A 57,671-nucleotide genomic window follows, 5' to 3' on the forward strand; every position below is an offset into this window, starting at 1 on the left:
GCTCGCCGGGCGGCAGAACCTGGCGCGTGAATGGGCCGAATCGGCCCAACTCACGGCGCGGCAACCTGCCTCCACAGGTCGCCCGGCGAGGACAATTCCGCCGGGCCTGCATGCACTGCTGCGCCTGACAGCACCCGGCGCAGCCTCTGTTGATGAATACACCAACCAGTGCAACATGTTACTGGTACACCTATAATTTATCTTATCACTTATCACTTATCACTTATCACTTATCACTTATCACTTATCACTTATCACTTATCACTTATCACTTATCACTTATCACTTATCACTTATCCTTATCTCTATCTCTTATCTGTTATCTCTACCGTCTAAGCATCTAACTTCTAATTTCTAATCCATAGTCTCTAGATCCCAGTCCCTAACCCCCAATCCCTGCAATTCCGATCTGTTTTTCAACAGCCCATCCACTTAAAATTAAAAAAGCAACGGAGCTACCGGTCATCGGAGCATATCCCCGAACCGTGCATGGTTCCGTTGCCAATGGATCGATTCCTCAACCCTTGCATATCACCGCTCGAAAACAGCGGATCGGCGTGCCGTACATGTCAGACCAGATGGCATCGTCCGGTTCCTCGACATTCAGCTTGTCTTCAATGGTTAATCCGGTGACCGCCATGATTGTCTCCAGCAGATCAGGGCGCATTTCGGGTACATCGAAGGTAGCGATCAACTGCCCGTTTGGCTTCAGCACCCTGGCGAATTCACGAAACGCTCGCAGCATTGTGCCCGTATCCAGATGCTCCAATACAGAGATACAGAACACCCGATCAAACTTGCCCGACTCATACGGAAGCTGGGCGAGATTGGCTTTTGCACGGTTCAATCGGACAAGACTCGAAGCCGGCAGATTCTGAGCGGCCTGCTCACCAAAATCTGCAGCAATATCCAACTTGATCGCCTCTTCAGACAAAATACGTTCATCCCAGTCACAGGCGTGAACCTCGCGGCAGTGTTCGGCAAGCCAGAATTTGAACGGATGAGAGATGCCGCAGGCTGCATCAAGAACCACGTCGTCTGGACGTGCAAATCGCCGGGCCCATTCATATTCGTAGGGACGGCTCCACCATGCCGGATGCAGGGGGAAGACCAATGTGTCCGTTTTAGGGTCACTTTGCCTAATGTATCTTGATTCCATGAATTCCGGTGCCTTGGGCGTATCCATCATCCCCGAATTCCCTCCTTTAATCCTGTCTCTGCCAAAAAAGATTCCAACACCGTGCTCCACCGGCTCCGCCACCTGGCAAGATCATAGGACAGTGCAGTCTCGCGCGCATAGATTCCCAGTCGTTCCCGCTCGGCCCGATCCTGTACGAGACGTACCAGTGCGGCGGTTAGTTCCTGTTCGCCAGGAGGTACCAATATCCCGTTAAAACCATCCTGAATCAGATCATTCAATCCGCCAACATTGGAGGCAATCACTGGAAGTCCACAGCTCATCGCTTCCAGACAGGCATAGGAGGTACCTTCCGAGAAAACGGTTGGAATTACCGCGATATCTGCCTGATGGTAGGCCCCCCGAATATCCCGGAAATCATACGTGCGCTGGTTAATTCGCTCCGCATGTGGATGGGTACGATGCCAGTAACGAAAGGCTCTCCCGACCGTACTGCCTTCCACCAGTTCCCCGGCAAATTCAATCTCCAGATCCGGGAAAGCTCCCAATAGCTTATCTGCTGCCAGCATCATGGGAATAATGCCCCGTTCCATGCTGATTCGGCGCGGATATATAATGCGAATTGGACGAGGAGAGGTCACACGGGCATCCACCGTTTCCTTTTCAACCTGTCCCTGAATCGGACCATTAATCGGGTACGCGGCATCTGCTGTTATTCCAATATCCGTAGCCCAATCGGTTGTAACATCTCCATTAGCCTTACCGTTGTTCACTCCCTCGCCACTCGTTCTTTCCCTGCCATCTGTAGTCTGTATCCCTGATATAACTGCACCAGCATCCTCCTCATGACTCGCCAGATCAGTCTTCCATGCGGCAAGCCATTCGTCTTCCTGTTCCTGTTCGAAGGTTCGCGTTGGCGGGGCAGGTGTGAAATAGGACGTATCCACTGCATTGGGAATCAGGACGACCTGCCTTGGATCGGTATAGGTGCATGCGGCCCGGCAAAAGGTCTGGAAATGGGAATCCACGGATACAATGCGCACGAGTCCATCCAAGGCTAGTTGAATATGTTCTGCCACTTGTTGTTTGGTCTCCAGAGGCAGTCCGGGACGATCCCAGTTAATGCCGTGACAGATACCAAGACTACCCGGCTTGTAGGTGATGGGTTGCCACAGACAGCTGGCATAGATCACTGGGCCGCGCGCCGCTGCTGCCATTCGATCAAAGGCTTCCGGTACATTATCCATGTCGTACGAATAACCGAATACGTCAATCTGCTCCGTCCGAGTCTGGAATGCTTCAAAATAGGACAGTTGATGAACCTCGGGAATATGTCCGAGTCCACGGATGACACTGCACAGATCCAGAATATATCGCTCCAGCCCACCGCCAAATACCCGGCCGAATTCCCGGTTGTACCCATCGGTGAAGCTATGCGTCAGAATACTCACCACGCCCATCTCACGGTCCCTCCTTCCAGGGAATCAGCCGAGGTTCCGGATCAAGAATTGACTCGTAGTGTGCAAGATTGCCCCACTCACCGCTAGGATCAATGCGCTTGTAACGCAAATATTTACGAACGCGGTCCTCCAGACTGCCTGCCCAGCCGAGATGCTGAACCTTCAGTTCGGTGCTCACCCCAGGCAATACGGTGCAGGACAAGGGAAGACGGGGAACATGATGATTCTGTTGTGGATAAAAATAAGGATATCCAGGCATATATCGTACAAGTGAAGCGGTATGCCGCTTGTGCAGACACCAGAGATCATCTTCACGATAATGGGTCCGGCCACCCCACATATCGTAGAAACGGAATGCAAACCAGTCCGCATACTCCTGATTAATCAGCGTGCGTATGGCTTTCTTGGCCTCTGTGCTGTACAGCTCATCCGCATCAACTGAGAGTAACCAGTCAGGGTGTGTGCCTGCCGCTGCTTGCCACAACGTGTTGCGTAATCGCCATTCCTCGGCGAACAGCGGTTTCTCCAACACCTCCAGACGGACCACCTTCGGATAGGCTTTGCATAGATCAGGGGTTCCGTCTGTGCTGGCATCGTCCACAATCACGATCTCATCCACGAACTCGCTCAGGTCCTGCAATACTTCTTCAAGGTATCGGCCACGTTCATTGCGAACCTGGAGCATCGCGGTTAGTTTGTTGCCTGTGCTTTTGCGAACCCGACGGATGGAGAAAGGCTCTTTGAATACACTCGTTTCCTCTTCTGTTGCAGAAGTATCCTGTTCTCCCTGACCTTGTGGACCGCCCCAGTGATGTACTTGGCTTCGGATGTTCTGCGCTGGTTGTGCAGGATCTGGCGGGTGATCGTCATCTCTCGATCCGTCTGTATGTGTCAGATCTACTGTTACCGTTGGCGTGTAAGTGGTTTCGGTTCGGATATCCCTATGCACCATTGGCCCATTCAACTGTTGTCTTCGCTTCTTCGGGTCCAGCATCATGGCACCTCCCCAAGCAATTGCTGTACAGCATGATCCAACAACTCCAGCTCGACAATCCGGGCGAGCGCATCTTCATCCTCCAGTGCCGTTTCGAGAAAATGCCTGACTGCCCCGTGTCTGTCTCCTCGCAGAGCCAGCGCACTTCCGGATAATTGCTGATAATCCCGGCGACTGGCATCATCCTGAATATCGGCTGCATGCACCAGTGCCAATGCCTCTTCCACGCGACCTGTCTCCTGATAAATGCGGAATTGCCAATGTCTTGCGGTTTCTCCGCCAAGTTCGTCCAGGATGCGCAGCGCGGTTCCATAATCATCGTTAATACGCAGTAATTCCGCTCGTACAAGTTGATCTTCTCCTGCCTCAAGCCAGCGACATAGCTGTTCATAATGATGTCGTTCCTGTTCGTCGGATGCACTAATCCCGTACACCAGCAGGGCGTCCTCTAACTTGCCGGCCCGGGCATGAATGGCAGACAGGAAGCGATAGTGGGAGACGACACAATCACTGCGACCATTCATGACTGCATGGGTGAATGCCTCTTGTAACGAATGGATGGCCCGAGGGTCTTCAAGCAAGTACTCATAAGCTGCCAGCAAAAAGGATATGGTCTCATGTGCCCCAGCTTTGGCTCGAAGCTGGCGATAGAAGTCGGCACGTACACTGCATTGAAGCAGGGTGACACTATCCGGCGTCCCTGACAGGATCTGCCGCAGCGCATGCAGGAAGAACAGCTCGTAGTCCCGGAGAGGGACTTCGAGATCATCCTTTTGCATCGTACCCGCGGGTGAAGGATCTTCGCCTCCCAGCCAGATGGCGCGTACGCCTTGGAACAACAGCTTCATATATCGTGTTTCGGAGGATGTACCTACCAGATCGGCAATTCCCACCAGTTTGGAAATACTGCTCTCCCATAGCGGCGAATCTGCTTCGTTTCCAGCAGGCTCGGGGAGCAAGACGATACATAGCTCAGGCTCCATCGAGGCAGCTGTCATCAGCCAATAGGGATGGGTAACGACCGCAACGGTGCGTGGCTCCAGTAGCAGCTGCTCGGCTTCAGGTAGGGAGATCACGTTGATCACCGCAGGTACGTCCTCTGTTTGCGTCAGGCTGCTGACATAGTAGACCTCTCCCTCGATGGACAGCAGTGCAGCAATATCCGGGTAGGGAAAGGATGACCAGCCTCCTTTGCGAGGGAATAGCACATATCGGACAGGGGGCTGGGCCGTACTGGTCTTATCGGGGCTGGCTTCGGAGTCTTTACCTGGTAACGGCGCAGTTTTTTCCATGAATTGATCACCTCACCTTGACTGTAATATGGAGCGTCATTCTCGCATCATGTGCTTCATGCTTTCACTTCATATGTAAAGCCCTCACGACACTTCGCATGATATGCCTGAGACTAACATATGGGCATTCCGTCCCAAACATGAGTATCTTCCATCAATACATGAAGTTGGCAAGCCATTATAGAGCTTTCCTAAGCTTCAATCCTCCATTTTCGGCTTCGTTCCACGTTCCCGGTGCTGAAAAAAAGATGTTTGAATTCGCACTACAATAGGCTGATTTTTATCTTTTGTGTGACCAGGATCACTTTTTTTTGCTCTAAACACGTAGATTGTGATAATTCTCACATGTATAAAATAGGTAATCTGGCACAATACGTTCATCAACGTATTTGGCGGACAGACAGCGAAGGTGCAGCTTCAATGCCAAATACGCATACTGCGAAGTGAACAGAAAGAAGGGGTAACGGTATGGATCCGATTATGTTATCGCGTATCCAATATGCACTTACAACGATTTTCCATTTCTTCTTTGTCCCGCTATCCATCGGTCTTGTACTGTTGGTTGCGATTATGGAGACGTTGTACGTTGTTAAGGGGAAGGAAATCTACAAAACGATGGCCAAGTTCTGGGGAAAGCTGTTCCTGATTAACTTTGCCGTTGGGGTTGTCACAGGTATTCTACAAGAATTCCAGTTCGGTATGAACTGGTCAGAGTACTCCCGATTTGTCGGGGATGTGTTCGGTGCGCCACTGGCTATTGAAGCTTTATTGGCGTTTTTTATGGAGTCTACATTTATTGGATTGTGGATATTTGGGTGGGATCGTTTGTCCAAAAAAGTGCATCTGGCCTGTATCTGGCTGGTGTTCGTTGGTACATTCCTGTCCGCGCTGTGGATTCTGGCAGCCAATTCATTTATGCAGCATCCTGTCGGGTTTGAGATTAACAACGGCCGAGCCGAGATGAATGATTTCTTTGCACTGATCACGAATGGTCAGCTTCTCGTCGAGTTCCCGCATACCATCTTTGGGGCATTGATGACAGGGGCCTTCGTTGTCACCGGGATCAGTGCTTACAAATTGATGAAGAAGCAGGATGTAGAGATCTTCCGCAAATCGTTTAATATTGCGATCATCATTGGACTCGTTTCTTCATTAGGTGTGGCTTTCTCGGGGCACTTTCAGGCGCAATATCTGGTGGAGACACAGCCGATGAAGATGGCAGCCAGTGAAGGCACATGGACGACAACGGAAGATCCGGCACCATGGACGGTGGTCGCTTTTATTGATCCGGAGAAACAGGAGAATACAGGGGAGATCAAAGTCCCCGGATTGCTCAGTTACCTGTCCTACAGTAAATTCTCCGGCAGTGTCAAAGGCATGAAGGAGCTTCAGGCCGAGTATGAACAGACGTATGGACCGGGAGACTATATTCCGCCAGTACGGACAACGTTCTGGAGTTTCCGCATCATGATTGCAGCGGGTGGTCTGATGATTGTACTGGCGTTATACGGAACGTTCCTGGCCATGCGCAAGAAGCTGGAGGTCGCTGGAAAGTGGTTTATGCGTCTGATGGTATTTGCCATATCCTTGCCGTTTATCGCCAATACGTCAGGTTGGATCATGACTGAGGTTGGAAGGCAACCATGGACGGTATTTGGCTATATGACCACCGAAGCTGGGGTCTCGCCGAACGTATCCGCAGGCATGATTTTGTTCTCAACCATCGCTTTTACCGCCGCGTATACGGTTCTCGGAATCGTGATGGTATACCTGTTCGTACGTGAGATCAAAGCAGGACCGTTTGCGGTCGAGAAGCCGGAAGATCACGATGAATCGGCCGACCCGTTCGGCGTGGATGGAGGTTATTCCGTTGTCACTAAGTGAGTTGTGGTTTTTGCTGATTGCCGTATTGTTTGTGGGATTCTTCTTTTTGGAAGGTTTTGATTTTGGTGTGGGGATGTCTACAGGTATTATTGCCAAAACGGAACGTGAACGCCGGACCCTGATCAACTCGATCGGTCCGTTCTGGGACGGTAATGAAGTATGGCTGATTACAGCAGGGGGCGCAATGTTTGCCGCCTTCCCGCACTGGTATGCTACGATGTTCAGTGGCTTCTACCTGCCGCTTGTGGTCGTATTACTCGCCTTGATTGGTCGCGGGGTTGCCTTCGAATTCCGCAGTAAGATGAAACAGCAGCGCTGGCGCAAAACATGGGATATCATCATTGTGGTATCCAGCGCGCTCCTGCCTTTCCTGTTCGGCGTAGTCTTTGCTACGTTCATGAAGGGTCTGCCTATTGATGGGGAGATGCAGTTGCGTGCAGGATTCTTCGATATTGTTAATCCGTACACCGTGATTGGTGGCTTGAGTGTAACCCTGCTGTGTCTGGTTCATGGATTGCTGTTTGCCTCACTTCGAACAGTCGGTGAACTCCGAGAGCGTGCCTTGAATACAGCGCAAAAATTGATGCTGCCACTGGCTGCACTGCTCGCTGTTTATGCATTAATGACGTATTTTATGACCGATGTATTCACCGTACGGGGCTGGGCCCTTTGGATCATGGTTGTATTTGGCGCAGTCGCGCTTGCACTTGCGGCTTACTTCGTGCGTCAGAAGCGTGAAGGCTGGGCTTTTGGTATGACTGGAGCAGTGATTGCAATTGCCTTTGCCTCGGTCTTTATCGGACTGTTCCCAAGAGTGATGGTGAGTTCCTTTGGGGCGGCATATGACCTGACTGTATACAATGCAGCATCTGGTGCGTATTCATTGAAGGTCATGACCATTGTAGCTTGCACATTGCTGCCGTTTGTTCTTGGCTATCAGATCTGGAGTTATTATATCTTCCGCAAACGCCTGAACGAGCAGCACCACCTGGAGTACTGATATGGGACGGGGGCTGCTGAAGCTGCCGGGCATCCGGCCAGTACTCGCTCTGGCATCAGCGCTGGTGCTGCTACAGGCGATGACGATCATCATGCAAGCCAAATGGCTGGCACAGGCCATCACGGTATTGTTTGAAGGTTCATCCGTAACGGAGCAGTATCCTGTACTGCTGCTGTTCCTGGCTGCTTTTGCCGCCCGCTACGCTCTATCCTTCTGGTTACAGCTCGTGACATCACGATATGCGGAGAGGACAGGGACTGATCTGCGCAGACAGATGGTGGAGCAGTGGTTCAGGCTTGGACCGCGTTATGCCAAGACGGAGGGCACAGGCCATCTGGTTACACTGGCACGTGAGGGAACAGCTCAATACAAGACGTATCTGGAACTATTCATTCCTCGCATGCTGGGCATGGGGTTCACCCCCATCATCATTATGCTGTATGTGTTCAAGCTGGATCTGATGTCCGGGGTTATTCTGATGCTGACACTCCCAATCCTGATCGTGTTCATGATTCTGATTGGTCTTGCAGCTCAGCGCAAGATTGACGGACAATTCCGATCCTACAAAGCGCTCGCTAACCATTTTGTGGATACCCTGCGGGGGCTGGAGACGCTGAAAACATTGGGACAAAGTAAAACACACGAAGGGTCGATTGTGCGGGTCAGTCAGCGGTATCGGAAGGCGACGATGTCTACTCTGCGCATGGCTTTTCTTTCTTCGTTTGCACTCGATTTCTTCACCATGCTGTCCGTTGCTTCGGTGGCGGTTGGTCTGGGATTACGCCTGACGGAGGGACATATGCTGCTCGGCCCTGCACTGACGGTACTGATTCTGGCACCCGAATATTTCCTGCCTGTACGTATGCTCGGCGCCGATTATCATGCCACATTGGACGGTAAGGAAGCCGGAGCGGCCATTAGTCAGGTAATCGAACGAGGTAGAGCCGCTGAACAGAAACAGAAGGAAGCCTATGCTAATGTTGTTGCGCACCCGGATACGGCAGAGGACGAAGCTGGATCTATACCATCATTGTCTGCGGGTAAGAGGAAAGCAAACGTTTCGACCATACGCGTCGTGTTGAGAGATAAAACGGCTGCGGGGCATCTTGCTCCTGATCCTGCTTCTGTTTCTGCTACTCCTGAACATGTTTCTTCTTCTTCCGCGGTGAACTCATGGAATGAGAATAGCAGATTGGCACTAACGGATGTACAGGTACAGCATGATGATGAAGGTCCTTATTCGTTAAAAGATGTTACCTTCCAGATCACAGGTCTTGGCAAAATCGGTATTATTGGCGCCAGCGGAGCAGGCAAGTCCACGTTAATTGATGTATTGGCTGGATTTCAGCTGCCTACTTCAGGCCAGGTATTAGCCAACGGGCAGCCGGTGACACCGGATATGCTTGAATCCTGGCGAAGACAGACGGCAGCGATCCCGCAGCATCCGTATATCTTTAGTGGAAGTCTGGCCGATAACGTTCGTTTCTACATGCCGGAGGCTTCGGATGCAGAAGTAGCCAAAGCAGTTAGCGCTGCCGGATTAACCAAGCTTCTGGACTCATTATCTGGTGGCTTGCATGAGCTCATTGGGGCTGGCGGTCGACAGCTCAGTGGTGGGCAGGAGCAACGGGTGGCACTGGCAAGAGCTTTGCTGAGTAAACGAAACATCCTGCTGCTCGATGAACCGACAGCACATCTGGATGTGGAAACAGAGTATGAGCTGAAACAGACGATGCTTCCGCTGTTTGATGGCAAACTTGTATTTTTGGCTACCCATCGTCTACACTGGATGCCGCATATGGATCGAATTATTGTCATGGATGGCGGCACGGTGGCGGAGACAGGAACGCATCAGGAACTGCTGGCAAGGCAAGGTGTATATTATCAGATGATTCAGGCCCAGATGGAGGCGATATAACATGAAGTCCGGATATGAACATATGGAGACTGTCCGTAACGGCAAAGAAAAAAATAGCTGGATTGATCCGTATGTGGCACAGTACCGTTGGAGATTCATCGCAGTCATTGCGCTAGGCACTTGTGCTGCACTGTGTGCGGTACTGCTGCTGTTTACCTCCGGATTTTTGATCTCCAAGTCTGCGCTGCGTCCTGAAAATATTCTGATGGTATATGTCCCTATTGTTGGTGTACGTGCATTTGGGATATTCCGCGCTGTCTTTCGATATATCGAACGATTGGCAGGACATGATGCCGTACTGCGTGTGTTGGCCGATCAGCGGGTGAAGTTATATCGCATTCTGGAGCCGCAGGCGCTATTCCTGCGTTCTCGTATGCAGACCGGAGATGTGCTCGGAGCACTCGCCGATGATGTGGAGCGGCTGCAGGATATCTATCTTCGTACCGTCTTTCCTGCTGTTACTGCGCTTGTGATGTACGGCGGGGCTGTGATTGCTTTTGGCAGTGTGGATCTGGGATTCGCGCTGTGGATGGGCCTGTATATGTTATTTCTCGTTGCCGCGCTACCTGCGATTTCCCTGAAAGTGACGTGGAAATGGCGTGTGCGGCTGAAAAAGGAAAATAGCAGGTTGTATACCCGTCTGACTGACGGTGTGCTTGGACTGGGAGACTGGCTTGCAAGTGGACGAGCAGCTGAATTTGTTCAGCAACAGGAAGAGGCGGAAGAACAGGTCGACACGGTTCGCCGCAAGTTGCGGCGCTGGACACGCTGGCGTGATCTGATGGCCCAGTGTATCATTGGTTTAATGGTCATATCGGTTACAGTATGGGCTGGGAACGCCGCTTCGGTCGGGCAATTACCTGCCGTGATGATCGCTGCTTTTGTGCTGGTGTTATTTCCGCTTACGGAATCACTTTTGCCAGTAGGGGATGCTGTGGAGCACCTTCCACACTACCGGGAATCGCTGGAACGGTTGAAACAGTTGGAAGGAGAATCGGATCTGTCGGTGCAGAGTGGAGTGGGTGATGTTGTTGGAACGGGTGACTCGGACAGACGAATTCGTCTTCGCATTCCGCCCAAACTAAGAGCAGATATCGAGATCAATCGTGTTAGTTATCGCTATGCACCGGATGATCCTTACGCTGTGCAGAATATCTCCCTTCATTTGCCGCAAGGCAAACGATTAGCTATCCTTGGGCGAAGTGGTGGCGGTAAATCTACCTTGTTGAAGCTGATTCAGGGAGCCTTACTTCCGTCTGCGGGGAAAGTTCTGATCAATGATCTGCCTGTGCAGACTCTGGGCGAAAGTGTGCCTGATGTCATCGCGGTGCTGAACCAGAGTCCACACCTGTTCGATACCACGGTAGCCAATAATTTACGGATTGGTCGTCCACATGCAACGGATGAGGAGATCAGGCATGTAGCTGAGCAAGTCGGTTTATCCGGTCTGATCGAAACTTTGCCGCAGGGATACGATACGCCGATGCTGGAGACAGGTCTGCGTTTCTCCGGCGGGGAAAGACAACGAATTGCACTTGCCCGAGTCCTGCTCCGGGAGACACCTGTTGTGATATTTGATGAACCAACCGTGGGGCTTGATCCCGTGACGGAACGTGAACTGATGCGCACCATATTGGACAGCTTGCAAGGCAAAACGATGATCTGGGTCACCCATCACCTAATTGGTGCGGAACAGATGGACGAACTTATTTTTATGGAAAATGGACAGATTGCCATGCAGGGTTCTCACGAACAACTGCTGGCTGGGGAAGAGCGATACCGCCGTCTCATTGAACTTGATCAGCCGGGATGGACGGGGCGGCAGCAACAAGAACAACCGTTGCCGCCGGTAGCCTCGAGATAAGTGTGAGCCTGTGAGGGCCTGCGGCTCAAGACGTGTGGATGTTGCATACCAGCCCAGATGATTGAGCTGAACTGAACCTATATATGAATTATCAATTTAGCGAATAACACCGAATAAGTGCGGAATGAGCACTTAACCATATAAGCATAAAAAATAGACGAGCCAAGAAATCTTGGACTCGTCTATTTTTACATTCCGATATGACCGCTTTCGTAGCGGATACTTACATCTCTACTAACATCAAGATAATGGAGGAAAGGCACAGACAAGTGCTGACGAGATAGAGCACAGCAACAACCTGTTTGTGATTCAATCCGGCACGCAGCAACCGATAATGGGCTTGACTCGCATCAGCCTGGTAGATTGCTTTACCTTGAATGAAGCGTTTGATCACGACAAAGATATTGTCGAAGATCGGTACACCAAGCGCGAGAATTGGAATGAAGATGGACAACATGGTCGCTTGTTTGAATGCACCATCCAGAGCGATAACCGCCAGAATGAAGCCAAGGAACGTTGCGCCTGCATCACCCATGAACACTTTGGCAGGAGCTTTGTTGTACTTCAGATAACCGATCGTCACACCGACAAGAATGATCGACATGAGTGCGGAATCACTTTGACCTTTGGCAAGGGCCACAATGAACAAAGTAATCGCCGAGATGGCCGATAGTCCGCCGGCTAGTCCGTCCATGCCGTCCGAGAAGTTGATGACGGTTGTCACCCCAAAGATCCATAGGATCGTGAGAATGAATTGCAGCCAGATCGGAAGCATGACATATTCCGCGTTGAAGGGATTCACGAATCCGGTGAACGCTATGCCTGAAGCGAATACGAGCACTGCTGCAGAGACTTGTACGAGCATCTTGGGCAAGGCAGGAAAATCTTTGCCTTTCGTTTTGTACCAGTCGTCGACGGTACCAATCGTGAGCAGAAGCATACCACCAGCGACCAGAGCCGCTGTTTCCCAAGTGATTTCTTTGGTCAAAGCAATGTATGTCAGGAAAAATCCAGTAAATATCGCGTAACTCGCCGTGAGCGGGATCGGTTGCCTGTGCAGCTTACGCTCCACATCCTCCCGAGGCTTGTCCACAAAATCGAGCCGGTGAGCCAGTCGACCAAGCGGCGGAATAAGCAAAACCACGACAGCAAAAGACACTATAAAAGCCAGTATGTATACCATAAACTCGCTTGTTTCACTCCCATCTACCCATTTCCCCTTATTATACGAGTTAAACAGGAAATCTGTCGATGTCATTATTGTAACCAGACGTATGCAAAAGTGAGCAAAAGTTCAGGTTTTATCGTATTTGAGGAAGATAGGAGTCGAAATAATGATTTACAGTTTCTGCATGATAGCCATCATCACCTTGCCAGGTTGCTGCAAAGACAAAATCACCGGAACCCCCTTTGCCTTTCCTCGGTTTGTCCCCAGGAACCAGTATGCCGGCTGCCGCCCAGATTTCCAGCAGGGCATCCCGTTCCTGTTTGCTGGAAGGCAAGAGATCTTTCCACTTTTTCTCGAGTGAACGAGCACTGTCTTTAGGGTCTTCCGTCTGAGCTGCTTCAAGCAGATTGACAAGGATCGCTTGATCTTCAGGGGTAACTTCATATCTTGTATCGCTGTCCTGTAGCAGTAATTCCAGATCCATCAGGCAGTAGAGTAACCAACCATGACGTACGCCGCCCCACTTGATTCGTTCAAAATTCAGGACGTTCAAGTCGACATTGAAATATTCTTTGTCTGACTGCAAGCGCAGGTAATTACAATCCCCGCAGGCACTGGTGTTAGGGTGAAGGGCAGGGCGTTCCGCATAGGTATGCAGAGGCATGTTCGATGTTAAAGCCCAGCTGGATAATGCGCTGCGCAGATAGACTTTTTTGGTGGACAGACTATGTAAAAAGGCCGTAATTACCCGCTCCTTGAGCGAGCTATCCTGATGCATGTCGTATAGACGCTGAACTATCTCGTCATGCGTGATCGTGAGTGGGTCGAACATAACCCCTTTGCTTTTGGCATACTCAAATTCATCCCCAGAGAAGGGTGCGGAAGTTGTTTTCCAACCGCCACCTCCCCAGAATGTGCTCAGCAGTATCTTTGCCGCTTTCTTGTCCATATGGTTAGCCTCCTTTATGGATATACCATCATGATAAATGTGGTTCTTCAATCGATCCCAGACCTGCTTACTTTACTGTGCGTATTCCTCGGTTGTATTCAGAATCATCTCGACGAGGCCTGGGAAACGAACGTTTAGCTCTTCCTTTCGTAGGGAATAAAAGTGCTGTTTACCTTCAATGCGCGGCTGGATCACGCCAGCTTCACGTAAAATTTTGATGTGATGGGACAACGTGGATTTGGAAATATGGTCTACTTCGAAGGCGGAACAGTTTTTCTCGCCAGAGCTGGCCAGACAGTGTGCAATTTTCATGCGGATCGGATCACCGAGTGCGTTGCAGACCGTGGTCAGCTTTAATTCCGAAGCCATAGGTATCGTTGGAGTTCTCATATCTATGACGTTAGCATATTCGGCTTTCTCTTTCAATGTTTGAAAAAAATCGAACTATAGAAGTTGAACTGTAACTATTACACTTGTTTACTCCGATTGCAGTACCATCTTTCGATCGCTCTTATCCCCAGATTTTCTTTATTCCCTTGGTCCAAGGGAAAAATCCGGTGATAAATGCGCACGCTTCGCTTCTTCAGATTGGTTCTGCACTCTCCGTTTTAGTGTAAAAGTCGGTCTCAACTTATATATTTCTTGCGGGCAGTATAGGAAGTGTGATACATTTCTTTTCAGTTAGTTCGAAAATATTCGAACTGAAAGATTGGAAATCGGCTTTTTATTCTAGGAGGAATATAAATGAGTACTACAAATACCACTACAATGTTGAACAACTATTTCCGTTTATTTGATGCTTCACGTACAGACGTGCGCGCCATGGAAGATTTGTTGTCCCTGTTTACACCGGACGCAGAGATTGTGCTTAACGGCACCAGCCGAACAGGGTTCGATGGTTTTATGAAGGCTTTCTATGAGTACAATAAGGACGTAAAACATATGTGGGACGCGTGGGTGCAACAGCCTGACGGCAGCTATCAAACCAACTGGGCGGTATGCGGACAAGCGGCAGACGGCACGGTATATGCCAAAGCAGGCATTGACATCGCGCGTGTGAATGAGGCAGGTCAGATCGTGTATCTGGAGAATGTACAGGCTGATCAGGATGCATTCAGCAAGTATAATCAGTAATTAAAATCTGGGGATTTCAGTTTGAAGAATGAAAATTCAGAAATATGAATCACTAAAATGATACCCAACTTTAGCTCCACAGTTTCCTCGCTGTGGGCTTTTTTCTCTAGCATTTTTAGTTCATTAAAAGGCATGAGGACGAGGGATTCACCACTCTAATCGCACAGTTTCTACAGGGAAATGGATGTACTAACACACTGTACATGAAAATATGTACCTGAAAAACTGTGCATGAAATAGACCGTCCCGCATGTCCTAAACATGGCGGGACGGTCCTCAAGAACGTGCATAAAAACATAATCGTTAGAGTCCAATGTAAATAGTCTAATGTTAATTTGATCCGGATGTAGCTAAGGAGTTGGTGACTCGCTGTGTAGTAGCGAGGTCTGGCAATTCTAACGAACAGGAGAGGTGTTGCATGGAAACGATGTTCTTTCAATGTAACGAACCTGAGACGCGCTATTGGAGGGTATTTCGCAAAATCAAAATTCTAACGAATCACAGACACGTTAATGCTCAACATATGAGGTTCTAGAGTAGTTTTGCGCCCATGTAAGCTGATATAAGGTGTCTCAGATTCGTTAGATTTTGAAAACACGCTAAAAGCTGCAAATAAGACGTTTACGATTCGTTAGCTGCTCCGTGTTCAACGTTTTGACTCTCCAACGTGTAACATTCAGGCTTTTAACTCCGCTCCATCCTCAAACGCTCCAAATCTCCAATCCCAACCCAACCCCCAGACCTAACCCAACAATCAAACCCCAATCCTCAAAACCTAAAACGCCCCATTCTCCGGTTATCTTCACGCCTTTCCTACCCTTGCATCGTCTTGTTCTGAAAAGCAGCGATATCTGCATACTCTTCTTCAAACTTACGGGAGATGCGGATGAAGATCGGCAGCAGTTCCCGGTAGACGCGGACACTTTCCGGATCAGGCTGGTGCCGGTGTGTTGATCCGATCATGCCGGATACGGCACTCAGAGAATCGATGCGACCCAGGGCGTACAAGCCCAGTACGGCTGCGCCGAGGCAGGAGCTTTCAATACTTTCGGGGATGATGACATCCTGGTCGAAAATATCAGCCATCATTTGCCGCCACAACTCGGAGCGGGCGAAGCCGCCTGTGGCCTGGATTTTTTTCGGACGACCGATCTTTTCTTCAATCGCCAACATAACCGTGTACAGGTTGAACAATACACCTTCGAGCGCTGCGCGAATCATATGTTCCTTCTTATGATGCAGCGTCAGACCGAAGAACGAGCCACGTGCATTCGGATTCCAGAGCGGAGCCCGCTCACCTGTCATGTACGGATGGAACAAGAGCCCTTCCGAACCCGGAGGTACATTTTCGGCGACACGAGTGAGCACTTCATACGGATCAATGCCAAGTCGTTTCGCGGTCTCTACCTCGGAAGCCGCAAACTCGTCCCGAATCCAGCGGAAAATAACACCGCCATTGTTCACTGGTCCGCCAATGACCCATGCATCCTCGGTGAGTGCGTAACAGAAGAAACGTCCTTTCGGATCGGTCACCGGTTTGTCCACGACCGTACGAATCGCTCCACTAGTACCGATGGTCACGGCTACAACGCCTGGATCAATGGCGTTCACGCCCAGATTGGAGAGCACGCCATCACTTGCCCCGATAACAAACGGTGTGGTGAACGCAATGCCCATCTCCTTGGCGTACTCCGGGTGCAATCCATGTTTGAGCACGTGAGTGGTTGGAACCAATCGGGACAGGTGTTCGGGGGTAATGCCCGCCACATGCAGCGCTTCTGCATCCCAGTCGAGTTTCTCCAGATTCATGAGACCGGTGGCGGAGGCCATCGAGTAATCAATGACGTATTCGGAAAATAATTTATAGAAGACATATTCTTTCATCGATATGAATTTGTGCGTCTGCTGGAACAGTTCCGGTTGTTCCCGGGTGAGCCACATAATCTTGGTGAGTGGGGACATCGGATGAATCGGTGTACCTGTTCTCAGATAGATTTCGTGACCATTCATCTCCGATTTGAGTACTTCGGTCCACTCGGCACTGCGATTATCTGCCCATGTCATGGCTCGCATCAGCGGTGTGCCGTGTTGATCGACAGGCAGAATGCTGTGCATGGCTGAGCTGAACGAGACAAATAGGATCTCGTCCGGCTTAACTCCTGCTTTGGTGGTCGCCTGTTTGACCGATTCAATGACTGCTTTGAAAATATCTTCCGCATCCTGCTCCGCAATCGCAGGTGTGGGGGTGTGCAGCGGATAATCGGCACTGCCTTGAGCCACAATGGTGCCGTTCTGTTCGAACAAAACGGCCTTTGTGGAGGTCGTGCCGATATCTACGCCGATCATATAGGGTGAAGAAGCCATTATGTCATCCCTCTTTCTTAAATATATAAGTGAAAGAATGCTGTTACACGTTAACACTTCGGGTACAGAAAGCCTTCCGATCGCCGTTATCCCCAAATTTCTTTGATCCCCTCTTCAAAGGGAGAAATTTGGTTATAAATGCGAACATTACATTTCTTCAGGCCCTTTCTGTCCCCTTCGCGCACGTGGCGCTATTCATCCAACTTATATGGCATCTGTTATTTCTACTATAGATAAGAATATCAGACTTGAGGGATGGATCAAAATGGATCAGACCACGCTATGCTTTTACAATCTTCAATCCTTCACCGCTCCTGCGGCAATATCCGAAATAAACTGACGGCTGATGAACAGGAACATGACAATCAGCGGAATGACGGCAAGCAACGTACCTGCGATTACCATCGCGTAGTCGGTGTTATACAGCCCGTTTAATTGAGACAATGCAATCTGCAGCGTGTATTTGCGTTCATCCGTCAGGACGATCAAAGGCCACAGATAATCATTCCATACCCCGATAAAGGTGAACGCGCCGAGGAAAGCAAAGGCAGGTCGCAGAATCGGCAGTGCCACGTTCCAATACAGTCGGAAAAAATTACAGCCGTCGATTCGTCCTGCATCGAGCAGATCGTTCGGAATCGACTCTGTCGCGTACTGACGAATCCAGAAAATGCCGAAAGCATTAACCATGCCTGGAATAATGAGGGCTTTGAATGAACCGACCCAGCCAAACGTAGCCATGAGTACAAAGGAAGGCACCAGTGACAGTTGAGAAGGTACCATCATGGTCGCGAGCAGCAGGATGAAGAGCCACTTTTTGCCGGGAAATTCAAACTTCGCAAACGCAAACCCCGCCAGTGAGTCAAAAAAAAGTACAAGAATGGTCACAAGGCCCGACACAAACAACGTATTCAGAAAGGCGCCCCAAAAATCAATCTGCTGTAACACTCGCGTAATATTATTCCACAATTCGCCCCCGAACCAGAGCTGCGGTGGAAACTTGTAGATATCGGACGTTGTCCGGGTGGACATTACAATCAGCCAATAGAACGGGAACATGGATATGAGCATGCCCCCGATAAGACCGGTATACAACACCAGCGATTTGAGGTGTTTGGTCGCCATGTGCGCTCCCCCTTATCACATCAGGATGATTTGCCTTGAACAAGCTTCCAGTTCACAATCGAGAACAGGGCGATAATGAGGAACATACCCCAGCCAACAGCAGCACCGTATCCGAAATAATTGTTAATGAAGGATTCACGGTAGAGGTAGAGTACAATCGTCATGCCTGCCGCACCAGCTCCGCCATCATTGCCTACCAATACTTGTGGCTCGGTGAACAGCTGCATCCCGCCAATTGTTGATGTAATGACTGTGAACAGGATGACCGGACGCAGCATCGGGATTGTGATCCGGAAAAAGGACTGTATCGCGGATGCCCCGTCAATCTTGGCTGCTTCGTATAGAGTCTGCGGGATACTCTGTAGCCCGGCCAGATAGATAACGGCGTTATATCCGGTCCAGCGCCAGACGACCATGGAGGAGATCGCAACTTTGATGCCCCATGGTGCATTCAGCCACTCCACAACCGGTAGCCCGACCGACTGCAACAGATAGTTGAGAAAGCCGTAGTTGTTGGCAAACAAGGCACCGAAGATAATGGCTACCGCCACAATGGACGTGACGTTCGGCAGGAAATAACCGACCCGAAACAGGGTGCGGAACTTCACAAATGGTGCATGTAATAGAAAGGCAATAATCAGTGCGAAGAAGAGCATCGGAATCGTTGAGTAGATCCAGATCATGAACGTGTTGCCTACGGCTTGCCAGAACTCGGCATCGGTCAGCATGTATTTGAAATTGTTAAACCCGTTGTACGTCATAACACCGATGCCATCCCATTTATGAAAAGCCAGATAGAGCGAGAACCCAATCGGGAATAGGCCAAATACGGCAAATAGAATATAAAACGGCGATATCGCAACATAGAGTGCACGATGCTCCCACATTCTGGACCAGAGTGACTTCTGCCGATCCAGATCAGGTCTGGTATTGCCAGGATCGGGCGTAAGACGAGGTTCAGTTACAGCCATATGAAATCCTCCTTTGCGAATAACGAGACCACATGAAACCAGGACCAGTAATCAGGATAACGTTGTAATCTTTTACTCACCGCTGCAATTCCCGCTCGACGCGGTGTACCGTATCCGTCCATACCTGCTGTGTATTGGCATTTTGCTTCGCGATATCATTCAGCCTTCGCGTAATAATGTTGTGTACAGAGGGGTATCTTTCACCAAAAAAAGCATCCGGCACTTGCTGTGCCGATTCGGCAAATACAGGACCGGTCGCCTGCCCACCGAAGAAGGGTTCCTTCTCTTTCATGGCAGGGTCGTCAAATACACCTGGTGCAGAAGGGAACAGGTTCAATGTCTGATACTGCTCCAACTGATTCTCGGGGCTTTGCAGCCAGCGGACCAGTTCGAAGGCTTCCTGAGGATGTTCACTCGATTTCAGGATGGACAGGAATGATCCTCCGTTATTGCCATCTCCCCCTGGCGCCCGGGCAACCCGCCATTTCCCGGATGTATCCGGAGCGGCTTCCTGAAGCACTTGCTTCATCCAGACAGCACCCACGAACGAGGCAATCTCACCATTATTCATCGCTGCGTTCCAGCCCGGAGTCCAGCCGTCTGCGTTGGCAAGTAGGCCCTTCTCCTTGAAAGCAATGGATGTATCCCAGCTTGTTCGTACCAGAGCAGAATCCATGCCGATGAATGATCCATCCGGACGGAAATAACGTTCAGCTCCTTGCGATAACACTTGGTTGTAAACGCTTCCAATGTTATCGGTCAGAAATACCTTGCCTCCGAATTTTTCCTTAATTTTCTCTCCGGCAGCAGCATAAGCATCCCAGCTGTTAATCTGACGTGTAACGTCTTCAGGATCAGATGGTAATCCGGCTTCCTTGAACAGATCTTCTCGGTAGAAGAGAGCGGTCGGTCCTGTATCCATCGGGAACCCGATCATCTGTCCACTCGGCGTAACGCCTTGCTTCCATTTCCACGGCAGATACTGGTCTTCAATATCTCCAGCACCGAGATCATACAGATTATAGAAACGGTCCTCACTGGGGAAGAGCTCCATAATCCAGTCGTTCAATGCCACAATGTCTGGTTCACCTGAGCGTGCAGCGAGTGTTGTTTTGAGTTTTGCCTTGAAATCACCGCCGATTTTCTGAGCTGTCAGTTCGATATTGGGGAACTTTTCTTTAGCCCTGGCAATCAACTTATCATCAATGGAACGGTTCCAGTACCATAATGTAAGCGTTACCTTTTTGTTGTTCGCTGAATCGTCCTGTCCGGGCCAGATGGAGCATCCGCTTATGAGCAGGACGCAGACCATCAGTATGGCTGTCCAGCATGTTCTTTTCCGGCGGATCATGTGCATAACCCCCTCATCATTAAGTTCGAGGCATGAAGTGCTTTGGACTACAACATTAGTGTATGAGCAGTTTATAAACTCATACCCATTATTCCTGAGATGAAACACATATTTGTGACGATTGCGTAACATAAATTGGGTAGTTACTTTAAAAATAAAAGTTACTTGACACATTATAATTTTTATTCTAAACTAACTTACATAAAGTAACTAATGATGATGAGAATAATATAGATACGTACTACATGACATCCAAGTGATCCAAATTCACTTTCGATGCGAATCAATCAACAACATATAAGATGGCCTAAACAGGAGGAACGACAATGATCAATTCACATATTATTCAACTGCTTGCCCCTAAAATCCAGACTTTTCCGAGTGGAAAAGAGTTTATATACCTTGTGGGACCGATTAAGCTTCCGGTTAATCTCGATGGGGAAACCAAGACATTCCAGTGGTACAGCTGGATGAAATCGGACAAAGCGATGGAGAGCGGCGAGTTAATTGAATCCCTTGCTGGTGCTGAACTGGCAGAGCGTCAACAATCCAGTGTTCTGGTGTATGGTGACTTTGCCGAAGCACAAGAAGCGCTAATTCGGATGCATAGCATCTGTCATACAGGCGATATTTTCGGCAGTAAACGCTGTGATTGCGGCTTCCAATTGGAACAGTCCATGAAAATGATCGCCGCGCATGGAGCAGGTGCGCTGTTCTATCTTGCGAACCATGAGGGACGTGGCATCGGTCTGTTCAGCAAAGCGATGGCGTACATCTTGCAAGAAGAAGGTCTGGATACCGTAGATGCAAACTTGCAGCTCGGGTTCACGGACGATGCTCGTAATTATGACGATGCGATTGCTGTGTTACGTGCGCTTCGTTCTGCACCCGTTACATTGATCACCAACAATCCACGGAAGCTGGCTGCCTTGCAGGAAGCGGGATTGAATGTGGGCGGACGTGTTCCGCTGTGGGGAGATCGCTCTGCTTTCAACGAGAAATATCTGCAAACGAAAGTGAACCGTTCAGGTCACTTGGCAGAAAGTGATGGATGGGCTGGGGCAGAGACGATGCTTCCGCATGCGCAGGCTTAATCATTCTATATAGACGTATTCAATGAAGCTGATTAGCCGTTGTTGTACTCTCTGCTATGGAGAAGTATACAGCGGCTTTTTTTGCATGGATGACAGGTTAGCAATCCGCTTTTCATGATTCACGAATGTCTTGCCGTTCTCACAGTACGGAATATACAATATAGTCATCTGATGAATGCGGGAGGAACGAAGGTGCCATTTGAGGGACAACGTATATTGCCGGCTGCAAAGAGCATGAAGCAGTTTGAAGCGATGATTGAAGGCCCTTATACCTACGGGGTAATGCTTGAAACTCATATTGCACAGCTTCAGAGTGTGATGGACGAAGCGCGCCGGTACGACAAAAAAATACTTTTGCATGCAGATCTGGTACAGGGATTGAAAAATGATGAGTATGCGGCAGAGTATCTGTGTCAGCACATTCGCCCGGCAGGACTGATCTCTACACGAGCGAGTGTTATCCAGAAGGCCAAGCAAAAGGGTGTTACAGCGATTCAACGTATTTTTCTGCTGGACACTCATGCATTGGAGAAAAGTTATCTCTTGCTGGCCAAAACCCAACCGGATTATATTGAAGTACTACCTGGCGTAATTCCGCATATTATTGCGGAGGTATCTGTGCGTACCGGTATCCCTATTATTGCAGGAGGGTTGATTCGAACACCGGAAGAGGTTGAACTTGCGCTTGGCGTCGGGGCTACGGCAGTGACCACATCCAATGCAGATCTGATCCGACACTTTGAGAAATCGCTTACACTGTAAAAAGAACCCACAACAGGAGGTTATCTGTATGGAAAAGTATATATTGGCTCTGGATCAGGGAACGACCAGCTCCCGAGCTATTCTGTTTAATCGGGGCGGGGAGATTGTGCACATTGCACAGCAGGAATTCCCGCAGTATTTCCCCAAACCGGGCTGGGTAGAACAGAATGCCAACGAAATCTGGAGTTCCATTCTTGCCGTGATGGCTTCATGTCTGGCAGAGAGCGGAATTAAACCCGTTCAGATTGCCGGAATTGGAATTACGAATCAGCGGGAGACCGTTGTGGTATGGGACAAAGAAACAGGCAGACCCATCTATAATGCAGTCGTATGGCAGTCCAGACAGACTGCAGATATCTGTGAAGAATTGAAGATGCAAGGTCTCGGGGACCTTTTCCGCCGCAAAACAGGATTACTGATCGACCCCTACTTCTCAGGAACGAAGGTGAAATGGATCCTGGATCATGTCCCTGGTGCCCGGGAGCGGGCAGAGAAAGGGGAATTGCTGTTTGGCACAATTGATAGCTGGCTGATCTGGAAACTGAGCGGGGGTACACACGTCACGGATATATCCAATGCCTCGCGTACCTTGATGTACAACATCTATGATCTGCAATGGGATGATGAATTGTTGGGTATTCTCAACATCCCTAAGGCCATGCTGCCGGAGGTAAGAGGTTCATCCGAGGTGTATGCACACACGACCGAGTATCATTTCTTCGGTCATCGGATTCCGATTGCGGGAGCGGCAGGAGATCAGCAGGCGGCGATGTTTGGTCAGGGCTGTTACACCAAGGGCAGCATGAAAAATACATATGGTACCGGTTGTTTCATGCTCATGAATACGGGGGAGGACCCGGTACAATCGGATCACGGACTAATTACGACTATTGCCTGGGGGATGAATGGCAAGGTTGAATATGCGCTTGAAGGCAGTATTTTTGTTGCAGGTTCAGCGGTTCAGTGGCTGCGTGACGGATTAAGAATGCTTCGCTCTTCCAAGGATAGTGAGGATTACGCTTCACGTGTACCTTCGACAGACGGCGTTTACATGGTACCTGCATTTGTGGGACTGGGCAGTCCGTATTGGGATAGTGAGGTTAAGGGTGCGGTGTTTGGCCTGACCCGAGGTACGACGAAGGAACACTTTATCCGTGCTACGCTGGAGGCGTTGGCGTATCAGACCAAAGATGTACTGGAGGCCATGGAATCCGACTCCGGTATTCCCGTGCATGCTCTGCGTGTGGATGGAGGAGCGGCAGCGAATGATTTCCTGATGCAATTCCAGAGTGATATTCTCGGCATTCCTGTTGAACGCCCAACGGTGAATGAAACGACGGCACTCGGTGCGGCTTATCTGGCAGGACTTGCGGTTGGATATTGGACGAGTGCGGATGAGTTGGCCAATCATGAGAATACGGAGCGTGTCTTCCGTCCAGTTATGGCTGAGGAACAACGGACCGAACTGTATGCAGGCTGGAAGCGTGCGGTGAATGCAGCGATGGCCTTCAAATAAAAATAATGAAATAAAAGAAATGCAATGCAATGAACTTTCCTCGGTGTGGGTATTTGTACTTTTTCGCTAAACTTATGTTATAAATGATATTTACTGGTGGAAATTAATGCACAATTTACAGGGTAATTCTTCCTGGAGAAGCAAAACCATATATCCACTATAAGGAAGAAAATAAGTTTAGTGGATTCATTTGAAATTCCATCCTTTGGCAGAACAACTTTTTGAATTTTTTTTGAATAATGTGTCAAAACAGGACTTCACGCCGTCAAAAATCTGTGATAGGATAAAGGCACAAGTTAAAAATGATGTCTGGAGATCGGGAGGGACCACGTGCCGTTCAGCAATTGCTGAGCGAATGACGTGGTCCTTTTTTTGTTTTTTTTGCGGAAATATCAAGGGGATAATTGGGAGGTTCAAGAATGACAGAAACATTCTCGTCAGCACACCGGACCGAATATTTGCAAAGCATGGAGAATGCACATTTTGACGTATTAATTATTGGCGGCGGAATCACAGGCGCAGGGATTGCATTGGATGCAGCTTCACGTGGATTGAAGACAGCGCTGGTAGAAATGCAGGATTTTGCAGCTGGTACATCCAGTCGTTCGACCAAACTTGTCCATGGCGGATTACGTTATCTGAAGCAATATGAAGTGAAGATGGTCGCGGAGGTAGGACGGGAGCGGGCTGTCGTTTATGAGAATGGGCCGCATGTGACCACACCGGAACCAATGTTGTTACCGATCTACACGGCAGGTACGTTCGGCGGATTCAGCACATCCATTGGTCTGATGGTGTATGATCGGCTCGCCGGGGTGAAGCGCAGTGAACGGCGCCAAATGTTGAATGCTGGAGCGGTGTCAGATAGTGAACCTTTATTACGGAAGCAGGGGTTATTGGGTGGGGGACTCTATGTGGAATACCGGACTGATGATGCCAGGCTCACTATTGAGGTCATGAAAGAAGCTGTGAAACATGGGGCACTGGCAGTGAACTACGTCAAGGCAAACGGTTTTCTGAAGGAGAATGGCAAGATTACCGGTATTCAGGTTATAGATCAGATCGATGGGCTGAACTATACGCTCAAAGCAAGCAAGGTAATCAACGCTTCCGGCCCATGGGTAGATAGTCTTCGGGAATTGGATGGTTCACGCCAGGGTAAAACGCTTCAGATGACCAAAGGCATTCATTTGGTCTTTGGTGGTGAACGATTCCCATTGAGGCAGGCTGTCTATTTTGATACACCAGATGGTCGGATGGTGTTTGCTGTCCCACGTGATGGCAAAACCTATGTAGGAACGACCGATACCGTATATCGGGATGATCCTGCACACCCGCAAATTTCCGACTCGGATCGTGATTATGTGATTGATGCAATCAATGGCATGTTTCCAAGTGTACACATTGGTACCAAGGATGTGGAATCCGGCTGGGCAGGTGTGCGTCCACTCATTCATGAGGAAGGCAAGAATCCTTCTGAAATTTCACGTAAAGATGAAGTTTGGGTCTCCGATTCCAATCTCATTACGATTGCCGGGGGCAAGTTAACCGGATACCGTAAGATGGCCGAGATGGTCGTTGACCTGGTCGCACGTCAGATGGAGCAGGAGAGCGGATATTCCATAGGCCCATGCGTAACGAAGAAGATGCCCATCTCGGGCGGTGACGTAGGGGGTTCGGCTGGATTTGTATCGTACGCGGAGCGCAAAATCAAGGATGGTGTCGCTCTAGGGCTATCTCGACCTGCCGCAGAGCGGCTGGTTCGCACGTATGGTTCCAATGTGAAGGCACTGTATGAGCGAATGCCTGATCCCCGTACCAAGGCTGAGCTTCATGGCATGCCACAGGAGCTACTGCTGATGTTACAATATGCGATTGATGAAGAGATGGCTGTAACCCCTTCTGACTTTTTGGTACGAAGAACAGGAGATTTATTTTTCCGAATTGATGAGGTCCGTCGTTATAAGGCATCGGTTGTCTCTTATATGGCTGGGCGTTTGAACTGGTCGGAAGAGCAAGCGATCAAGCATACACAGGAACTGGATCAGCTGTTGCTGGAAGCATCCGGCAAAATCTGAGGCAGGATTTCAGGGTTGCGAGTCGAATGGAACATGTAAGCGTGTAACATAGAGAGGGGATTACATCCATGACATTGCAGATTGGAATCATTGGAACAGGCTGGTTCAGTAAGGTGCATGCGGATATTCTTGCACGGATGGAAGGTGTTCGTGTCGCGAGTGTCTGTGGAACAACGTTGGAAAAGGCAGAGGCGATGGCTTCAGTCTATGATGCTGTTGGTTACGGGGATCTTGAACATATGCTGGATGGTGAGAAGCTGGATGCGGTGTACATCTGTGTTCCTCCGATGTCTCACGGATCGATTGAGTCCGAATTAATTCGTCGTGGTATTCCATTCCTGGTGGAGAAACCTTTGAGCACTGGAATGGACGTTCCGCGTCAGGTGTTGAATCAGGTGCAAAAGAGCGGATTGTTAACCTCTGTTGGATACCATTTCCGTTATCAGGAGGCTGCGCAGGTACTGCAGCAAGCGATGAAAGAACAGACGGTCGGCATGGCTCTTGGCCGCTGGATGGGTGGCATGCCAGGGGTTGCTTGGTGGCGGCGTCAGGAAGGTTCGGGAGGACAATTCGTTGAGCAGACTACACATATTGTAGATTTGCTTCGGTATTGTGCAGGAGAAGTTACGGAGGTATATGCTGTAGCAGCTCAGCGAAGCATGCATGAGAAGCATGAGCATGTCAGCGTTGCCGATGTGGCGAATGTGACGCTCAAGCTGGAAAGTGGAGCGATTGCAAGTATCGCCAATACCTGTCTGTTGCCTGACGGAGAGGGCGGCGCAGGACTCCAGTTCTACACGGATGCAGGTGTGTGGGATTGGACGCCGGAACGTTTGCTTCTACCAAGTGCGGCAACACATGCGATGGCAGGCCTGGAGATTCCGGCAGGACATAATCCATACGAGCGTGAGAACGAAGCGTTCATTCACGCCCTGCGTACGGGAGACCGTTCACGAATTCTATCCGATTATGCGGATGCCTGCCGTACACAGGAGATTACGACGGCGGCATTGGCATCGGCAGATTCCGGTCTGCCCGTAAAGCTTCAGCCTTCGAAGCATCTCTCTCATTAATCAAAGTTGAACGTAATATAAATACGCCTGAATCGGGAACTGATCCGCAGATCAGCCTGATTCAGGCGTATTTTGTGATTACTCGGATTTCTGCTGTTTCAACCAGTCGGAAGACCAGCTGTATATCTGATCAATGACAGGTTCAATGGCTCTGCCTTTGGGTGTTAATTCATACTCTACACGAGGAGGAATCTCCGGGAACATGTGCCGGGTTACGATACCTTCCGTCTCCATTTCCTTCAATCTCTCCGATAAAAGTCGTCCACTGATCGCCATCTCTGCTTCAAGCTCCGTAAACCGTTTGGGTCCAGACAACAGTTGGTACATGATTAACAGTACCCATTTCTTACCTATGATGTCTATGGCCTGAGTGATCATACAGGGACTTGGTGCTTTTGCTTTTCTCAGTTTCAACGTATATTCACCTCGATTCATGATCATTTTCTACGCAGTTGTATATGAAAGGACATGGTTTCTGCCACTCTTGGAATGGTAGAAACATTCAAGTAAATGAAATGAGGGTTACTACAAAATATACTGTAACATACCTTTTGTATGTATTATACATCATACGGTGAAAAATTACTTGAAGAAATTATATTATTATTATATACTAACTTCATAAAAGTAAGTTGGTAATAAATAATACGTATAGTATGAACGCGTACTATTTTGAAAATGGAACTGGACTGAACGATTAAAAACAGAGTGACCTTTGGGAACTTTTACATAGATTCTTTTTTTACATTGTGCAGCAAAAATAGCATTACATAGTAGGAACATATAATTTGTCACAGGAGGATCTACATATGAACAAAATTTTGGGTTATATTTTTCTGGTTGTGCTTGCAGGTGTGTTTGTCATGACGGGATTTAATAAAATTAGTGGAGCAGACATGATGATTCAGACATTTGAAAGTTTCTCTTATCCAACATGGACCATGTATCTGCTCGGCGCTGCCGAGCTGCTTAGTGCAGTCGGACTGCTGATTCCACGGACTCGTATCCTGGCTTCTGGCATACTGACATTCATTCTGATTGGAGCCGTGGGAAGTCATATAATCTATGCACAATATGCTGCGGTTCCATTCCCGGCTGTGTTGTTGGTAGCTAACATTATTGTCCTGATTGTGGGCATGCGCAGATTGGAAGCGGAAGAAGAAGGTCAGATGGATACAATTCAGGCATAATTGAGAGATAAGATGCCTATACAGAAGATGACCACTGCCAATAAGCGGTGGTCATCTTTTTATGTAAGACTTCGTTTGGCACGTGTGATGATTCGCAGTGTATGTTTGGTCTCGGACTGCTGAATCCAAGTGGCACAGACCTGCCGGACCCACTCGGGATTTGTTTTGCCGGCATCGTTCAGCCAGTTGCTTACCGAATCTTGCACATACTTATGAGCATCGGATTTCACCGCGTCAAGCAAGGGAAGGGCCATGGTCGGATTTTCTTTTAACTCCTGAATATGCTTGGCCCAGACGCCACGAGGTCTGATGGATTCTATAGCAAAGCGACGGATCAGTGGATCAGGGTCAACGCTCCATGGGATTAACTGCTGCAGGGCTAAGGATAATTCGGCAGAGATGGACTCCCGTACAGCCATCCAGGCGATTTCTCTCACACCAAAGTGATGATCTGCTGCAAAGGGCCGAATATGCTCCAACTTTTCAGTCAGGTCCAGACCGGAATCCAGCCCAATAATATAAGCCGCCCAGCAGCGTACACTGTCTGAACGATGCTCAGCAATGGAACGAAAGAGATTCGTGCGTTCATAGATGGGTAGACGATTCAACAGATTAAGCCATTGCATACCAATGGCCGGAATGATTTTCATAATCCGATGCTCATTCATCTGTTTTAATTGCTCCATAATTTCTATCGTTTCAGCATCCATTCCCCATTCATGGGTAACCTTCTGAAAAAGAAAAACATGATCTACTGCCAGCCATTCGGTCAGATTGACCGATTCGATCTGTCCTGCTTGTAGCCCATTGCGGATGTGCTCTGGGATTTCCGCTGCTTTACGGGCACCTTTGCGAAGAAGAATGGCTTCAGGGATCAACAGATCTGATTTAGCATCCAACGGTATACTCCTCCTTGGTTGTATAGACTTATGCGTTATACAATACAACTTGTCGGAGAACAGGGATGTAAGGCAGCTTACAACTGGGAAGTGATGCTCCGAAGGGTAGCGATTTCGTCACGATGAAGGGAGACTGATTTGAATCCTGTGCGAATACGACCTGCTCTTGCTAACTCTTGCATGGCCACGGTGACCGATTCCCGTGTGGCTCCCGCCATCCAGGCAATCTCCTGATGGGTAAGTGCGAGTTGAATCCGGCAGTACTCATCTTCTTCGATCGACCCCATCTGTTCAGCCAGCCGAAAGAGATTGTGTATCACCTTTTCATGCAGGTTTCCGAGTGCGAGCGTCTGTGTCAACTCGCTCATTCGCTTGATCCGATCGCTTAGCAGATTCATCAGTCTCATCATAAATTGTGGATGTTCAATCAGAAACTGCTCAAAACGGGGCTTGTCCATCAGGCAAATGTCACACGCCTCCATCGTTTCAATATAAACGGCACGTGTTCCGAGTGAGATTCCGTTCATCTCTCCAAATACGTTACCTTCCGTCAACATATCGAGCGTGAACTGCTTGCCCTCCGGGTTCAATGTATATAAACGAACCTTTCCCCGTTTTACAAAATAGAAACCCTCCGTAAATGTATCGGGTGTCTGGATCAGTCTGTTTTTAGCTATGGTCGTGATGGAAGTCATCGCATCCATCTCAATCAGATCTGCCTCGGACAAACAGGACATGAGGTCGAACTGTGATAAATACAGAATTTTATCCATAAGACTCCTTCCTTTACGATATGAATATAAAAAAAAGAAGAACCCACGAAAAACAACGGGTTCTCTTGCAGCGGGACTTCCTGAGTTGGAAGGTCTTCTGACTATAAATGATCGAATGCCATTTGATTATAGTAACTTTTTTAATTGAGAGACGCGTCCTTGGCTGATGCCAAGCTTTTCCGCAATTTGCTGTTGAGCCAAACCAGGATTCTGTTCAACAATTTCTTTCATCTGTTGCAGCATGCGTGCCGTTTTCGGTCGCAAATCTGGATATTCTTGGTTGTCAGCTGTGGTCCCTTCTTCCCTAGCGGGAGATGAGACAGAGGCGGATTTGGAAGCAGGACGCTCCACGGGTGCAGGAGCCTGTTTGTTCTGAGGTACGAACCAATCGGGAGAGTCATCCGGGTGTTTTAATTGAATTGCACAAGTCCGGCAGATGAATTGTTCTTTGAAATACATTTCCGTATCCACGTCACCGCAAAAAATACATAATGTTGATTTGTACTTTCGTAAAATCAACTCTTTCCCTTCAATGAAAAACTCAAGCGGATCGCCGATATGGATTTCCATCGTATCCCGCATTTCTTTGGGAAGGACAATTCGTCCAAGACGGTCCAGAGATCTCTTCATTCCGGTTCTTTTCATCGCATCTCCCCCGCAATATTCACAATTAAAACCTGTCCTTATTGTAAGGAAGAAAGGGCTTTAATACAACAATAATATTTCAAAAAAGTGGGATAATTCCATCTATTATGGGAAAATAAGTTTGGAAAGGATCGGTGCAACGGCTAAAGTGAATAATGCGGCGAGCACCATGGAGATGCTGGAGATGGTACCTGTCAGGGAACTCAGTTCAAACGCTTTGGATGTTCCTGTGCCATGGGCACCGGTTCCAAACAGTGTGCCTCGTGCAATCTCACCGTCAATGCGCAGCATTTTAACAATAGAAGGGCCCATAATTACTCCGAGCAGACCGGTCATAATGACAAAAACCGCGGTAATTGCCGGAATTCCCCCAATCGTTGCGGATACGTTCATCGCAATTGGAGTGGTAATGGAACGCGGAATCAAGCTATGGATCAGGCCTGAATCCAGTTGCAGCCATTTGGCAAGCAGGGCAGAAGACAGCACGGCAACAACCGATCCGGTCATGACACTGAAGACAATCTCGGAAATATGTTTTTTGAGTACATGGAAAAAGGTATAGAGCGGTACAGCAAAAGCCACGGTGGCCGGTTGAAGTAACAGACTCAGCCATTTGCCACCACTGCTATACGTGGTATAATCCGTTCCTGTTGCGAGCAATATGCCGACGACAAGCAGCGGCGTAATGAGCAACGGAGATAGATACACTTTTGGCAGATTACGATACATTCGTTTGGCTACTGCATAGATCCCGACGGTTAACAACAGGCAGAGAAATCCAATCATCCGGTGTGACGCTCCTTTCGTTTCGCAATTCGTGTAGCAACGAGTCCTGTGCAGGACATGACCAGAAATGTGCTTAGTAGTACGATGAATAAAATCTGCAATCCGTCATGCTCCAACATGGGCATATAGTTCATGATGCCAACGGCCGACGGGATGAAGAATAATAGTAGTTCTCCAAGCAGCCATGCAGCTCCAACTTCAATCCAGCGCAGCTTCACGACACGAGTCTGAAGCAGAATGAATAGCACAACCATACCGAGAATCGAACCCGGTACAGGAAGATGGAGAGTACGGGCCAGCAGGTCCATAAGTAGTGAAAAAACCATTAATAGCGCAACCTGCGCAATGCCAAGGCCCCATTTTTTCACTTCAATCCCTCCTTGTATCATCAACGTTATCGTTTATTTTTTTTGAAAATGTTTCATTTGATATCATAAATTTTACATGGCATTCTTTCATGAGTAAAATGCATATTAAGAATGTTTACTATTCCATTTATCTATGAGAGGTGGGGATCAACGATGGATATCCGCCATTTGCAATATTTTCTGGAAGTTGCCCGACAGCAAAGCTTCACCAAAGCCGCTGAAGTACTGTATATCACCCAGCCTACCATCAGTAAGACGGTCAAGAGTCTTGAAGAGGAATTGGGTATCACGTTACTTGACCGTTATGGGAAGAAAGTTGAACTGACCGATGCAGGCCATGTTTTTTTTCGGCAGGCGCTTGAGATTGAAAAATCATTCCGCAATCTGTCATCCGAACTGGACGATCTGATGAACTTGAAGAAAGGCCATCTTCGCATTGGCTTGCCACCGATGGTGGGGTCCAGCTTTTTCCCCATGATCATCGGCGAATTTCACAAAGCCTACCCGCAGGTGACCATTCAGCTATTTGAGGATGGGGCCAAAAAAGTGGAGGCCGATGTGATTAGCGGTGCACTGGATATTGGCGTTGCCGTACTGCCAACCGTGGACGAGCTGTTGGATCATTTTGTTTTTGTGAAAGAGAAATTGAATCTGCTTGTGCACCCTTCACATCCACTTGCGGGTAAAGAGTCGGTTGCGCTGCATGAACTCGAAAATGACGCCTTTGTGTTGTTCCGGGAGGATTTTGCGTTGCATGATCGGATTATTGTGGCCTGCCAGCATGCGGGGTTCCAGCCGAGGGTGGTGTATGAGAGCTCTCAGTGGGATCTGCTCAGCGCCATGGTTGCCGCCAATCTGGGTGTAGCTTTACTGCCGGAAACGATCTGTCGTGAGGTGGACCACATGCGCGTGCGCATTATACCCGTGGTAGAACCGGTGATTCCATGGCAGCTCGGCATGATTTGGCGGAAGGACCGCTATCTGTCTTTTGCCACGAGAGAATGGATCGCGTTCACACAGTCGATGCTGGGTGAGTAAGGGAGCGATCGGAAGGTTATTCTGTGGTTGTAGTGCCCAGTGTAAATACTCTTTTGTTGACCCCGGATCGTTGTTACAATGGAAGCATAATTATGGTGGAGGTGTATGAACATGAAACTGCGGGTATCCGCTGTACAATACCAATTGCACACAATCAGCTCGTTTGAGCAGTTCGCCGCTCAGGCGGAGCATTACATACGGACAGCAAGTGAATATGGAACTGAATTTGTGCTGTTCCCGGAATTTTTCACAACGCAATTAATGTCCATTGGGGACGAACAAGGCAATGCACTGACCATTGAGGATCTGCCGAACTTTACGGAGCAATATGAAAAATTGTTCACGTCACTTGCTGCCAAGTACGGTATGCATGTCATCGGGGGAACCCACGTCATTCGACGTGAGGGGAAGCTGTATAATACAGCCCACATGTTCTACCCGGATGGTCGCATCGCGCGCCAGGACAAGATTCACATTACACCAACCGAAGTTCAGGAATGGAATATGGCTCCGGGGAATGGACTTGAAGTGTTCGATACGGATAAAGGCCGTATTGCCATGCTGACCTGTTACGATATTGAATTCCCGGAAATTGTGCGCATGGCCAAAGCCAAAGGCGCAGACGTGATCTTCTGTCCTTCCTGTACGGACGATCGTCATGGCTTCTACCGTGTGCGTTATACGAGTCATGCCCGCGCAGTGGAGAATCAGGTGTATGTTGTGTTAACCGGAACGGTGGGTAACTTGCCGACGGTTGATTTCATGCGTGCCAACTATGGACAAGCTGCAATAATTACGCCGAATGATATTCCGTTCCCGCCACGTGGCATTCTGGCCGAGGGTGAGCTTAACAACGATATGATCGTGACCGCCGATCTGGATCTGGACTTGTTGTATGAGGTACGCGAACGTGGATCGGTAACGACCTGGCGTGACCGCCGTACCGATCTATATACCGATTGGGAGTAGGCGACTCCATTTATAAATGAACAAGACATCGAAACATCTATCAGAATTCATTTGTCAGTGGGAAAGGGGCGATCCGGCAACATGTATACGAAAGAAATGCTGATCACCGACCCGGAGCGGAATGGTAAAAGGGTAAAAGTGGTCGTCCGCAATTACATTGCAGCCGACTTTGAGGAACTTATTCGCATTCAGGCGGAGAGTTTCCCTCCTCCTTATCCGGAAGAGCTGCTCTGGAGTCACGAGCAGCTCACCAGTCATGTGCAGCATTACCCGGAGGGTGCCATCTGTATTGAAGTCGATGGAGAATTGGCTGGCTCAATGACTTCGCTACGGATGCATTGGGACCCTGTACATCCAGCAAGTCATACCTGGGCCGAAGTCACAGATGACGGTTATATTCGTAACCATCAGCCGGATGGCAACACGCTGTATATTGTCGATCTCTGTGTCCGTCCGAAGTACCGCAAGTGGGGATTGGCTCAGTTGATGATGCAGGCGATGTACCACCTGGTAATTGCACAGGGGATGGATCGGTTACTCGGTGCGGGCAGAATGCCAGGTTATCATCTGGTTGCAGAGCAACTGTCTGCGCAGGAATATCTGGACCAAGTGGCTGTTGGGGAAAAGCATGATCCGGTGATATCGTTCCTGCTTCGTTGCGGCCGCATGCCAGTAGGTGTAACCGCAGACTATCTGGATGATGAAGAATCCTGCAATTATGCTGCCTTGATGGAGTGGCGAAATCCATTTCGATAAAGGTTGCTGTCTTGAACTTTCAAACCGCAGAAGTTATAGCGATCACAATTACAGATCAAGCCCAATTTTCAACGAACTATATACACGAATGATTAAAATACACATCCAACACAAGGAGGCATACATGCATGGAATTCACACGTATTACATCCATTAAAGATCCATTATTTGCTCAAATGCACAAGCTGATGCAGGAAATTTTCCCGCGGGAGGAAGTGCTGGACTTCCCCCTGTGGGAAGAACCGCTGGAAGATCCGGGTATTCGGGTGTTCGTGGCTGTCCATGAAGGACAAGTCGTTGGCGCGACAGAGTACCGTTATTACGAGGATTGGAACGTAGCCATGACGGACTTTACGATTATTGGGCGTGAAGGTCTGGGCATCGGCAGTTTCCTGGCGAATCACCGCAAGCGGGATCTGCAGAAGTTGGCCGCAGCCAACGGGAAAGAATTGTTCGGCATGTTTGCCGAAATCTATAACCCTTATCTGAGTCAGGATCATGAGTTTGGCGGAATCAAGCCGATGGACCCATATGTCCGTCGTGAAGTGCTGTCCCATCTCGGATACCAGCGTCTGGACTTCCCGTATGTTCATCCATCCTGGCAAGGGGACGGGGAAGCGGTTGGCGGATTGGATCTGTGCTTTATGCCAGGCGATGAGTCCCTCGGTGAATTGCCAGCCAGTCTGGTGGCTGATTTCCTGAATCGGTATTATGCGGTGCTACCGAACAAACCGCAGGAATGGCTTGCCATGGTAGAACAATTGACTGCTCGTAAGTCTGTTGCGCTACTGCCGTTGTAATCAGTTGAAAGACCCGAACCTGGACTAACCGGGTTCGGGTCTTTTTGGGTTTATTGTTCAGAACGAACAAGATACTCTTTTCTTTTATATGGGATATGTTACCATAAAAATGGAGGATATATGGTTATTTTCGTTTTTATTAAGGAGGGGATCAGATGAGAAAATACAGAATCTTGTTGATATGGATGCTCGTTTTATTTGTAACAGCCTGCAGTCCAAGTGACGATGCTTCACTACCAGATGTACAGGAGAATGAATGCAAGGAAGCCATAGATACCGAACAAATTCGGAAGGAAAATGAACTGCTGAAGGAGCAGGTACGGAACAACCAGAAGGAAAAAGACGAACAAGACATAAAAAAGCAGGAAGAAATAGAAAGTTTAAGAGAAACGCTGAACATCACGTTTAAACTGATAGCGGCAATGCAATCCAATAACTATACATATCTTGAATCGGTGTCTTCACCGAACATAGAAATATCACAGCATAACAATATCATTAGTTCAAAACTGGAACAGGGTGATTACGAAGTCCCTTTTCTGCATAACGTTAGCCTGAATAATATGGAGTACCGTGGATTTAATCCGCTGGATTCAGATCGTGTCATTTTACATATGGCTACAGTATGGTCTGATGGAAATGGTGCATTGGATTTCTATTTCATTCGTTCTGAGGAAGGCAACTGGCTCTTTGATGGTCTGCTCACGAATGGATAGGCAACTAGTCTGGCTCTGTACAGATAAATAGCGACCATTCCGTCTCCGTCTATGTAAGAGAGGAAGGTCGCCGCATGATGAGTTCGAGTGAAAGATAATTATGGTGTAGCCTTTCGATCCGGTAGCTGGCTCAAATAACTGTTGGACAAGTGTGCAAGATCCAATGCTCGATCATATTGATCCTTCGTTATAAACCGTGAAGAAGAAACCTCACTGTTACTGGATGTAACTATTGCTGGAGGTACCTTGCCCGCTGAAATCTGCGGCGTCTCTTCCAAAGGAATATTCATCTGCTGTTGACCGGAATCCTGTCTGCCCGCATCAGCTAGGGAATAATGCGCTCCGTCCCCGTATCCTTTCGCCGGTATGAAGAGAGAAGCATCGTTTAGAACCGACCCGGAAGGAAGGTAATATCTTTCGGGTAGAAGATTTCCGCCTTCACGCAACAAATCCTGTCCGAAGTGTAATTGGTCCTCCAATGATACGCCGGTGAGTCCCGCAATCGTTGGCAGAATGTCCACCTGACCTCCGATCTGTTCCAGCTGCACACCCGGGGTAACGCCCGGGGCGGAGATTATGAGCGGAATATTAATCATATCTGCTGATGTGTATTCCCGGCCATACAACTCTTTCATAAGGACTTTGTCATCCCGATCCAGTGAGTAGATGGGAAGCCCCAGGTGATCCCCGTACAAGACGAACACGCTATTTTCCCATAATCTCCGTTCTTTCAATCCAGCAATCAACTGTCCAACTGCCTCATCCGCATAATGCTGTGATATCAAATAATCACCGGGCAACGTATCCTTGTAACGTTCTGGCAGCGTCAGCTTCACCTTGTTTTTAGGCAAAGTGTACGGGTGGTGGGCTGACATAGAGATGATATGGGCATAGAAGGGATTGCCCGAAGACTGCATGGATTCCAGCTTATCCAGTGTTTTGGAATATAGCACTTCATCCGAGGCCGAAAAGGCGATTGAATCCTGTGCGCCGAAATAATCAATATCATAATACTGGTCGAATCCAAGTGCCTTGTATAACTGATCCCGATTCCAGAAACGAACATCATTTGTATGGAATGTGGCTGTCTGATATCCGTTTGCTGACATCAACTTGGGTAGACTCGGCAGCGCTTTATCCGCATATACAGTTGTTGCTGCCCCGTTCGGCGGGGTGTAGAACGATGTATTCACAACGAATTCTGCGTCTGATGTATTTCCTTGTCCCACTTGCTGATAAAAGTTCGGAAAATACAGGCTCTTTCTAGCCAATTCATTCAGGTTGGGCGTGATCTCTTGTCCATCCACCTCTAATCCAATCAGAAAGTTCTGAAACGATTCCATCTGCAACATAATCACGTTGCGTCCGCTCGCTGCACCCTGTTCCACAATCGCAGGAAATTCGGTCGTTTGCTTCAGTTGGTCAATTTCAGCCTGATCAATGTGTGCAATGGGCACAAGATCCTCAGGTCGATCCAGAATGGTATACGCCTCGTAACCAAGAATGCCCATCTGTTCTGCTTGTGTAAGCTCACTCATGCTAGCCCGATTGGGATATATGTTAAGCATGCACAGGATCATGGACAAGGTCAAAATGACCGAAGCAACCCGTCTTCTGGCATGTCGTTCAAGTGGAATGCGATTTGGTCGTTCTGTACTCCCCAGCTTGATCCGACGACGAACGAGTATCCCCCCAATGATCAGAACATCTGCAAAAATAAACAAATAATAGGGATCCAGCAAAGAGAACATGCTGCTCTTGACCGAAGTCACCTGATTTACCTGTGCCAGCGCGTGATAGTTAACGATTACACCATAATATTTGTAGTACATGATGGCTGCAAAGAAAATGCCTGAAAGCAGCAAATTCATGGCAAGATACATCCACATCCGCCGCTTGGTGGCAAACCACTCAATTAGACAGAAGCCGATCCAGATGAGAGGCAATTCGGTCAGCAAAGGTTTCCAGACAGGAATGTCATCGAAGATAACAATCCAGGCCAATGAGCTTTTGATCATCATGATGATGGTAAAGAATATAAAAGGTCCGCTTAGAAATCGGGTGAGTGAACTGCGTGACAAGGTACCGCCTTCCCTTCCGAAGTTTCATTTAACAAGTATTATCCTATCTCGGCAAGGCTGTGTCAAAAATCAAAGCCTTCCACCATTGACGGCAAAAAACCTCTTCCACGCAGGAAGAGGTTAGAGAAAGCATGGGCTACTGCGATAAAAGCCGGATGCGGATCAATCCGTTATTCAATAGTGTACGTTGTGACGTAAGAAGGTCTGGGGAACATGGTGGGCTTCTGTGCAGTCAGCCCTTCGCTTGTACTGCGGTTTCGGTGAGCGTGACTATAGGCTTGGGATTCCTGCCAGCCTTTGAAATGTTCCTCGGACTGCCACAGTGTAAGTACGACATACGTATCATCCTTGAGAGGACGAAGCACACGAATACCGACAAAACCAGGCTCGTCTTCTACCTTGCGGGCACGATTCTTGAACCGTTCTTCGAAATCATTACGGCCATCCTCTGTGACAGGGATATTGTTGAGAACAGCGTAACCTCCGCCAGTCCAGGAGCCTGCGGCATCGAAAGCTTCATATGCGGATACCTTATCATCAGACTCGATATTCATCAGGCGTTCTGCGGATTCAATCGCCAGACGCACATGCTCTTCGCTTCGCAAAGTGAGATGCGGGTACGCAGCAAGTGCATCCGGAATCGGTGAAGGAACCAAATAGATATACATAGAAGCTGCCTCCTCATTAAGTACATTCTATCTCAAGATAGCATATGAGATTGTGCGAGTCCAATCGGCGGATCAACTGGTTTGAGCACGTCTTTTCATGATAAAGTATAGTCACTACATACAGAACGGGTGATCGTATGACAACAACAATTCGGATATCGGTTAGACCTTTGGTGGAGTATGTGTACCGCAGTGGCAGCATACGTCCAGGGTTCCGGAACAATGCCTCGATGCAGGAGGGGACTCGAATCCATCAACGGGTACAGAAGGAGTACACGGAAGAGGATCTGAAAGAGATTGTGCTCGAAACTGAGATCCAACATGGGGATCTGACCTATGTGGTGGAAGGGCGCTGCGATGGCCTGATCCGGTTGGAGGGTCAATTGACGGTGGATGAGATCAAATCGACTGCGGGTAATCTGGATGATCTGGGAGAGGGTCTTCCAGTACACTGGGCGCAGGCCATGATGTATGCCTATATGTACGCCGCTCAGCATGATGAACCACGTATGCAAGTACAGCTGACGTATGTGCATTCGGTGACCCATGAAGAAAGGCGATTTCGCCGAATGGCAGAAAGGCAGGAGCTGGAGCAGTTTGCGGCAGAAGTGATTGCCGGTTATGCGCCGTATGCGGAGATGATCGCTGCATATGAAGAAAAGCGTGATATCAGTGTGCGGGAGCTGCCGTTTCCTTTTCGCAAATATCGGGAAGGACAACGAAAGCTGGCGGGAGCCGTATACAAGACGATCCGTGAGGGTCAGGGATTGATGGCTAAAGCACCAACAGGCATTGGCAAAACGATGTCCGTGCTATTCCCTACGGTCAAAGCCATTGGCGAAGGCGAAGCCAGCCGACTGTTCTATCTGACCGCGAGGACGACGACACGGGTGGCGGCAGAAGAAGCTTTTGCCCGGATGCAATCGGAAGGATTGAAGATGCATGTGATCAGTCTGACCGCGAAGGACAAGATATGTTTTAAGGAAGAGGAAGCTTGTGATACGGGACAGTGTGGCATGTGCGAAGGATATTATGACCGTATTAACGGGGCCGTGCTGGACATGCTGGAACATGAGACGTTGATGACACGTCCGGTCATCGAGCAGTATGCGCGCAAACATCGGGTGTGTCCGTTTGAGTTCTCACTGGACGCGGCGTATGCAGCTGATGCGGTGATCTGCGATTATAACTATATTTTCGATCCGCGGATCTCTCTGAAACGAATGTTGGAAGAACAGAAACGCAAGACGGTGTTACTGGTGGACGAGGCACATAATTTGGTTGATCGTGGTCGAACGATGTTTTCCGCGGAGCTGGAAAAAGCAGTATTTTTGGATGTGAAAAGGGAGTTCCAGTCGCTGGACAGCAGTGTGCCTGCTGCCAAAGCCATTGTTGACTACACCGGGGCCATTGATAAGTATCTGATTACCCTTCGGAAAAACGGCGGAGAAGAAGGGAAGATCATCCAGCAAGAGGCGCCGGAGGAACTGATTGAACGACTGGAGCCTTTTGTCATGGTCGCGGAGCAGTGTCTGGTTGAAGGGGGTTCGGGGAATGCCGAGACGGATCAACTGCTGCTGGATGCTTACTTCACGGCACAGAATTTTCTGCGTATTGCCAAGCTGTACGATGAACGTTTCATCACATATGCAGAGTGCGTACGAAGTGAAGTGCGAGTAAAATTGTTCTGTCTCGATCCCTCGGTACTGCTTCGTCAGACAGCCAAAGGATTCCGCTCCCTCATTCATTTCTCGGCTACCCTGTCACCCCTTCGCTATTATCGGGATATGCTGGGTGCAGAGGAAGAAGATTATACATTGCAGATTCCCTCACCATTTCAGCGTGATCAGTTGGATGTGAGACTCATGCCTTTATCTGTGCGTTATAAAGACCGGGAGCAATCCCGGCGACCCATTGCGGAGATGCTGCAGCAGCTGGTAAGCGAATGGCCGCGCAGCAATCTGATGGTGTTCTTCCCTTCGTATCCTTATATGCGCGAGATCTATGAGACCTATGCACAGCTTCCAAGTGAAGCAGATACGGTCATACAGAAGCAGGGCATGAACGAACTGGAACGGGAGCAGTTTCTGGATGGATTCCAGCCAAACCCTGAACGAACACGATTGGTGTTTGCCGTCATGGGTGGTGTATTCTCGGAGGGTGTCGATCTGCCGGGAGACCGCTTGAATGGCGTTGTTGTGGTAGGTGCGGGGCTGCCGCAGATTGGCCTGGAGAATAACGTATTACGTGATTACTATGATCGGACAGGACGCAACGGATTCAATTACGCTTATATTTTCCCAGGGATGAACAAGGTACTGCAGGCGGGTGGACGGTTGATTCGAACGGAAGAGGACAAGGGCGTGTTGGTGTTGGTCGACGATCGTTTTATCCAAGAACCGTATCGTTCTCTGCTGCCCGAAGAGTGGCGGGACTATAAACGAATTTAATATTGCATATTCAAAGCAGTTCCAATGGAATCAGGCAAATGCTGAACCAAGAATTAAATATTTTTTTTCGATTTTCTTTCCTTTATATGATTGAAGGGTAGGGTGAAAGGGTTATAACTTGGTTAGCAACGAACGAACAACGGCGATTACCCTATCCGTTCCGCGGTCCGCTTCGAAAGCAATCAAGGAGGTCGGTTATAATGAAGAGAAATCATACCATGATGCAGTTTTTTGAATGGCACTTGGCTGCAGACGGAGATCATTGGAAGCGACTGGCTGAAATGGCCCCGGAACTAAAAGCCAAAGGCATTGACTCGGTATGGGTACCACCCGTAACCAAGGCAGTGTCAGCAGAAGATACAGGTTATGGTGTATATGATCTGTACGATCTGGGCGAATTTGATCAAAAGGGTACCGTGCGGACCAAATATGGCACCAAGCAGGAACTGGTGGAGGCCATTGCTGAGTGTCAGAAGAACGGAATTGCCGTCTATGTGGATCTGGTCATGAATCACAAGGCCGGAGCAGATGAGACGGAAGTGTTCAAAGTGATTGAGGTTGATCCCAATGATCGAACGAAGGAAATTTCTGAACCGTTCGAGATTGAAGGTTGGACCAAATTCACATTCCCGGGTCGTGGTGATCAATACTCCTCCTTTAAGTGGAGCTCCGAACATTTCAACGGTACGGACTTTGATGCCAAGGGAGAGCGAAGCGGTGTATTCCGCATCGCAGGTGAGAACAAGAACTGGAATCAGAATGTCGATGATGAGTTTGGCAACTACGATTATCTGATGTTCGCAAATATAGATTATAATCACCCGGATGTGCGGCGCGAGATGATCGATTGGGGGAAATGGCTAATTGACACCCTCCAGTGCGGAGGTTTCCGGCTGGATGCGATTAAGCATATCAACCACGAATTCATCAAGGAGTTCGCAGCAGAGATGATCCGCAAACGCGGTCAGGATTTCTACATCGTTGGTGAGTTTTGGAACTCGAATCTGGATGCATGCCGTGAATTCCTTGATACGGTAGACTATCAGATCGACCTGTTTGACGTGTCTCTTCACTACAAGTTGCATGAGGCTTCGCTCGCAGGCAGAGACTTTGATCTCTCCAAAATTTTCGATGACACCTTGGTGCAGACCCATCCTACCCATGCCGTAACCTTCGTAGATAACCATGACTCCCAACCTCATGAAGCGTTGGAATCATGGATTGGCGATTGGTTTAAGCCGAGTGCCTATGCGTTGACTTTATTACGTCGCGATGGTTATCCGGTTGTATTTTACGGCGATTATTACGGCATTGGTGGTCCTGAACCTGTGGATGGCAAAAAAGAAATTCTGGACATTCTGCTGTCTGCCCGCTGCAACAAGGCATATGGGGAGCAGGAAGATTACTTCGATCACGCCAATACGATTGGCTGGGTGCGTCGTGGCGTAGAGGAAATCGAAGGTTCCGGTTGTGCGGTGGTCATCTCCAACGGGGATGATGGTGAGAAGAGAATGTTCATCGGAGAGCATCGTGCCGGTGAAGTCTGGGTGGATCTGACGAACAGTTGTGAAGATCAGATTACCATCGAGGAAGACGGCTGGGCTACCTTCCATGTGTGCGGTGGAGGCGTCTCGGTATGGGCCCTGCCTGAGCAGAATGAGGACTGCGCTGACGCTGAGTAACAATATATAGGAAAAGAAAAGATGCACCGATGGATGATATGAATAATGGTGTATAGATAGATCGTTAACCACCCGAGCAGGAGAGATAGCACTCCTATGTTCAGGTGGTTTTCTGCATTTTTCTATGGATTACTAAAACTCCAACTCAACAGAAACTCCTAACGAACTCAGCCCGCCTTATTTGCACCGAATTAGGCTTATTGTAATTCTAACGAATCTCAGTAACCTTATTACTGCCAAAAGTGACTTTAATAGCGCCAATTGGAGCAACATCACCAGATTAACGCGTCTGAGATTCGTTAGAATATTGAAAACTCGGATTTTAGCCGAATAAGGCCAATCAGATTCGTTAGCTTAACGTGGGTTAAGAAAGGAATCAGCTTAGATTTAACAGCAGGACAAGGTTATCACTTTTCAAAATACTGATTCATCGTATCCCACATTTGATTGAACTCACTTCGTTCCATTGAAAATGCCTAGGCTTTTCTTCTCAGGTTTATGATTTTACCTACGCCAGTTTAAAGGATTCCAGCGTACCAACCATCCGCAAATCATGCTCGCGGTTGAACTGTTTCCGTTTCTCCGCATCCGCGTACTCATCATGAAAATGCATTAAGACGGTTTTCTTTCTCACTTCGGCAGGCAGTTGCTCCAGATCTTTCAGGGAGGTATGAGATTTGATCACCAGATCATGCATATGACATTCATGGAAAATCAGCTGCACATCAGCGGCAACCTGCTCCACCCGCTCCTGATCGAGCGTACTGTCTGCACTGTAATAAAAGTAAGGTTTGGCGAGCAATCCATTGCTGACCATACCGGGAACATGCTGCGTTCGAAACGTCTCAAATGTCACACCGCCCAGCTCAAATGTGCCTCCATCTGGCACGGGGACGACATCGTAGTAATCACTCATGGTACGTTCACCATCCGTTGTGTATCGCATGCCGGGGGATAGAATGTTCCAGAGCGGATCTACCAATTGTTCGTGGATGAACAGACGGGGTTTGCGGTCGCCCACGATCTGTGCGTAATAACCCAGCATCTGTACACCATTAATATGATCTTCGTGTAGATGTGAAATGAAAACATTGTGGATATCGGTCATGGGAAATCCATATTCCTTAAGTGCTTTGGCATTTGATTCCGGAAAATCAATGACCAGATGCGTGTCTTCGAATTCAGCCAACATACTATTGTGGTGCTGCTCCACGCTGAACATATCTCCTGTGCCGAGAAAAGTAATTTTCATTCAAATTCATCTCCTTGTGTGATCTTCAGATCAGCATCCTTGCGTTAAATCCAGTATACCGTGTTCCCGGATATATGCCTAAATCAACCTTTTTTGATAACGCTATCATTTTATATTGAACTTTGATGGCAAACAGTGTAGCGTAAAGATGGGAAGTGAACCCATATGAACGTAAACTCACCTAAAGGGAGCGTGCGAGGCGAATGAAATCTTTTCTGGATGAACAATTTTTGCTGCATAATGAAACGGCGGTCAAGTTATATGAGGATTATGCCAAAGACATGCCGATTATTGACTATCATTGCCACCTCAGTCCTCAGGAGATCTACGAGAACAAAACCTTTGGCAATCTTACAGAAGCCTGGTTATACGGTGATCACTATAAGTGGCGCCTCATGCGCGCGAACGGAATTGAAGAGCAATATGTGACTGGCGGCGAAGGCGTAACCGATTACGATCGTTTCCTGGCTTACGCCAAAACAGTACCCATGATGATTGGTAATCCGCTGTATGCCTGGTCTCACTTGGAATTACAGCGATATTTCGGCGTCTACGAAGTATTGAATGAGTCAAGCGCACCGGCCATCTGGGATAAAGTAAATGCCAAACTGAACAGTGACGGATTCGGTGCACGTGATCTGATTACCAAATCCAATGTCACTGTTGTGTGCACAACCGATGATCCTACCGATTCTCTGGAGTATCATCTAAAGATTCAGGAGATTGAAGGCTTTGATACGGCGGTATTGCCTTCTTTCCGCCCAGATAAAGGACTGGAATTGAACCGGGATACATTCACCGAATGGGTGGGCAAGCTGTCGCAGGCATCTGGCACTGCCATTTCAGATTATGAATCCTTCCTTACTGCGCTGGAGTCCCGGGTGGAATTCTTCCATTCCGTCGGTGGCAGAGTCTCTGACCATGCACTTGATTATGTTCCTTACGGTGTGGCTACGCGAGAAGAAGCGGGTGAGATTTTTGCGAAGGCACTTGCAGGTCAGAAGGTAACTCGTGAGGAAGAGGACAAGTATAAGACGGTCACATTGACGTTCCTCGGCAAACTGTATGCAGAGCGCGGTTGGGTGATGCAATTTCACATTAATGCAGCCCGTAACAACAATACACGGATGTTTGCCAAGCTTGGGCCGGATACCGGTTATGACGCCGTGAATGATACACCACTGTCATCAGCAATGATTGGATTGCTCGATGCGTTAGAACAGCAGCAGGCGTTACCCAAAACGATTCTGTATTCCTTAAATCCAAGGGATAATGAAGTCCTTGCAGCGATCATCGGCAGTTTCCAGGGCGGTGGTATTCCAGGCAAAATTCAGCTTGGTGCAGCATGGTGGTTCAATGATACGAAGGACGGCATGCTCGCTCAGATGAAGGCACTGGCGAATGTGGGTCTGCTCAGTCGATTTGTCGGTATGCTGACCGACTCACGCAGCTTCCTGTCGTACACACGGCATGAGTATTTCCGCCGCCTGGTCTGCAATCTCATTGGTGAATGGGCTGAACAGGGCGAAGCACCGCAGGATATGGAGCTGCTCGGTCAGATCGTACAAGGCATCGCCTACAACAATGCAAAAGAATATTTCCCGTTTGCCTCCGTGCTTAAAACGGTCTCTGCTTCAAAGTCTTGATGCTTATATAAAAAAGCTCCCATGTCTTACCCCGGGTCATCATCCACCGGAGTATGGAATGGGTGCTTTTTTTTTGCGGGTTTTAATCATGGCATTGCACACAATAAATATAACAAGCTCCAATGAAGGCACGATGACTAAACCCGTAATCATGCACATTTGGACTCTTTGATGAGGGGGATATTGGTTATTTTTAGTTGTTTGACTTTCGCTATACGCCGTAATATACTTAGTACACCTAATTAATTGAGTGTCTATTTAATTGCAATACTATTTAATAGATGTCCTATGATGTTGGATGTTTACAGAATGATAAAGAATGAAGGAGGAACCCATTATGACGGGTATAGATCCGGTCGCTCAGAAGCTTTTGTACTCCATTATGCAGTTTAATAAAGGCAAATGGAGGCAACATAAACCTCATGGGCGCAATCACAATGAAATTATGGTGCTGGGTTGTCTGCTCCATGGGATGCATCCGGGAGAACAATTGAACTGGCAGAACAATCCGCCTGATTTCAATGACACGATCCAATCCAATCATCCCGGGATGAAAGTCTCGGAGATCAGTGCTTTGTTACGGGTGAAATCACCAACGATTACACCGGTCATTCGTGGTCTTGAGGACGAAGGGCTTGTCGAACGGACCATGGACCCGGAGGATCGACGTGCAGTGCGCATTACAATTACGGAAGCAGGCCGGGCTATTATTCGGGCTGCTCATGAAGAACGCATGCAAATCTTCAACAAGTTGGTGGCGCATCTGGGTGAGGGCGATAGCCTTCAATTGGCCGAGTTGTTAACCAAGGTGTATACCTTTTTTGATACATTGCCTTCCCTGGAAAAAGATGATTCGACACAAGGAGATGATACGCCATGATGAAACTGTTTCGCATGCTGAAGCCTTACCGAATACCAATTATCTTCATTCTGGTTTTGGTACTGTTTCAGTCGCTTGCTGAATTGTATCTGCCTACACTAATGGCAGATATCGTGAATTTCGGCATCATTAAAGGAGATGTCCCTTATATTTGGCAGATTGGTGGATGGATGTTGGTCATCGCGATTGGCGGAACTGCGTGTTCGGTGATCGCCAGTTATCTCTCCTCCCGAACAGCGGGTGGATTTGCCAAACAACTTCGCAGCAGAGTATTCCGCCATGTGGAGAACTTCTCGCTCCAAGAGTTCGATAAGATGGGTACGGCTTCCCTGATTACGCGTACGACGAATGATATCACGCAGGTACAGAATGTACTCACGATGATGCTGCGCATGATGATTATGGCTCCGTTGATGTGTATCGGGGGTATCTTCATGGCGGTATCACAGGACGCCAAATTATCTACGATCTTCCTGGTCGTGCTTCCTGTACTGGGCGGAGCCATTGCGCTGATTGGTTCCAAGGGTTTACCTTTGTTCAAAACCATTCAGAAAAAGCTGGACCGCCTCAACTTGGTGCTGCGTGAGCAGTTAACAGGGATTCGCGTCGTGCGTTCCTTTAACCGTGGGGAGCATGAGCGCGTGCGCTTTAACGGTGCTAACACGGAACTCAGAGATTCTTCGATTAAAGTTAATGTGCTCATGGCGACCATCATGCCTGTTATGATGCTGGTTATGAACTTTTCGATGATTGCCATCCTTTATTTTGGTGGAATGCGGATCGACAGCGGTAATATGAACATCGGTGCATTGATTGCCTTCATTCAGTATGCGATGCAAATTATGTTCTCACTGATTATGGTTTCCATGATCTTTGTCATGATTCCAAGAGCTTCAGCCTCGGCAGAACGGATCAACGAAGTGCTCGATATGCAGCCGGATCTTAGCAATCCCGAGCAACCGCGTGGCATGAAATCCATGCAGGGCATGATTGAGTTTGACAATGTAACTTTCCGTTATCCGGGCGCAGAGAATCCAGCGTTGTCCGAGATATCCTTCACAGCTCGCTCAGGTGAGACAACAGCCATTATTGGTGGTACAGGTTCTGGAAAATCGACATTGCTCAGTCTTATTCCACGATTCTATGATGTGACCGAAGGCAGTGTTCGGGTCAATGGTACAGATGTGCGTGAACTTCGGCAGGAAGACCTGCGTGCCAAAATTGGCTTTGTACCACAAAAGGCAGTCCTTTTCACAGGTACAATTACGGAGAATATCCGTCACGGGAAAGACGATGCCACAATGGATGAAGTTGTTCATGCGGCTCGTACGGCTCAGGCAGAGAACTTCATTACCGAGATGAAAGATGGATATGACAGCCTTATCGCACAAGGTGGTAATAACGTGTCTGGTGGACAAAAACAACGTCTGTCCATCGCTCGCGCACTTGTTCGCCGTCCGGAAGTCTATATCTTTGATGACAGTTTCTCTGCTCTTGATTTCAAAACGGATGCTAAACTTCGTGCTGCGCTGAAGTCCGAAACGACAGAAGCAGCCGTGTTAATTGTTGCCCAGCGAGTAAGTACGGTAATGGATGCCGATCGCATTCTGGTCATGGATGAGGGACGAATTGTCGGTTCAGGAACACATAAAGAGCTGCTGGAGCACAATGAAGTGTATCGCGAGATTGTATCCTCCCAGCTGACAGAGGAGGAGATCGCATGAGTGAACATACAAAACACAAGTCGCCTCGTCCCCATGGTGGGCCGGGACCAGGTCCCGGAATGGGCATGCGGCCTCCCGCAGAGAAAGCCAAAGATTTCAAAGGCACACTGCGTCGTTTAATTCGTTATCTCCAGCCTCACAGTTCTCGTCTATTGGGTGTGCTGGTCGCAGCCATTCTGAGTACTGTTTTCAGCATCATCAGTCCAAAGATCATGGCAGAGGGAACGGATATTCTCAGCCAAGGCGCCATTGCCATCCTTCAGGGTGTACAGGGGGCCGGAATTGATTTTCCTGCATTGATGAAAGTATTATACCTGCTTGGCGGACTCTATCTGTTCAGCGCTGCATTTATGTATGTCCAGCAATACCTGATGGCCGGTGTGGCCCAACGTGTTGTGTATGACATGCGTGAGCAGATCAGTGCGAAGGTTGGACGCCTGCCTTTGAAATATTTTGACTCCCGCACGACCGGGGAGACACTTAGCCGTGCCACGAATGACGTGGACAACATCAGTAATACACTTCAGCAGAGTTTGGCACAGTTCATTACGTCCATCGTCACGATTGTCGGCGTAATTATCATGATGCTGACGATTAGTCCATGGATGACCTTGATCACGATTTTGACACTGCCACTCAGTGTGGTTGTTGTTATGCTGGTCGCTTCCCGTTCGCAAAAACACTTTGCAGGCCAACAGAAATCCCTCGGGGAACTGAATGGTCATGTCGAAGAGATGTACACGGGACACAAGGTCGTCAAAGCATTTGGACGCGAAGAACAATCGGTACAGCAATTCGAGAAGGTCAATGAAGAGTTGTATGAATCCGGCTGGAAAGCCCAGTTTATCTCCGGTATTATTATGCCGCTCATGAGTTTTGTCGGTAACCTGGGTTATGTACTGATCTGTGTGGTTGGTGGGATCTTCGTTACTCGCGGATCTATCTCCATCGGGGATATTCTGGCCTTTACACAGTACTCCCGTCAATTCACACAACCGATTAACCAGATCGCAAATATCTCCAATATCATTCAATCGACGATTGCTTCGGCGGAACGTGTATTCGAGTTGCTGGATGAAGAGGAAGAAGTTCCGGAGTCCAAACAACCCGTGCAATTACAGCAGCCCAAAGGTGCAGTTACGTTCCAAGGTGTTAATTTTGGATATAAAGAAAATGAACTGCTCATTCACAACATGAACATTGATGTAAAACCAGGACAGACGGTAGCCATTGTTGGACCAACGGGAGCCGGTAAAACGACCCTGATCAACCTGTTAATGCGTTTCTACGAAATTCAGGATGGTCAGATTACGATTGACGGTGCCGACATTAAGGACATGGAGCGTGGCAAGTTGCGCAGTCTGTTCGGCATGGTGCTTCAGGATACCTGGTTGTTCAACGGAACGATTCGGGACAACATCGCCTATGGTCGAGAGGGGTCTACGGAAGAGGATGTCGTCAAGGCAGCCGTTGCGGCACATGCCGATCACTTTATTCGTACACTGCCTGATGGTTATGATACGGTGCTGAATGAAGAAGCATCGAACATCTCTCAAGGGCAGAAACAGTTGCTCACGATTGCGAGAGCGATTCTGGCGAACCCGGCCATTCTCATTCTGGATGAAGCGACGAGTAGCGTGGATACACGGACCGAAGTGTTTATCCAGAAAGCCATGAATGATCTGATGAAGGATCGCACGAGCTTTGTCATTGCACACCGTTTGTCCACCATTCGCGGTGCCGATCTGATTCTGGTGATGGATCACGGTAACGTGATTGAACAGGGCAATCATGATGAATTGATGGCAAGTCAAGGTTTCTACGCGGACCTGTACAATAGTCAGTTTGCGGAACAGCAGCCGCAGGCGATCTGATTACAGATGTAACTAACAAGAATAGCCGAGAGCATCCCTAGGGGTGCTCCCGGCTATTTGTCGTATATCCAGAGGATTGACATTAGGATATGGATTGTTTTATTTACTGATCCTTAGACTCCTTCGCAGGTTCATCAGTGTCGTTGCTAGAGATCGACTTCGCTTCTACTTTTACGTCGTCGCTGTTAGCTTCCTCCAGCGCAGACGGAGCGGGTTCACCCGGAATCAATTCGCGCTGCTCAATCATGCGTTTGACGACTTCATAACAGTCATCCACATGTTTGTTACCCACATATCGCATGGCTGTGAAGCTGAGTGCAGCGGCCAGTCCCTGCCCAGCAAAAGGGACAAATTTGGCGACGGATTTGGTAGCTACGCGTACGCCGACTCTTTTCAGAACCTGTACAACCAGCTCCTTCGTCACCATACGGCCGATGACCTTGCTTCCGATGGACATGACGAATCCGTAGATCATCGATTTGGTCTCCGGGTCCATGCCATCCAGCTGTTTTTGTGATAATCCGAATTTATTGTTAATGGCAGGCAACAGCTGCATCAGCATTCCCACATCAGCCAGTACATCTGTACCGGGCAGCGGAACGAGTGTTGTACCGGCGGAAGCGGTAGCTCTTTTGCGAACCATGGTACGGCATTCCTTGCGAACTTGCTCCAATTGTTCCAACGTTGCCGGAATCATAGGGAATCCCTCCATTCGTATATGGTATAGATATAACCGTTTTGACTCGATTTGAATGGGTTCTCACCAGCAAAATTTGCAGTCTTATAACATAAGGTGTGGAGAATTCCTTTTTCTCATGCGTAGATCTGGTCAAACAAGGAAGTGGTTTGGAAGATCAACGAGTCATCTAACTATTACGAATGAATGAAGATTAAGATGCATGCCTGATTGGGTAACCTATTCTGGATCATGATGAGTGCGCAGAGCAGAGCTTGTTTACAGCTTCAACCTTTGTGGGTAAAGGTTAACAAGCATTGAAATGGAGGGGGAGAAGGATGGATTTTAACAAAGCCTTGTTAATTCATCATCATCATTCGGGCAAGGCCAATCGTGAAAATACTGTGGGTCTTGTTGCTGGTGTACTGGCTCCCGCTGTTCATGAACTCGTTATTGTACGCACGGACGAACCGGGTGAGGGAGAGAAGCTGTGTCGTGAGCGTGGGGAACGATTCGATGTGGTGTTTATCCTGGGTGGGGATGGCACGGTACATGAATGCGTGAATGGACTGGCTGATCTGCAACATCCGCCGTTGATTGGTATATTGCCTGGAGGTACCTGTAATGACTTTGCTCGTTCGCTCGGCATCTCACCGGATGCAGAGACTGCGGCAAAAGAATTGCTGGCAGGTCGAGTGGTGTCCATTGATGTTGGACGAGCTAATGATCGGGTGTTCACCAACTTTTTTGGCATTGGCTTGATCAGTGATGCATCGCAGAATATTAACGAGAATCTGAAAGGCGCACTGGGTAAGTTAAGTTATTTTATCAGCACCTTGCAGACGATCAGTCATACAGAGCCGTTTCGTTATCAATTGGAGGCGGATGGAAAAGAGATGGAAGGCGACGCGGTGATGATCTACGCAGCCAACGGCCGTTTTCTGGGGACGAATGCCTTGCCCTTTGCACCCGATGCATTGCAGGATGGTGAACTGGACGTGCTCATCATTCATGAAACAGGTATCCCGCTTCTGCGCGAGGTTCTGTCACACAAGCCTGAGGGGGAATGGCAACCTCAGAGTGAGAGTATTTCATACTTCAAGGCATCTACACTCAAATTGAAGACAGATACGCCCATGTCAGCTGACACGGATGGTGAATTGTATATGAAGACACCCGCCGAGTTATCCGTGCTGGCGGGCCATCTGAAATTTCTAACCGGGGAGGGATATTAAGTCCCCGGTTTTTTGGGTTTGATTTTAGCTGATCAACATCTCAATCATTCTCTGCTTGATCTTTCATATGACGTTGCCTGAACTCATCCTCCAGCATGCTCATCTGAACGGCATCATGATATTGGTGGTTGTAGAACAATACATCCCGCTTTACACCCTCGCGCTGGAATCCGAGCTTCTCATACGTGCGAATAGCTCGCTCGTTAAAGGCATACACCTCAAGCTCTATCCGATGCAAGTTACAGATGCCGAAGCCGTAATCCAACATAAGCAGCAAAGCCTCGCTGCCGTAGCCTTTTCCTTGATGCTCCGCCTGATCGATGGCAATCCGTATATGTGCACTGCGATTCTTGGCATGCATGTCCATCAGGACAACATCTCCGATAATCTGATCACTTTCCTGTAAAGCAATCAGCAGCATGAGTCTGGAGTCATCCTGTGCTGCGCTCTCAACATAACGTTCAACCTGAGTGCGTGTGAAGCTGTTCTGTGTTCCCGTCAGCCTACGCATCTCGGCGTCAAACAGCCCAGGAAAATAAGCATTCACATCTGTAATCTCGAAAGGACGCAGATATATGCGGGACGTTTCCAGCAGACGGGGGATGCGTGGGAATGGTTTCGAATGTGCCATAAGTTGTTCCTCCTATAAGTTCAAGCGTGGGACAGATTGTGATTGCCCTGCTTCTTGAAAATGGTACGACATATTGATGATGACATGAGTATATCCCAATACTGTATACTTCCAAATATACAGTTTAGATAAATTTTGCAGGACAGATGAGGTGCATCATTATGATCAAATTACCGAAGCTGGACGAGAACGATAGTGCGCCAATCTATGTACAGCTCTCGGATCATATCAAAAGGGAAATCATTCACGGGGATTGGGCTGAGCATAGCCGACTGCCTTCAGTGCGAAAGCTTGCCGAGATGCTTGGGATAAGCACCACTCCTGTGGAGTGGGCCTATCAACAATTGATCGCCGAAGGATATATATACAGTCAGCCACGTCGTGGTTATCGTGTTCGTGCCATGGTGGACAGCGATCATGCCATGCAGATTGGGCAAACAGATAAACAGACAGCCGGACAAGCTCCGGTGGCCCGAACGACGTGGTCAGATCATCAGGCAATACGCCCTGCCCGAGCAGTTCAATATGATTTTCATATGTCACGCAATGATTTCAGCCTGTTTCCTATGGCCAAGTGGCACCAATATGTTAATCGAATCTGGCGGGAAGAAGCAGGGGAGTTATTGTTCTATGGAGACCCTCAGGGAGAATGGGGACTACGATGTGAAATTGCTGTCTATCTGGCGCAGTTCAGGGGAGTCAGCTGTTCTCCCGAGCAGATTGTTGTGGGGGCTGAACAGCATCTGCTGATGTCCCTATTGGCACAAACCCTGCTTCACATGGGGGGATCGCAACATTCCATTGGTGTAGAGAATCCTGGATACCGACTGATACCGGGCACATTCCGGAATTATGGTTATCAGGTTGTACCAATCGCTCTGGACCATGATGGCATGAACTTGACGGAGCTGGAACAGACTGGAGTGAAATTGGCAGGTGTGTCACCCTCTCACCAATTTCCACTAGGTATGACGATGCCAATTACTCGCAGATTGGCGTTGCTGGATTGGGCGGAACGAACAAAGTCATACCTAATCGAGGATGATTACGATGGAGAGTTCCGGTATTATGGAAGGCCAATTCCTTCCATGCAGGGTCTGCGTGATGGAAGTCGCGTGATCTATATGGGTGGTTTCTCGCAGGTACTTGCACCTGCTCTTTGTATACATTACATGGTACTTCCCGAAGAATTAATGGACCATTTTCGCGATATGTATAAGATGGTTCTATTCGAGCAATCAGCTTCCCGGCTCCATCAGCGAACATTGGAGGTGTTCATGCGTGAAGGGGAACTGGGCAAGCATATCCGTAAAATGCGTAATGTCTACAAACGAAATCATGACCTGATTGTTCGGGCCATTCAACTCACTTTGGAGATCGAGTTGAAATCAAGGGTCAACATTCAGGCTTCCATCTGGTATTGCGAATGGCAGCCACTCCCTCATCCCAGGAATTGGTGACCAAAGCGATAGAGGCAGGGATACAGATCAGTTCAACGGAATATTTGTGGGCAAACGGAAGTGAACCAGCAGACGGCAAAAGAGAGTTCATTATCGGTTTTGCCGGAATAGAGCCAGATCGCATCGAACCGGGAATTGCCGCACTGGCCAGGATCTGGTGCGATTATTAGTTCCGCTTAACCGCGCCATCCAGAAACAGAGCTACCAGTTCCCGTGCAAGTTCCTCGATGCTGCCGCCATTCATATTGCGCACATCTTCGCGGTTCGCGAGCATGAGCAGTGACGTAAACGCATGGGCAAGCAGCATGGGACTGGACACACGCAAATAACCGTTATCCATCTCCTGCTGGAAGTGGGTAGCAAGTACTTCGAAGATACGAACCTCGGCTTCCCGGATCTGAGCAAGTTGTTCTGCATCCAGATGTTTTTCCGCTTCTCGCATCATGGTTTCCGTTTCAATATGGGAGTGCTGCATCTTTGCTTCCGCAACCTTGATTAGCCGCTCTTGCAATGTACCAGGCTCATCCAGACGGAGCGAGGTCTGCTGCATGCCCATCGCCATCATGCGGGTAATGGCAACGGTGAACAGTTCGGCTTTGCTGGAGAAGTGATAATAGATCGATGCTTTGGTTACATTGCATAGTGAAGCGATCTGCTGGAGGGAGACGGGTTCGTACCCGTATTCCATAAACAGACGTGACGCGGTCATCAATATGTTGGTTTGCACAGATGCTTGATCGGCACCCGTTTTGGGTCTGCCCGGTGACCGGGGAATGTTGTTTTTTTTGCTCATAGTACATACCTCTTTACGTAGTTTAATCACTTATTAGACGTGTTCACAAAAATAAGCATTGCATAATTAACCTTCCGGTATATATAATTAACTCGATTATACTATGACCCGTGGTTCATTACTACAACATCACATAAATAGGGCTTCATAGAAACAGAATAGGGAGATGAAGAGACAATGCAGGAAGGTTCGGGTTACGGTCGCTGGGTTGCCGGCAAACGAAGCAAATGGATTACGCTGTTGGTATGGATCATTATCGCCGTAGTGCTTGGCGTGGTATGGCCTGCTGTAGGTGATCGTGAAACCAATAACGCACAGGATCTGAGTGAATCGAAACCATCGGTTCAGGCAACTGCACTAGCCGAGAAGGAATTCCCTGGCGGTGAGGGATTGCCTGCGCTGATTGTATGGCGTCAAGCTGGCGGTCTAACAGATGAACAGATTCAGAACATTCAGGCATTGACGGAACGACTGGATCAAGATCCGGTAGAACAACAGCAGTCCGTTGTGCCACTCTATCAATTGCCACCACAGGCTTTGAAAGGCCAGCTTTCGGAAGATGGAAGCACCCTGGTTATGCCACTGTTCTTCAATGAAGGTGCTGATGCAGAACAATTGAAGGAAGGCATTGAAGCACTTGAGCAAAAAACACAAGACATCTTCGGGGTTAACCCGTTCGATGTAGCTATAGATGATGCCAATACACTGATTGCCCGTGTAACAGGGCCAGTAGGCATATCCATTGATGCGAGCGGATTATTCTCCTCCGCCGATGTATCCTTGTTGATCGCTACGGTTGTACTGGTATTAGTGCTGTTGCTGTTGATCTATCGCTCGCCAGTGCTGGCGATTATCCCAATTATTGCGGTTGGATTCGCATATATGGTGACCAGTCCGATTCTCGGATTCATGGCGGATCAAGGCTGGATTACGGTAGACGCACAATCCATCTCAATCATGACTGTATTGTTATTTGGAGCAGGAACGGACTACTGCCTGTTCATGATCTCCAGATACCGTCAAATTCTCTATCATGAGCCGGACAAAAAGAAAGCCATCTTCCAGGCAATTACCGGATCTTCCGGCGCCATTGCCATGAGTGGATTTACGGTCGTTGCAGCACTATTGGTGCTGTTGCTGGCTGAATACGGTGCATATCATCGCTTCGCCGTACCATTCAGTTTGTCCATCTTTATCATGTTTATTGCAAGTCTGACGCTGGTCCCGGCGCTCCTGGCGATCTTCGGTCGGGGTTCATTCTATCCATTCGTACCCCGTACACATGAGATGGAAGTGGAACGTGCCAAGAAAAAAGGAAAACCGGCTCCGGCTCCGCGCAAAGTCAAGGAAAGCTGGATTGGCCGTGTTGTAGTAACGAAGCCATGGACTGTCCTTGCGATTACCTTGGTATTGCTGGGTGGACTGGCGGTATTCTCTACTCAGGTTAAATTCACGTACGATCTGTTGTCTTCCTTCCCGGAGGATGTACCTTCCCGCGAAGGGTTCACGGTCATTGGCGAACAGTTCTCCCAAGGTGAGCTGGCCCCAGTCAAAGTGATCGTTGATGCCGAAGGCAAAGAAACGGATCTGAAGCAGCGTCTCGAATCGCTGGATTACATTAGCAAAGTAGGCGATGCCCAGCAGGGCGCTGAGAATGCCAACATTACCGCCTTTGATGTGGAGTTTAATCTGAATCCATATTCCATGGAGGCCATGCAGCATATTCCGGATCTGCGGGCTACTGCGGAACAGGCGCTTCAAGATGCTGGTGTAGCCAATGTGGACAGTCAGGTCTGGATCGATGGTCAGACGGCTGAACAATATGATATTGAAGTTGCAGGAGAACGGGATGCCAAGATCATTATTCCAGTGGTCATCGGCATGATTACATTGTTGCTGCTATTATACTTGCGTTCCGTTGTAGCCACGGCGTATCTCATTGCAACAGTCGTTCTATCGTATTTCTCTGCACTGGGTCTGGGTTGGATCATCATTCACTATGGTCTTGGTGCAGATGCCATACAGGGAGCGATTCCGCTGTATTCCTTCGTATTCCTCGTGGCATTGGGTGAAGACTACAACATCTTCATGATCTCTAGCATCTGGCAGAAACGCAAAACGATGCCGCTTCGTCAAGCGATTAGAGAAGGTGTTGGCGAGACAAGTTCGGTTATTACATCTGCAGGTCTGATCTTGGCAGGAACGTTTGCGGTACTTGCTACATTGCCGATTCAGGTATTGGTGCAATTTGGTATTATTACAGCCGTCGGTGTCATGCTGGATACTTTCCTTGTTCGTCCGTTTATGGTGCCAGCTATTACCGCATTGCTGGGCAAATGGGCTTTCTGGCCAGGTAAGTATGTTCCGATTGCTGAGAAGAATGAGAAGAACCAGAACAAGAAACAAAACCAGTCCATGTAATGCATGGATGGGGTGAGATGGACAGCGGTGCTTCAAACCTGCTGTCCATTTCTTTATTTTTATAAACCATGAGAGTAGCGCTATGTGTCTTCCTGAGATGGAATGGTGGAACTGTAAAATATC

At 48.6% G+C, this 57,671-nt stretch carries 50 protein-coding genes; 27 read left to right on the top strand and 23 right to left on the bottom strand.

Translation table 11 applies throughout. From position 1 onward, the window contains the following. On the top strand, positions 1-196 hold a 196-nt coding region (locus MHH93_RS23880; RefSeq protein ID WP_500056053.1), incomplete at its 5' end, for a hypothetical protein. Positions 197-517: 321 nt separating this feature from the next. Here MHH93_RS23880 and MHH93_RS23885 read toward each other — a convergent pair. The 4 genes from MHH93_RS23885 to MHH93_RS23900 are packed head-to-tail and all read right to left on the bottom strand — an operon-like array spanning position 518 to position 4,884. Further along, entirely contained in the window at positions 518-1,189 is a 672-nt protein-coding gene (locus tag MHH93_RS23885; RefSeq protein ID WP_500056054.1) for a class I SAM-dependent methyltransferase, read from the bottom strand. After that, positions 1,186-2,598, bottom strand: a complete 1,413-nt coding sequence (locus tag MHH93_RS23890) for a glycosyltransferase family 4 protein (RefSeq protein ID WP_500056055.1) — start codon at positions 2,596-2,598, stop codon at positions 1,186-1,188. The genes MHH93_RS23885 and MHH93_RS23890 overlap by 4 nt, the downstream gene beginning before the upstream one ends. Position 2,599: 1 nt before the next feature. Beyond that, complete coding sequence (locus MHH93_RS23895; protein ID WP_500056056.1) at positions 2,600-3,595, bottom strand: glycosyltransferase; 996 nt, start codon at positions 3,593-3,595, stop codon at positions 2,600-2,602. Further along, positions 3,592-4,884 carry a tetratricopeptide repeat protein gene (locus tag MHH93_RS23900; RefSeq protein ID WP_500056057.1) on the bottom strand — a complete coding sequence of 431 codons (1,293 nt, stop codon included), beginning with the start codon at positions 4,882-4,884 and terminating at the stop codon, positions 3,592-3,594. Before MHH93_RS23900 ends, MHH93_RS23895 begins: the two co-directional genes overlap by 4 nt. Positions 4,885-5,352: 468 nt before the next feature. Between MHH93_RS23900 and MHH93_RS23905 the strand changes: the two genes are divergently transcribed. From MHH93_RS23905 to cydC, 4 genes are read left to right on the top strand one after another with little or no spacing between them, the layout of a single operon-like run. Then, positions 5,353-6,768: a cytochrome ubiquinol oxidase subunit I gene (locus MHH93_RS23905; RefSeq protein WP_500056058.1), complete on the top strand. Its 1,416-nt coding sequence runs from the start codon at positions 5,353-5,355 to the stop codon at positions 6,766-6,768. Then, positions 6,713-7,768, top strand: a complete 1,056-nt coding sequence (cydB, locus tag MHH93_RS23910) for a cytochrome d ubiquinol oxidase subunit II (protein ID WP_500056059.1) — start codon at positions 6,713-6,715, stop codon at positions 7,766-7,768. Before MHH93_RS23905 ends, cydB begins: the two co-directional genes overlap by 56 nt. A gap of 1 nt (position 7,769) precedes the next feature. Further along, positions 7,770-9,686: a thiol reductant ABC exporter subunit CydD gene (gene cydD, locus MHH93_RS23915; protein ID WP_500056060.1), complete on the top strand. Its 1,917-nt coding sequence runs from the start codon at positions 7,770-7,772 to the stop codon at positions 9,684-9,686. A gap of 1 nt (position 9,687) precedes the next feature. Then, on the top strand, positions 9,688-11,550 hold the full coding sequence (gene cydC, locus MHH93_RS23920) for a thiol reductant ABC exporter subunit CydC (RefSeq protein ID WP_500056061.1): 1,863 nt from the start codon (positions 9,688-9,690) through the stop codon (positions 11,548-11,550). Positions 11,551-11,773: 223 nt separating this feature from the next. Here cydC and MHH93_RS23925 read toward each other — a convergent pair whose 3' ends face one another. From MHH93_RS23925 to MHH93_RS23935, 3 genes are all read right to left on the bottom strand, one after another. Then, positions 11,774-12,733 carry an MraY family glycosyltransferase gene (locus MHH93_RS23925; protein WP_145325010.1) on the bottom strand — a complete coding sequence of 320 codons (960 nt, stop codon included), beginning with the start codon at positions 12,731-12,733 and terminating at the stop codon, positions 11,774-11,776. Positions 12,734-12,851: 118 nt separating this feature from the next. After that, positions 12,852-13,667 carry a hypothetical protein gene (locus MHH93_RS23930; protein WP_500056062.1) on the bottom strand — a complete coding sequence of 272 codons (816 nt, stop codon included), beginning with the start codon at positions 13,665-13,667 and terminating at the stop codon, positions 12,852-12,854. Between the two features lie 72 nt (positions 13,668-13,739). Beyond that, the gene (locus MHH93_RS23935) at positions 13,740-14,036 is read right to left on the bottom strand and encodes an ArsR/SmtB family transcription factor (RefSeq protein WP_458463707.1); all 297 of its coding nucleotides are present in this window, start codon (positions 14,034-14,036) and stop codon (positions 13,740-13,742) included. Positions 14,037-14,411: 375 nt separating this feature from the next. Here MHH93_RS23935 and MHH93_RS23940 point away from each other — a divergent pair, with 375 nt between their 5' ends. After that, positions 14,412-14,801: a nuclear transport factor 2 family protein gene (locus MHH93_RS23940; protein WP_500056063.1), complete on the top strand. Its 390-nt coding sequence runs from the start codon at positions 14,412-14,414 to the stop codon at positions 14,799-14,801. An 813-nt stretch (positions 14,802-15,614) separates the two neighbouring features. Here MHH93_RS23940 and gntK read toward each other — a convergent pair. The 4 genes from gntK to MHH93_RS23960 all read right to left on the bottom strand — a co-directional run bounded on the left by gntK (position 15,615) and on the right by MHH93_RS23960 (position 20,612). Then, positions 15,615-17,165, bottom strand: a complete 1,551-nt coding sequence (gene gntK, locus MHH93_RS23945) for a gluconokinase (protein ID WP_500056064.1) — start codon at positions 17,163-17,165, stop codon at positions 15,615-15,617. Positions 17,166-17,462: 297 nt separating this feature from the next. Then, positions 17,463-18,290 (bottom strand): carbohydrate ABC transporter permease, encoded by an 828-nt coding sequence (locus MHH93_RS23950; RefSeq protein WP_036612996.1) that lies wholly within the window; start codon positions 18,288-18,290, stop codon positions 17,463-17,465. A 20-nt stretch (positions 18,291-18,310) separates the two neighbouring features. Next, a complete protein-coding gene (locus MHH93_RS23955; RefSeq protein WP_091013252.1) occupies positions 18,311-19,177 on the bottom strand; it encodes a carbohydrate ABC transporter permease in 867 nt (288 codons plus the stop codon). Between the two features lie 160 nt (positions 19,178-19,337). Next, complete coding sequence (locus tag MHH93_RS23960) at positions 19,338-20,612, bottom strand: ABC transporter substrate-binding protein (RefSeq protein WP_500056065.1); 1,275 nt, start codon at positions 20,610-20,612, stop codon at positions 19,338-19,340. Positions 20,613-20,938: 326 nt separating this feature from the next. On the opposite strand from MHH93_RS23960, the gene MHH93_RS23965 reads away from it, so the two are divergent. The 5 genes from MHH93_RS23965 (at position 20,939) to MHH93_RS23985 (ending at position 27,135) form a co-directional block, all read left to right on the top strand. Next, the gene (locus tag MHH93_RS23965) at positions 20,939-21,706 is read left to right on the top strand and encodes a GTP cyclohydrolase II (protein WP_500056066.1); all 768 of its coding nucleotides are present in this window, start codon (positions 20,939-20,941) and stop codon (positions 21,704-21,706) included. Between the two features lie 192 nt (positions 21,707-21,898). Then, positions 21,899-22,468, top strand: a complete 570-nt coding sequence (locus tag MHH93_RS23970; RefSeq protein WP_500056067.1) for a glycerol-3-phosphate responsive antiterminator — start codon at positions 21,899-21,901, stop codon at positions 22,466-22,468. Between the two features lie 28 nt (positions 22,469-22,496). Then, a complete protein-coding gene (gene glpK, locus MHH93_RS23975) occupies positions 22,497-23,984 on the top strand; it encodes a glycerol kinase GlpK (RefSeq protein ID WP_500056068.1) in 1,488 nt (495 codons plus the stop codon). Between the two features lie 419 nt (positions 23,985-24,403). Next, positions 24,404-26,062, top strand: coding sequence for a glycerol-3-phosphate dehydrogenase/oxidase (locus MHH93_RS23980; protein WP_500056069.1), 1,659 nt, complete (start codon positions 24,404-24,406; stop codon positions 26,060-26,062). Between the two features lie 68 nt (positions 26,063-26,130). Continuing rightward, complete coding sequence (locus MHH93_RS23985) at positions 26,131-27,135, top strand: Gfo/Idh/MocA family protein (RefSeq protein WP_500056070.1); 1,005 nt, start codon at positions 26,131-26,133, stop codon at positions 27,133-27,135. Positions 27,136-27,213: 78 nt separating this feature from the next. Here MHH93_RS23985 and MHH93_RS23990 read toward each other — a convergent pair whose 3' ends face one another. Beyond that, positions 27,214-27,513 (bottom strand): winged helix-turn-helix transcriptional regulator, encoded by a 300-nt coding sequence (locus tag MHH93_RS23990; protein ID WP_026081419.1) that lies wholly within the window; start codon positions 27,511-27,513, stop codon positions 27,214-27,216. A gap of 431 nt (positions 27,514-27,944) precedes the next feature. Here MHH93_RS23990 and MHH93_RS23995 point away from each other — a divergent pair, with 431 nt between their 5' ends. Continuing rightward, positions 27,945-28,325 carry a DoxX family protein gene (locus MHH93_RS23995; RefSeq protein WP_500056071.1) on the top strand — a complete coding sequence of 127 codons (381 nt, stop codon included), beginning with the start codon at positions 27,945-27,947 and terminating at the stop codon, positions 28,323-28,325. A 59-nt stretch (positions 28,326-28,384) separates the two neighbouring features. Here the strand turns inward: MHH93_RS23995 and MHH93_RS24000 are convergent, their stop codons facing one another. The 5 genes from MHH93_RS24000 to MHH93_RS24020 form a co-directional block, all read right to left on the bottom strand. Beyond that, a complete protein-coding gene (locus MHH93_RS24000) occupies positions 28,385-29,224 on the bottom strand; it encodes a DNA alkylation repair protein (protein ID WP_500056072.1) in 840 nt (279 codons plus the stop codon). A 77-nt stretch (positions 29,225-29,301) separates the two neighbouring features. Beyond that, a complete protein-coding gene (locus MHH93_RS24005) occupies positions 29,302-29,997 on the bottom strand; it encodes a Crp/Fnr family transcriptional regulator (protein ID WP_500056073.1) in 696 nt (231 codons plus the stop codon). 126 nt (positions 29,998-30,123) lie between these two features. Beyond that, positions 30,124-30,642, bottom strand: a complete 519-nt coding sequence (locus MHH93_RS24010; RefSeq protein ID WP_076209663.1) for an AbrB/MazE/SpoVT family DNA-binding domain-containing protein — start codon at positions 30,640-30,642, stop codon at positions 30,124-30,126. A 105-nt stretch (positions 30,643-30,747) separates the two neighbouring features. Continuing rightward, complete coding sequence (locus tag MHH93_RS24015) at positions 30,748-31,428, bottom strand: LrgB family protein (RefSeq protein WP_440391168.1); 681 nt, start codon at positions 31,426-31,428, stop codon at positions 30,748-30,750. Next, positions 31,425-31,796 carry a CidA/LrgA family protein gene (locus MHH93_RS24020; RefSeq protein ID WP_017691758.1) on the bottom strand — a complete coding sequence of 124 codons (372 nt, stop codon included), beginning with the start codon at positions 31,794-31,796 and terminating at the stop codon, positions 31,425-31,427. The genes MHH93_RS24015 and MHH93_RS24020 overlap by 4 nt, the downstream gene beginning before the upstream one ends. 153 nt (positions 31,797-31,949) lie before the next feature. Here MHH93_RS24020 and cidR point away from each other — a divergent pair, with 153 nt between their 5' ends. From cidR to MHH93_RS24045, 5 genes are all read left to right on the top strand, one after another. Further along, positions 31,950-32,834 carry a cidABC operon transcriptional activator CidR gene (gene cidR / locus MHH93_RS24025; protein ID WP_339298442.1) on the top strand — a complete coding sequence of 295 codons (885 nt, stop codon included), beginning with the start codon at positions 31,950-31,952 and terminating at the stop codon, positions 32,832-32,834. Positions 32,835-32,945: 111 nt separating this feature from the next. Next, on the top strand, positions 32,946-33,803 hold the full coding sequence (locus tag MHH93_RS24030) for a carbon-nitrogen hydrolase family protein (RefSeq protein ID WP_500056074.1): 858 nt from the start codon (positions 32,946-32,948) through the stop codon (positions 33,801-33,803). Between the two features lie 81 nt (positions 33,804-33,884). Beyond that, positions 33,885-34,559 carry a GNAT family N-acetyltransferase gene (locus MHH93_RS24035; protein ID WP_500056075.1) on the top strand — a complete coding sequence of 225 codons (675 nt, stop codon included), beginning with the start codon at positions 33,885-33,887 and terminating at the stop codon, positions 34,557-34,559. A gap of 128 nt (positions 34,560-34,687) precedes the next feature. After that, positions 34,688-35,359 carry a hypothetical protein gene (locus MHH93_RS24040; protein ID WP_047840815.1) on the top strand — a complete coding sequence of 224 codons (672 nt, stop codon included), beginning with the start codon at positions 34,688-34,690 and terminating at the stop codon, positions 35,357-35,359. A 155-nt stretch (positions 35,360-35,514) separates the two neighbouring features. Further along, positions 35,515-36,075 carry a hypothetical protein gene (locus MHH93_RS24045; RefSeq protein WP_500056076.1) on the top strand — a complete coding sequence of 187 codons (561 nt, stop codon included), beginning with the start codon at positions 35,515-35,517 and terminating at the stop codon, positions 36,073-36,075. Between the two features lie 98 nt (positions 36,076-36,173). Here MHH93_RS24045 and MHH93_RS24050 read toward each other — a convergent pair whose 3' ends face one another. Together MHH93_RS24050 and MHH93_RS24055 are read right to left on the bottom strand one after the other, a co-directional pair. Next, entirely contained in the window at positions 36,174-38,156 is a 1,983-nt protein-coding gene (locus MHH93_RS24050; protein WP_500056077.1) for an LTA synthase family protein, read from the bottom strand. Between the two features lie 170 nt (positions 38,157-38,326). Further along, positions 38,327-38,824, bottom strand: a complete 498-nt coding sequence (locus tag MHH93_RS24055; protein WP_500056078.1) for an antibiotic biosynthesis monooxygenase family protein — start codon at positions 38,822-38,824, stop codon at positions 38,327-38,329. A gap of 137 nt (positions 38,825-38,961) precedes the next feature. Between MHH93_RS24055 and MHH93_RS24060 the strand changes: the two genes are divergently transcribed. Then, a complete protein-coding gene (locus MHH93_RS24060) occupies positions 38,962-41,274 on the top strand; it encodes an ATP-dependent DNA helicase (RefSeq protein WP_500056079.1) in 2,313 nt (770 codons plus the stop codon). A gap of 200 nt (positions 41,275-41,474) precedes the next feature. After that, a complete protein-coding gene (locus MHH93_RS24065; RefSeq protein ID WP_500056080.1) occupies positions 41,475-42,956 on the top strand; it encodes an alpha-amylase in 1,482 nt (493 codons plus the stop codon). A 508-nt stretch (positions 42,957-43,464) separates the two neighbouring features. Here the strand turns inward: MHH93_RS24065 and MHH93_RS24070 are convergent. Further along, complete coding sequence (locus tag MHH93_RS24070; protein ID WP_500056081.1) at positions 43,465-44,208, bottom strand: MBL fold metallo-hydrolase; 744 nt, start codon at positions 44,206-44,208, stop codon at positions 43,465-43,467. Between the two features lie 203 nt (positions 44,209-44,411). On the opposite strand from MHH93_RS24070, the gene uxaC reads away from it, so the two are divergent. From uxaC to MHH93_RS24090, 4 genes are all read left to right on the top strand, one after another. Beyond that, complete coding sequence (gene uxaC / locus MHH93_RS24075; protein ID WP_500056082.1) at positions 44,412-45,854, top strand: glucuronate isomerase; 1,443 nt, start codon at positions 44,412-44,414, stop codon at positions 45,852-45,854. A gap of 337 nt (positions 45,855-46,191) precedes the next feature. After that, positions 46,192-46,734 carry a MarR family winged helix-turn-helix transcriptional regulator gene (locus tag MHH93_RS24080; protein ID WP_440391180.1) on the top strand — a complete coding sequence of 181 codons (543 nt, stop codon included), beginning with the start codon at positions 46,192-46,194 and terminating at the stop codon, positions 46,732-46,734. After that, the gene (locus MHH93_RS24085; RefSeq protein WP_500056083.1) at positions 46,731-48,458 is read left to right on the top strand and encodes an ABC transporter ATP-binding protein; all 1,728 of its coding nucleotides are present in this window, start codon (positions 46,731-46,733) and stop codon (positions 48,456-48,458) included. The genes MHH93_RS24080 and MHH93_RS24085 overlap by 4 nt, the downstream gene beginning before the upstream one ends. Further along, positions 48,455-50,332 carry an ABC transporter ATP-binding protein gene (locus tag MHH93_RS24090; RefSeq protein WP_440391182.1) on the top strand — a complete coding sequence of 626 codons (1,878 nt, stop codon included), beginning with the start codon at positions 48,455-48,457 and terminating at the stop codon, positions 50,330-50,332. The genes MHH93_RS24085 and MHH93_RS24090 overlap by 4 nt, the downstream gene beginning before the upstream one ends. Positions 50,333-50,435: 103 nt before the next feature. Here the strand turns inward: MHH93_RS24090 and MHH93_RS24095 are convergent, their stop codons facing one another. Further along, positions 50,436-51,029 (bottom strand): hypothetical protein, encoded by a 594-nt coding sequence (locus MHH93_RS24095; protein WP_440391183.1) that lies wholly within the window; start codon positions 51,027-51,029, stop codon positions 50,436-50,438. 317 nt (positions 51,030-51,346) lie between these two features. On the opposite strand from MHH93_RS24095, the gene MHH93_RS24100 reads away from it, so the two are divergent. Then, positions 51,347-52,243, top strand: coding sequence for a diacylglycerol/lipid kinase family protein (locus tag MHH93_RS24100; protein ID WP_440391184.1), 897 nt, complete (start codon positions 51,347-51,349; stop codon positions 52,241-52,243). A 40-nt stretch (positions 52,244-52,283) separates the two neighbouring features. Here the strand turns inward: MHH93_RS24100 and MHH93_RS24105 are convergent, their stop codons facing one another. Continuing rightward, positions 52,284-52,874, bottom strand: a complete 591-nt coding sequence (locus MHH93_RS24105) for a GNAT family N-acetyltransferase (protein ID WP_500056084.1) — start codon at positions 52,872-52,874, stop codon at positions 52,284-52,286. Positions 52,875-53,035: 161 nt separating this feature from the next. Between MHH93_RS24105 and pdxR the strand changes: the two genes are divergently transcribed. Together pdxR and MHH93_RS24115 are read left to right on the top strand one after the other, a co-directional pair. Continuing rightward, positions 53,036-54,334 (top strand): MocR-like pyridoxine biosynthesis transcription factor PdxR, encoded by a 1,299-nt coding sequence (gene pdxR, locus MHH93_RS24110; RefSeq protein WP_500056085.1) that lies wholly within the window; start codon positions 53,036-53,038, stop codon positions 54,332-54,334. After that, positions 54,331-54,504, top strand: coding sequence for a hypothetical protein (locus MHH93_RS24115; RefSeq protein WP_500056086.1), 174 nt, complete (start codon positions 54,331-54,333; stop codon positions 54,502-54,504). The genes pdxR and MHH93_RS24115 overlap by 4 nt, the downstream gene beginning before the upstream one ends. On the opposite strand, the gene MHH93_RS24120 is transcribed toward MHH93_RS24115, so the two are convergent. Next, positions 54,501-55,127, bottom strand: a complete 627-nt coding sequence (locus MHH93_RS24120; RefSeq protein ID WP_440391187.1) for a TetR/AcrR family transcriptional regulator — start codon at positions 55,125-55,127, stop codon at positions 54,501-54,503. The two genes, MHH93_RS24115 and MHH93_RS24120, sit on opposite strands and share 4 nt — an antisense overlap. Before the next feature lie 177 nt (positions 55,128-55,304). Between MHH93_RS24120 and MHH93_RS24125 the strand changes: the two genes are divergently transcribed. Further along, positions 55,305-57,548, top strand: a complete 2,244-nt coding sequence (locus MHH93_RS24125) for an MMPL family transporter (RefSeq protein ID WP_500056087.1) — start codon at positions 55,305-55,307, stop codon at positions 57,546-57,548. Positions 57,549-57,671 lie beyond the last annotated feature (123 nt).

Source organism: Priestia sp. FSL H7-0729 (assembly GCF_038005685.1).
In the GTDB taxonomy this organism is placed as follows: Bacteria; Bacillota; Bacilli; order Paenibacillales; family Paenibacillaceae; genus Paenibacillus.

Coding starts and splice junctions, on each gene's coding strand:
- MHH93_RS23885 (WP_500056054.1), bottom strand. CDS start 1,189: ATGATGGATACGCCCAAGGCACCGGAATTCATGGAATCAAGATACATT.
- MHH93_RS23890 (WP_500056055.1), bottom strand. CDS start 2,598: ATGGGCGTGGTGAGTATTCTGACGCATAGCTTCACCGATGGGTACAAC.
- MHH93_RS23895 (WP_500056056.1), bottom strand. CDS start 3,595: ATGATGCTGGACCCGAAGAAGCGAAGACAACAGTTGAATGGGCCAATG.
- MHH93_RS23900 (WP_500056057.1), bottom strand. CDS start 4,884: ATGGAAAAAACTGCGCCGTTACCAGGTAAAGACTCCGAAGCCAGCCCC.
- MHH93_RS23905 (WP_500056058.1), top strand. CDS start 5,353: ATGGATCCGATTATGTTATCGCGTATCCAATATGCACTTACAACGATT.
- cydB (WP_500056059.1), top strand. CDS start 6,713: ATGAATCGGCCGACCCGTTCGGCGTGGATGGAGGTTATTCCGTTGTCA.
- cydD (WP_500056060.1), top strand. CDS start 7,770: ATGGGACGGGGGCTGCTGAAGCTGCCGGGCATCCGGCCAGTACTCGCT.
- cydC (WP_500056061.1), top strand. CDS start 9,688: ATGAAGTCCGGATATGAACATATGGAGACTGTCCGTAACGGCAAAGAA.
- MHH93_RS23925 (WP_145325010.1), bottom strand. CDS start 12,733: ATGGTATACATACTGGCTTTTATAGTGTCTTTTGCTGTCGTGGTTTTG.
- MHH93_RS23930 (WP_500056062.1), bottom strand. CDS start 13,667: ATGGACAAGAAAGCGGCAAAGATACTGCTGAGCACATTCTGGGGAGGT.
- MHH93_RS23935 (WP_458463707.1), bottom strand. CDS start 14,036: ATGGCTTCGGAATTAAAGCTGACCACGGTCTGCAACGCACTCGGTGAT.
- MHH93_RS23940 (WP_500056063.1), top strand. CDS start 14,412: ATGAGTACTACAAATACCACTACAATGTTGAACAACTATTTCCGTTTA.
- gntK (WP_500056064.1), bottom strand. CDS start 17,165: ATGGCTTCTTCACCCTATATGATCGGCGTAGATATCGGCACGACCTCC.
- MHH93_RS23950 (WP_036612996.1), bottom strand. CDS start 18,290: ATGGCGACCAAACACCTCAAATCGCTGGTGTTGTATACCGGTCTTATC.
- MHH93_RS23955 (WP_091013252.1), bottom strand. CDS start 19,177: ATGTGGGAGCATCGTGCACTCTATGTTGCGATATCGCCGTTTTATATT.
- MHH93_RS23960 (WP_500056065.1), bottom strand. CDS start 20,612: ATGATCCGCCGGAAAAGAACATGCTGGACAGCCATACTGATGGTCTGC.
- MHH93_RS23965 (WP_500056066.1), top strand. CDS start 20,939: ATGATCAATTCACATATTATTCAACTGCTTGCCCCTAAAATCCAGACT.
- glpK (WP_500056068.1), top strand. CDS start 22,497: ATGGAAAAGTATATATTGGCTCTGGATCAGGGAACGACCAGCTCCCGA.
- MHH93_RS23980 (WP_500056069.1), top strand. CDS start 24,404: ATGACAGAAACATTCTCGTCAGCACACCGGACCGAATATTTGCAAAGC.
- MHH93_RS23985 (WP_500056070.1), top strand. CDS start 26,131: ATGACATTGCAGATTGGAATCATTGGAACAGGCTGGTTCAGTAAGGTG.
- MHH93_RS23990 (WP_026081419.1), bottom strand. CDS start 27,513: ATGATCACTCAGGCCATAGACATCATAGGTAAGAAATGGGTACTGTTA.
- MHH93_RS23995 (WP_500056071.1), top strand. CDS start 27,945: ATGAACAAAATTTTGGGTTATATTTTTCTGGTTGTGCTTGCAGGTGTG.
- MHH93_RS24005 (WP_500056073.1), bottom strand. CDS start 29,997: ATGGATAAAATTCTGTATTTATCACAGTTCGACCTCATGTCCTGTTTG.
- MHH93_RS24010 (WP_076209663.1), bottom strand. CDS start 30,642: ATGAAAAGAACCGGAATGAAGAGATCTCTGGACCGTCTTGGACGAATT.
- MHH93_RS24015 (WP_440391168.1), bottom strand. CDS start 31,428: ATGATTGGATTTCTCTGCCTGTTGTTAACCGTCGGGATCTATGCAGTA.
- cidR (WP_339298442.1), top strand. CDS start 31,950: ATGGATATCCGCCATTTGCAATATTTTCTGGAAGTTGCCCGACAGCAA.
- MHH93_RS24030 (WP_500056074.1), top strand. CDS start 32,946: ATGAAACTGCGGGTATCCGCTGTACAATACCAATTGCACACAATCAGC.
- MHH93_RS24035 (WP_500056075.1), top strand. CDS start 33,885: ATGTATACGAAAGAAATGCTGATCACCGACCCGGAGCGGAATGGTAAA.
- MHH93_RS24040 (WP_047840815.1), top strand. CDS start 34,688: ATGGAATTCACACGTATTACATCCATTAAAGATCCATTATTTGCTCAA.
- MHH93_RS24045 (WP_500056076.1), top strand. CDS start 35,515: ATGAGAAAATACAGAATCTTGTTGATATGGATGCTCGTTTTATTTGTA.
- MHH93_RS24055 (WP_500056078.1), bottom strand. CDS start 38,824: ATGTATATCTATTTGGTTCCTTCACCGATTCCGGATGCACTTGCTGCG.
- MHH93_RS24060 (WP_500056079.1), top strand. CDS start 38,962: ATGACAACAACAATTCGGATATCGGTTAGACCTTTGGTGGAGTATGTG.
- MHH93_RS24065 (WP_500056080.1), top strand. CDS start 41,475: ATGAAGAGAAATCATACCATGATGCAGTTTTTTGAATGGCACTTGGCT.
- MHH93_RS24070 (WP_500056081.1), bottom strand. CDS start 44,208: ATGAAAATTACTTTTCTCGGCACAGGAGATATGTTCAGCGTGGAGCAG.
- uxaC (WP_500056082.1), top strand. CDS start 44,412: ATGAAATCTTTTCTGGATGAACAATTTTTGCTGCATAATGAAACGGCG.
- MHH93_RS24080 (WP_440391180.1), top strand. CDS start 46,192: ATGACGGGTATAGATCCGGTCGCTCAGAAGCTTTTGTACTCCATTATG.
- MHH93_RS24085 (WP_500056083.1), top strand. CDS start 46,731: ATGATGAAACTGTTTCGCATGCTGAAGCCTTACCGAATACCAATTATC.
- MHH93_RS24090 (WP_440391182.1), top strand. CDS start 48,455: ATGAGTGAACATACAAAACACAAGTCGCCTCGTCCCCATGGTGGGCCG.
- MHH93_RS24095 (WP_440391183.1), bottom strand. CDS start 51,029: ATGATTCCGGCAACGTTGGAACAATTGGAGCAAGTTCGCAAGGAATGC.
- MHH93_RS24100 (WP_440391184.1), top strand. CDS start 51,347: ATGGATTTTAACAAAGCCTTGTTAATTCATCATCATCATTCGGGCAAG.
- MHH93_RS24105 (WP_500056084.1), bottom strand. CDS start 52,874: ATGGCACATTCGAAACCATTCCCACGCATCCCCCGTCTGCTGGAAACG.
- pdxR (WP_500056085.1), top strand. CDS start 53,036: ATGATCAAATTACCGAAGCTGGACGAGAACGATAGTGCGCCAATCTAT.
- MHH93_RS24120 (WP_440391187.1), bottom strand. CDS start 55,127: ATGAGCAAAAAAAACAACATTCCCCGGTCACCGGGCAGACCCAAAACG.
- MHH93_RS24125 (WP_500056087.1), top strand. CDS start 55,305: ATGCAGGAAGGTTCGGGTTACGGTCGCTGGGTTGCCGGCAAACGAAGC.